This window comes from Coleofasciculus sp. G1-WW12-02, from assembly GCF_040219735.1.
Taxonomy (GTDB): Bacteria; Cyanobacteriota; Cyanobacteriia; order Cyanobacteriales; family Coleofasciculaceae; genus Coleofasciculus.
The window spans coordinates 115343-173013 of record NZ_JAVJRX010000034.1 but is presented as its reverse complement, the minus strand read 5'-3'; the positions used below and the strand labels follow the sequence as shown (position 1 = coordinate 173013).

Annotated in this window: 49 protein-coding genes, 2 tRNA genes, 1 pseudogene and 1 riboswitch (1 of these 53 cut by a window edge); of the genes and pseudogenes, 33 read left to right on the top strand and 19 right to left on the bottom strand. The window is 46.3% G+C overall.

Annotated features, from left to right (window positions below; translation table 11 throughout):
• From prfB to RID09_RS05355, 6 genes are all read left to right on the top strand, one after another.
• Nucleotides 1–927 (top strand): peptide chain release factor 2 gene (prfB, locus tag RID09_RS05380; RefSeq protein ID WP_446334913.1); it begins 181 nt to the left of the window's first position. Within the gene, nucleotides 1–927 belong to an annotated coding region that runs on past the window's edge; the region does not span the whole gene.
• 189 nt (nucleotides 928–1116) lie between these two features.
• A complete protein-coding gene (locus RID09_RS05375) occupies nucleotides 1117–1329 on the top strand; it encodes a DUF3285 domain-containing protein (RefSeq protein ID WP_446334912.1) in 213 nt (70 codons plus the stop codon).
• A gap of 37 nt (nucleotides 1330–1366) precedes the next feature.
• Complete coding sequence (gene ybeY / locus RID09_RS05370; protein ID WP_446334911.1) at nucleotides 1367–1900, top strand: rRNA maturation RNase YbeY; 534 nt, start codon at nucleotides 1367–1369, stop codon at nucleotides 1898–1900.
• Nucleotides 1901–1950: 50 nt separating this feature from the next.
• Nucleotides 1951–2466, top strand: coding sequence for a diacylglycerol kinase (locus tag RID09_RS05365; RefSeq protein WP_446334910.1), 516 nt, complete (start codon nucleotides 1951–1953; stop codon nucleotides 2464–2466).
• A 72-nt stretch (nucleotides 2467–2538) separates the two neighbouring features.
• Nucleotides 2539–3159, top strand: a complete 621-nt coding sequence (locus RID09_RS05360; protein ID WP_446334909.1) for an anthranilate synthase component II — start codon at nucleotides 2539–2541, stop codon at nucleotides 3157–3159.
• Nucleotides 3160–3185: 26 nt separating this feature from the next.
• Nucleotides 3186–3974: an MBL fold metallo-hydrolase gene (locus tag RID09_RS05355; RefSeq protein ID WP_446334908.1), complete on the top strand. Its 789-nt coding sequence runs from the start codon at nucleotides 3186–3188 to the stop codon at nucleotides 3972–3974.
• 130 nt (nucleotides 3975–4104) lie between these two features.
• Here RID09_RS05355 and RID09_RS05350 read toward each other — a convergent pair whose 3' ends face one another.
• The gene (locus tag RID09_RS05350; protein WP_446334907.1) at nucleotides 4105–4449 is read right to left on the bottom strand and encodes a DUF4278 domain-containing protein; all 345 of its coding nucleotides are present in this window, start codon (nucleotides 4447–4449) and stop codon (nucleotides 4105–4107) included.
• A 35-nt stretch (nucleotides 4450–4484) separates the two neighbouring features.
• A riboswitch (Glutamine riboswitch) is annotated at nucleotides 4485–4571 on the bottom strand.
• 134 nt (nucleotides 4572–4705) lie between these two features.
• On the opposite strand from RID09_RS05350, the gene smpB reads away from it, so the two are divergent.
• Nucleotides 4706–5173: an SsrA-binding protein SmpB gene (gene smpB, locus RID09_RS05345; protein ID WP_446334906.1), complete on the top strand. Its 468-nt coding sequence runs from the start codon at nucleotides 4706–4708 to the stop codon at nucleotides 5171–5173.
• Nucleotides 5174–5304: 131 nt separating this feature from the next.
• Here the strand turns inward: smpB and RID09_RS05340 are convergent, their stop codons facing one another.
• Both RID09_RS05340 and RID09_RS05335 read right to left on the bottom strand, forming a co-directional pair.
• On the bottom strand, nucleotides 5305–5901 hold the full coding sequence (locus tag RID09_RS05340) for a tetratricopeptide repeat protein (RefSeq protein WP_446334905.1): 597 nt from the start codon (nucleotides 5899–5901) through the stop codon (nucleotides 5305–5307).
• 20 nt (nucleotides 5902–5921) lie between these two features.
• On the bottom strand, nucleotides 5922–7550 hold the full coding sequence (locus tag RID09_RS05335; protein ID WP_446334904.1) for a phospholipase D-like domain-containing protein: 1629 nt from the start codon (nucleotides 7548–7550) through the stop codon (nucleotides 5922–5924).
• Nucleotides 7551–7885: 335 nt separating this feature from the next.
• Here RID09_RS05335 and RID09_RS05330 point away from each other — a divergent pair, with 335 nt between their 5' ends.
• The 4 genes from RID09_RS05330 (at nucleotide 7886) to RID09_RS05315 (ending at nucleotide 12061) form a co-directional block, all read left to right on the top strand.
• Entirely contained in the window at nucleotides 7886–8266 is a 381-nt protein-coding gene (locus tag RID09_RS05330; RefSeq protein ID WP_446334903.1) for a DUF7682 family zinc-binding protein, read from the top strand.
• Between the two features lie 142 nt (nucleotides 8267–8408).
• Nucleotides 8409–9584: a cysteine desulfurase family protein gene (locus tag RID09_RS05325; RefSeq protein WP_446334902.1), complete on the top strand. Its 1176-nt coding sequence runs from the start codon at nucleotides 8409–8411 to the stop codon at nucleotides 9582–9584.
• 104 nt (nucleotides 9585–9688) lie between these two features.
• A tRNA-Thr gene (locus RID09_RS05320) sits at nucleotides 9689–9760 on the top strand.
• Nucleotides 9761–10423: 663 nt separating this feature from the next.
• Nucleotides 10424–12061, top strand: coding sequence for an MBL fold metallo-hydrolase (locus tag RID09_RS05315; RefSeq protein WP_446334901.1), 1638 nt, complete (start codon nucleotides 10424–10426; stop codon nucleotides 12059–12061).
• Between the two features lie 167 nt (nucleotides 12062–12228).
• Here the strand turns inward: RID09_RS05315 and RID09_RS05310 are convergent, their stop codons facing one another.
• Nucleotides 12229–12540 carry a DUF6679 family protein gene (locus RID09_RS05310; protein WP_446334900.1) on the bottom strand — a complete coding sequence of 104 codons (312 nt, stop codon included), beginning with the start codon at nucleotides 12538–12540 and terminating at the stop codon, nucleotides 12229–12231.
• 702 nt (nucleotides 12541–13242) lie between these two features.
• A complete protein-coding gene (locus RID09_RS05305) occupies nucleotides 13243–13407 on the bottom strand; it encodes a hypothetical protein (RefSeq protein WP_446334899.1) in 165 nt (54 codons plus the stop codon).
• A 690-nt stretch (nucleotides 13408–14097) separates the two neighbouring features.
• Between RID09_RS05305 and RID09_RS05300 the strand changes: the two genes are divergently transcribed.
• The 3 genes from RID09_RS05300 to fba all read left to right on the top strand — a co-directional run bounded on the left by RID09_RS05300 (nucleotide 14098) and on the right by fba (nucleotide 16363).
• Nucleotides 14098–14967, top strand: coding sequence for an aldose epimerase family protein (locus RID09_RS05300; RefSeq protein ID WP_446334898.1), 870 nt, complete (start codon nucleotides 14098–14100; stop codon nucleotides 14965–14967).
• Nucleotides 14968–15035: 68 nt separating this feature from the next.
• A tRNA-Lys gene (locus RID09_RS05295) sits at nucleotides 15036–15107 on the top strand.
• A 176-nt stretch (nucleotides 15108–15283) separates the two neighbouring features.
• A complete protein-coding gene (gene fba, locus RID09_RS05290; protein ID WP_446334897.1) occupies nucleotides 15284–16363 on the top strand; it encodes a class II fructose-bisphosphate aldolase in 1080 nt (359 codons plus the stop codon).
• 526 nt (nucleotides 16364–16889) lie between these two features.
• Here fba and RID09_RS05285 read toward each other — a convergent pair.
• From RID09_RS05285 to ribE, 4 genes are all read right to left on the bottom strand, one after another.
• Nucleotides 16890–17453: a Uma2 family endonuclease gene (locus RID09_RS05285; protein ID WP_446334896.1), complete on the bottom strand. Its 564-nt coding sequence runs from the start codon at nucleotides 17451–17453 to the stop codon at nucleotides 16890–16892.
• A 314-nt stretch (nucleotides 17454–17767) separates the two neighbouring features.
• Nucleotides 17768–21661, bottom strand: a complete 3894-nt coding sequence (locus RID09_RS05280; RefSeq protein WP_446334895.1) for a HEAT repeat domain-containing protein — start codon at nucleotides 21659–21661, stop codon at nucleotides 17768–17770.
• A 312-nt stretch (nucleotides 21662–21973) separates the two neighbouring features.
• The gene (locus RID09_RS05275) at nucleotides 21974–22330 is read right to left on the bottom strand and encodes a CU044_2847 family protein (RefSeq protein WP_446334894.1); all 357 of its coding nucleotides are present in this window, start codon (nucleotides 22328–22330) and stop codon (nucleotides 21974–21976) included.
• Nucleotides 22331–22640: 310 nt separating this feature from the next.
• A complete protein-coding gene (gene ribE, locus RID09_RS05270; RefSeq protein WP_446334893.1) occupies nucleotides 22641–23342 on the bottom strand; it encodes a riboflavin synthase in 702 nt (233 codons plus the stop codon).
• A 539-nt stretch (nucleotides 23343–23881) separates the two neighbouring features.
• Here ribE and RID09_RS05265 point away from each other — a divergent pair.
• From RID09_RS05265 to RID09_RS05245, 5 genes are all read left to right on the top strand, one after another.
• The gene (locus tag RID09_RS05265; RefSeq protein WP_446334892.1) at nucleotides 23882–24388 is read left to right on the top strand and encodes a bifunctional nuclease family protein; all 507 of its coding nucleotides are present in this window, start codon (nucleotides 23882–23884) and stop codon (nucleotides 24386–24388) included.
• Between the two features lie 43 nt (nucleotides 24389–24431).
• Nucleotides 24432–25559: an aldo/keto reductase gene (locus RID09_RS05260; RefSeq protein ID WP_446334891.1), complete on the top strand. Its 1128-nt coding sequence runs from the start codon at nucleotides 24432–24434 to the stop codon at nucleotides 25557–25559.
• A gap of 129 nt (nucleotides 25560–25688) precedes the next feature.
• Nucleotides 25689–26324: a hypothetical protein gene (locus RID09_RS05255; protein ID WP_446334890.1), complete on the top strand. Its 636-nt coding sequence runs from the start codon at nucleotides 25689–25691 to the stop codon at nucleotides 26322–26324.
• Nucleotides 26325–26422: 98 nt separating this feature from the next.
• On the top strand, nucleotides 26423–26971 hold the full coding sequence (locus tag RID09_RS05250; RefSeq protein ID WP_446334889.1) for a hypothetical protein: 549 nt from the start codon (nucleotides 26423–26425) through the stop codon (nucleotides 26969–26971).
• Between the two features lie 121 nt (nucleotides 26972–27092).
• Nucleotides 27093–27962 carry a sugar kinase gene (locus RID09_RS05245; RefSeq protein WP_446334888.1) on the top strand — a complete coding sequence of 290 codons (870 nt, stop codon included), beginning with the start codon at nucleotides 27093–27095 and terminating at the stop codon, nucleotides 27960–27962.
• On the opposite strand, the gene RID09_RS05240 is transcribed toward RID09_RS05245, so the two are convergent.
• The 4 genes from RID09_RS05240 to RID09_RS05225 form a co-directional block, all read right to left on the bottom strand.
• Nucleotides 27946–28218 carry a hypothetical protein gene (locus RID09_RS05240; protein WP_446334887.1) on the bottom strand — a complete coding sequence of 91 codons (273 nt, stop codon included), beginning with the start codon at nucleotides 28216–28218 and terminating at the stop codon, nucleotides 27946–27948. The two genes, RID09_RS05245 and RID09_RS05240, sit on opposite strands and share 17 nt — an antisense overlap.
• A 357-nt stretch (nucleotides 28219–28575) precedes the next feature.
• Entirely contained in the window at nucleotides 28576–28794 is a 219-nt protein-coding gene (locus RID09_RS05235; RefSeq protein WP_446334886.1) for a hypothetical protein, read from the bottom strand.
• A 457-nt stretch (nucleotides 28795–29251) separates the two neighbouring features.
• Entirely contained in the window at nucleotides 29252–30538 is a 1287-nt protein-coding gene (locus RID09_RS05230; RefSeq protein WP_446334885.1) for a WD40 repeat domain-containing protein, read from the bottom strand.
• Between the two features lie 213 nt (nucleotides 30539–30751).
• Nucleotides 30752–31237 carry a hypothetical protein gene (locus RID09_RS05225; protein ID WP_446334884.1) on the bottom strand — a complete coding sequence of 162 codons (486 nt, stop codon included), beginning with the start codon at nucleotides 31235–31237 and terminating at the stop codon, nucleotides 30752–30754.
• A gap of 107 nt (nucleotides 31238–31344) precedes the next feature.
• On the opposite strand from RID09_RS05225, the gene hetZ reads away from it, so the two are divergent.
• From hetZ to chlG, 10 genes are all read left to right on the top strand, one after another.
• The gene (gene hetZ, locus RID09_RS05220) at nucleotides 31345–32508 is read left to right on the top strand and encodes a heterocyst differentiation protein HetZ (protein WP_446334883.1); all 1164 of its coding nucleotides are present in this window, start codon (nucleotides 31345–31347) and stop codon (nucleotides 32506–32508) included.
• A complete protein-coding gene (locus RID09_RS05215) occupies nucleotides 32501–33616 on the top strand; it encodes a hypothetical protein (RefSeq protein WP_446334882.1) in 1116 nt (371 codons plus the stop codon). Before hetZ ends, RID09_RS05215 begins: the two co-directional genes overlap by 8 nt.
• Before the next feature lie 123 nt (nucleotides 33617–33739).
• Nucleotides 33740–36061, top strand: coding sequence for a transglutaminaseTgpA domain-containing protein (locus RID09_RS05210; RefSeq protein ID WP_446334881.1), 2322 nt, complete (start codon nucleotides 33740–33742; stop codon nucleotides 36059–36061).
• An 88-nt stretch (nucleotides 36062–36149) separates the two neighbouring features.
• Nucleotides 36150–36458: a P-II family nitrogen regulator gene (locus RID09_RS05205; protein ID WP_446334880.1), complete on the top strand. Its 309-nt coding sequence runs from the start codon at nucleotides 36150–36152 to the stop codon at nucleotides 36456–36458.
• Between the two features lie 818 nt (nucleotides 36459–37276).
• A complete protein-coding gene (locus RID09_RS05200; protein WP_446334879.1) occupies nucleotides 37277–38734 on the top strand; it encodes a PP2C family protein-serine/threonine phosphatase in 1458 nt (485 codons plus the stop codon).
• Between the two features lie 27 nt (nucleotides 38735–38761).
• Nucleotides 38762–39001, top strand: a complete 240-nt coding sequence (locus RID09_RS05195; RefSeq protein WP_446334878.1) for a hypothetical protein — start codon at nucleotides 38762–38764, stop codon at nucleotides 38999–39001.
• A 200-nt stretch (nucleotides 39002–39201) separates the two neighbouring features.
• Nucleotides 39202–40623 carry an argininosuccinate lyase gene (gene argH, locus RID09_RS05190; protein WP_446334877.1) on the top strand — a complete coding sequence of 474 codons (1422 nt, stop codon included), beginning with the start codon at nucleotides 39202–39204 and terminating at the stop codon, nucleotides 40621–40623.
• 153 nt (nucleotides 40624–40776) lie between these two features.
• Entirely contained in the window at nucleotides 40777–40971 is a 195-nt protein-coding gene (gene petP, locus RID09_RS05185; protein ID WP_446334932.1) for a cytochrome b6f subunit PetP, read from the top strand.
• Nucleotides 40972–41522: 551 nt separating this feature from the next.
• A complete protein-coding gene (locus RID09_RS05180; protein WP_446334876.1) occupies nucleotides 41523–42623 on the top strand; it encodes a Get3/ArsA fold putative tail anchor-mediating ATPase NosAFP in 1101 nt (366 codons plus the stop codon).
• Between the two features lie 387 nt (nucleotides 42624–43010).
• A complete protein-coding gene (chlG, locus tag RID09_RS05175; RefSeq protein ID WP_446334875.1) occupies nucleotides 43011–43991 on the top strand; it encodes a chlorophyll synthase ChlG in 981 nt (326 codons plus the stop codon).
• A gap of 11 nt (nucleotides 43992–44002) precedes the next feature.
• On the opposite strand, the pseudogene RID09_RS05170 reads toward chlG, so the two are convergent.
• A pseudogene (locus RID09_RS05170) lies at nucleotides 44003–44903 on the bottom strand (RNA-guided endonuclease InsQ/TnpB family protein); the annotation flags it as partial.
• Nucleotides 44904–45179: 276 nt separating this feature from the next.
• Here RID09_RS05170 and purC point away from each other — a divergent pair.
• The 4 genes from purC to RID09_RS05150 all read left to right on the top strand — a co-directional run bounded on the left by purC (nucleotide 45180) and on the right by RID09_RS05150 (nucleotide 50461).
• Nucleotides 45180–45938, top strand: a complete 759-nt coding sequence (purC, locus tag RID09_RS05165; protein ID WP_446334931.1) for a phosphoribosylaminoimidazolesuccinocarboxamide synthase — start codon at nucleotides 45180–45182, stop codon at nucleotides 45936–45938.
• Between the two features lie 293 nt (nucleotides 45939–46231).
• Nucleotides 46232–48712, top strand: a complete 2481-nt coding sequence (locus RID09_RS05160; RefSeq protein ID WP_446334874.1) for a BamA/TamA family outer membrane protein — start codon at nucleotides 46232–46234, stop codon at nucleotides 48710–48712.
• A gap of 142 nt (nucleotides 48713–48854) precedes the next feature.
• Complete coding sequence (lpxC, locus tag RID09_RS05155) at nucleotides 48855–49784, top strand: UDP-3-O-acyl-N-acetylglucosamine deacetylase (protein ID WP_446334873.1); 930 nt, start codon at nucleotides 48855–48857, stop codon at nucleotides 49782–49784.
• 494 nt (nucleotides 49785–50278) lie between these two features.
• Nucleotides 50279–50461: a hypothetical protein gene (locus tag RID09_RS05150; RefSeq protein WP_446334872.1), complete on the top strand. Its 183-nt coding sequence runs from the start codon at nucleotides 50279–50281 to the stop codon at nucleotides 50459–50461.
• A 15-nt stretch (nucleotides 50462–50476) separates the two neighbouring features.
• On the opposite strand, the gene RID09_RS05145 is transcribed toward RID09_RS05150, so the two are convergent.
• The 5 genes from RID09_RS05145 to RID09_RS05125 all read right to left on the bottom strand — a co-directional run bounded on the left by RID09_RS05145 (nucleotide 50477) and on the right by RID09_RS05125 (nucleotide 57207).
• Nucleotides 50477–51067: a hypothetical protein gene (locus RID09_RS05145; protein WP_446334871.1), complete on the bottom strand. Its 591-nt coding sequence runs from the start codon at nucleotides 51065–51067 to the stop codon at nucleotides 50477–50479.
• Nucleotides 51068–51557: 490 nt separating this feature from the next.
• Nucleotides 51558–52544, bottom strand: a complete 987-nt coding sequence (locus tag RID09_RS05140) for an RNA polymerase sigma factor, RpoD/SigA family (protein ID WP_446334930.1) — start codon at nucleotides 52542–52544, stop codon at nucleotides 51558–51560.
• 859 nt (nucleotides 52545–53403) lie between these two features.
• Nucleotides 53404–54042: a pentapeptide repeat-containing protein gene (locus tag RID09_RS05135; protein ID WP_446334870.1), complete on the bottom strand. Its 639-nt coding sequence runs from the start codon at nucleotides 54040–54042 to the stop codon at nucleotides 53404–53406.
• A 24-nt stretch (nucleotides 54043–54066) separates the two neighbouring features.
• A complete protein-coding gene (locus RID09_RS05130) occupies nucleotides 54067–55452 on the bottom strand; it encodes a DICT sensory domain-containing protein (RefSeq protein WP_446334929.1) in 1386 nt (461 codons plus the stop codon).
• Nucleotides 55453–55623: 171 nt separating this feature from the next.
• On the bottom strand, nucleotides 55624–57207 hold the full coding sequence (locus RID09_RS05125) for a photosystem II high light acclimation radical SAM protein (protein ID WP_446334928.1): 1584 nt from the start codon (nucleotides 57205–57207) through the stop codon (nucleotides 55624–55626).
• Between the last annotated feature and the right edge of the window lie 464 nt (nucleotides 57208–57671).

The window sequence follows — 57671 nt, the reverse complement described above, 5'->3', positions numbered from 1 at the left end:
GACCTGAAATTGAATCTCCAGCAGTACCATCAGTGGAAAAGTAATCTAGAGGATGCGAAAGCAGTTCTGGAATTGCTGGAACTGGAAACCGATGAAGCACTACTGCAAGAAGCCCAAACCAATTTAGTTAAGCTCAATCGTGAACTTGACCGTTGGGAATTAGAACAGCTACTATCGGGTCCTTATGACGCCAATGGTGCTGTACTGGCGATTAATGCTGGGGCTGGCGGAACGGATGCCCAAGATTGGGCAGAAATGCTGCTGCGAATGTACACCCGTTGGGCAGAAAACCAAGGGTATAAGGTGCAGTTGGCAGAACTCTCAGAAGGGGATGAAGCTGGAATTAAGTCAGCTACTTTGGAAATTCAGGGACTCCGCGCCTATGGCTATTTGAAAGCGGAGAAAGGAACTCACCGACTGGTACGAATTTCTCCCTTTAACGCCAACGGTAAGCGGCAAACCAGTTTTGCAGGCGTTGAAGTCATGCCCATGCTAGACGAAGGTGTAAACCTAGATATTCCCGAAACGGATTTAGAGATTACCACCTCTCGTTCTGGGGGTAAGGGTGGTCAAAATGTCAACAAAGTGGAAACCGCCGTTCGGGTTGTGCATGTTCCCACAGGACTTGCCGTGCGCTGTACCCAGGAGCGATCGCAACTGCAAAACAAGGAAAAAGCCCTCGCCCTCCTGAAAGCCAAGCTATTGGTGATTGCTCAAGAACAACGCGCCCAGGAAATTGCCCAAATCCGAGGCGATATAGTTGAAGCCGCTTGGGGAAACCAAATTCGCAATTATGTCTTCCACCCTTACCAGTTGGTGAAAGACTTACGGACGAATGTGGAAACCACAGGCGTTGATGATGTCATGAATGGGACTCTTGATCCCTTCATCGAAGCCTACCTGCGTCAGGAAAATCAATTGACCTAATCAGTTTGGGATGGGGAAGATTGGTGTGGGGTGTGGGGTATCGGGGTGGGTTTAATGATTATCGTTGCTTGATCATCTAGATGGGACTAAACCCGCCCTGACCAAATTTGGCGAATGATGAATGGCAATTTGTTACATTATGTAAATAAAGGCGATAAAATAGATTTTAGCGTCAAATCACCATTCCTAATGAGTCAACCCTCAACACCCTCGGATACAGCGAAGTCCCCTTTTGCTGAACAGCCAACAGCAAACGCCGCCTTCAATGAACCTAAACCCAGTTACGTGAAATTAGCGATGCGTAACATGGTGAGTAAAGGAGGCAAATCCCTACAGCACTTTTTTCTAACCACTGTGGGTCTATTAGCTGTGCTGATTGGTTTAGCTTACCTGACTCGTTAACGTTCCCATAGCTTACCTCACAAGAGAGGCGGCACGAGTGAATATCGAACTAATAGTGCAGGATTGTTTCTTTGAAGCCTCCCAGTCAGCGACTCCGGAAGCCAATTTCCTCACGAACCCCATTTCCACTTCCACTTGGGAACATTGGTTCAGCCAATGGCTTGAAACACTGCAACTGCACCCAGATAGTCCGCCAGCCTTGGGGTATGAACTGACACTACGCCTGAGTGACGACACAGAAATTCAGGCACTTAATTCTCAGTTCCGCCACAAAAATCAACCCACTGACGTACTCTCCTTCGCCGCATTAGAGGTAGACTCGCCTCAGATACCTCCAGACATGCAAGCGGCTGAATCAGTCTACCTGGGAGATATCGTCATTTCAGTGGAAACCGCTTATCGCCAAGCTCAACAACAGGGTCATCCCTTAGAAGTAGAGCTGGCTTGGTTAGCAACTCATGGGTTGTTACATCTTTTAGGGTGGGATCATCCGGATGAGGAAAGCTTGCTGCGAATGCTAAACCAGCAACAGGCTTTACTCCAGATTGTCAACTTGACGTTACCCGTATAATGACACTGGATTCAGTGTCAGTTCATCACTAGCAATGGAATTCAATCCCCATGGTTTATCACAATACTCATTCTGCTAACTCTCAATACCTGGTTCCCAGTTCCCGGTCGATAGTGCAGGAGCTGTCACTCCCCAAACCGCCAAAGCCTGAGTCTAATCATAGATTCAAACGAGACTTGGCTTGGTGTATTGCCCCAACATTGATGGTGAGTTTTAAATATGCTTGGGCGGGAGTGCGATATGCCTTTGTTACCCAACGGAACTTTCGCATTCATACCCTGATTGGCATCGTGGCAATTAGCTTGGCTATTTTGTTAGACTTGACGCCTGTGGAAATAGCCGTGATTGGCTTGACCAGTGGGCTAGTCATGACCCTGGAATTGCTGAATACGGCAGTTGAGGCGGTTGTGGACTTAACCGTTAAACAGTCCTATCATGAGCTAGCAAAAGTAGCTAAAGACTGTGCCGCAGGTGCTGTTCTCATCTCCGCGATCGCAGCCCTACTCGTGGCTGGCTCCCTACTCTTGCCTCCCTTAATGACTCGTATCCTTTTACTGATACGTTAAGCTATTTTTTTAACCTAAATTACAGTGTAACGTTTTGTCGTGGTTAGGGTGAGTTCAAAAGGAGTGTAAATTTTGATTATTGTCATTGATAACTACGACAGTTTTACCTATAACCTGGTGCAGTATCTCGGTGAACTAGGATTCAAATTGCCCATTGCTGCTGATATTCAGGTTTACCGCAATGACCAAATTGACCTAGAGCAACTGCGCCAGTTAAACCCTGATGGGATAGTTATTTCCCCAGGACCCGGACGCCCGGATGATGCTGGAATCTCCTGTGAGTTAATTCACCAGCTTGGTGCAACTGTACCCATCTTAGGCGTTTGTCTGGGTCATCAAAGTATAGGTCAAGTCTTTGGCGGAAAAATTATCTGTGCCCCCCTGTTGATGCATGGTAAAACTTCGGAAATTTACCACACCGGAGTAGGTGTTTTCCAGAATCTGCCCAATCCCTTTGTCGCCACTCGATATCACAGCCTAGTGATTGACAAAGAAAGCTGTCCAGAGGTACTGGAAATTACGGCTTGGGTGGAGGATGGGACAATTATGGGGGTGAGACACCGGAACTATCCCCATCTCCAGGGCGTCCAATTTCATCCAGAGAGTGTTTTGACCGATTGTGGCAAACAGTTATTGCAAAATTTTCTAGTATCTCTTCCAGCATCGACTCAAAACCCTATGGTTCTAGCTTAAGTATTAGGAGTATTGATTAACCAACAATGAAACGGCGACAGTTGATGCGCTACGTGGGTGCAGGAGTGTTTAGCACTTTGGGAACGACATTGGCTGCACAATTCCAGTCGGCTGGGGCACAGTCGGCTAATGGGACATTGACAGTTCAGTGGTTAGGACATACCTGCTTTTTGTTTACAGGCGAGGGAATGCGGATTCTGGTTAATCCGTTTCGGACAGTCGGGTGTACAGCAGGTTATCGTCCACCGAAAGTGGAATCTGATTTGGTTTTAATTAGCTCTCAGTTGTTGGACGAAGGTGCAGCTGAGGGATTGCCAGGAAATCCGCGTATCCTATTTCAACCGGGAGTTTATCAGATCGGGGGTATTCGATTCCAAGGGATTAGTATTCCTCATGATCGCCAAGGTGGACGCCGATTAGGGAATAATGTGGCATGGCAATGGGAGCAAAGTGGGATTAAACTTCTGCATTTAGGTGGGGCGGCTGCACCTATTGAAATTGAGCAGAAAATCCTCATGGGGCGTCCTGATGTGGTATTTGTGCCTGTTGGCGGCAGTATCAAAGCGTATAATCCTCAAGAGGCTAAACAAGCGATCGGTGTGTTAAATCCGAAAATGGTAGTCCCGACTCATTTCCGTACCCAAGCAGCGGATGAAACCTGTCAGGGGGACTATGGGATTGGCTCCGTGGATGAGTTTTTAACTGTGATGGAGGGAATGCCCGTAAGTCGGATAAACAGCGATACGCTGACGTTGAAATTCTCAGATTTACCCCAGAATCGTTCGATGATTAAAGTGTTGAGTTATCGATTTTAAGGGAGATAAGGGGGATCTGAATTAAAAACCCCGCCCTTGAGACAGGCGGGGTAGTTTATTAGTTGGATACCTTCTGTTCAACTACCCCAACTTACTCCGTTGAGCCTTGAGGCGTCACTCCCATCTACAGTTAACGAGTTGCCAATCCAACTTCCGTAGCTGAGCGATACAACATCGAAAGCTGACGATTTTTGAGAACTCGTTGCTGCTTGCTCATCCGAGAACGAGCTTTCTCTTGACTGGTAACTAAAGTGGGTGCTTTTTCTGGCGCAACACCATTATTAGCAACAGTCCCTGGTGTTTGATAACGAACGCCGCGATATTGCAGGTTGACTCGCGGTTGTAACACTGGCGGATTTTTTAAATTGCGGAATCGCCAGTCCCAACCCCGATATTTACCACCAGATCCCGATTCGACAGTTTCTACCGTAGGGGGATTGTAATCGTATTTGATGCCGCGATAATTAAGTTTCATGGTCTTCGCCTCGTAATGCAACTGTAGTGATATGAGGCGCGTTCCTTCGGGAGTTGTCCCTACTTCCGTCCCTCTAATCATCTTTCACGGTTAATTGATTAATGGCTAGAGAGATGAACGATTTATTTGTTCTGTATCTATTGTTACTGTTTTTCGAGAAAATGTCAACTCTTTAACAAAACTTTACCTTTTGAGGGTTTCCTGAGGTGATTGTCTGAGTCCACAATTTTCAGTATCAGACGCTAAGGTGATTGGTATGAGTGATCAAAGTAAAGGGTTCAAGGTTGTTGCCGATAATCGGCAAGCACGTTTCCGCTATGAGATTTTAGAGTCTTACGAAGCGGGCGTTGAGTTAAAAGGAACAGAAGTTAAGTCTATCCGCGAGGGTCGGGTCAATTTGCGCGATGGGTATGCCCTAATTCGCAATGGTGAGGCTTGGCTGCTGAACGTACATGTTTCGCCGTACCAAAGTAGCAGCCTCTACTTCAATCACGACCCGCTTCGCACCCGTAAACTGTTGCTGCACAAGCAGGAAATCAGCAAACTTATAGGCAAGGTAGAACAACAAGGGTTAGCCCTAGTGCCGTTGAAAATGTATTTGAAGCGAGGCTTGGTGAAAGTGAGCCTGGGTTTGTGTAAAGGGAAAAAATTGCACGACAAGCGCGAGACAATTAAGCGGCGTCAGGATGAGCGTGAAATGGCGCGAGTTGTTCAGCGCTATTAAATATACCCACAGATGAAAAGGATGTCTGTGCTTCCCGACAAGGGCGGGTGCGAAATAGACAGAAAGTGATTGGTGATTGGTAAAACCCACCCCAACTAATCAGTTCCCCCGCACTTGCGGAATCAAAGAGGCTATCGCCCTAACTGTTCCCGAACCAAGTCTCGGTTGCGTTGTGCTTGTTCGTAGTTGGGATCAAGTTCAATGGCACGCTCAAAGGCTGTGAGAGCCTCTTCGTAGCGCTGCAAAAGAAACAGGGTTACGCCGCGATTTTGCCAAACTCTCGCATGTTGATCGTCGATTTCCAAGGCGCGATCATGAGAAGTTAAGGCATCCTCGTACCGCCCCAGTTGTCCTAAAGCCACACCTCGATTATCCCAGGCTGCCAAATCCTGAGGATTGATCTCCAAAGCGTTGTCGAAAGATCCTACTGCATCTTCATATCGTTCTAGTTCTGTCATCAGCAGCGTACCTCGGTTATACCAGACTGACGCATCATTGGAATTAATGGCGATCGCGTTGTCGCAAGCCTCCAGTGCTTCCTCGCCTGTGAGTTCATAACAGCGATCAAACCAGTAATCAAAGTCATTCGCATCTTGCACCAATAATTGTGTGGCTAGGATCACGGATTTAGAGTTGAGTTGGGGCACCCTGGCGGCTATCGAGGGCGGGGATGATTGAGCCAAAATCGCTGTTGTTGTCAAGAGTAAACTCAAAGAAAAATAGTTCATGGCATTATATAAGGTTAGGATTACCACGTCACTCGCCCATCTAACTGCTGGAGTAGATGAGATCCGACACCTGGAACCTGGTCAAGGTCAGCTAATGACGTGAATGGCTTTTGCGATCGCGCGGCAATAATTCGCTCAGCCAGTTTGGGTCCAACTCCAGGTAGAGTTTCCAGTTCCTCCTGAGTGGCTGTGTTGAGGTTGACTATCCCACTAAAAGTTGGGGCGTTCGGATCGTTTGCCTGAGTAATCTCGTCACAGGATTGTAGCTGGTTCTGAATCCTTTGCTGAACCGCCACCGGGACCCCCAGTATGGCATTCGTGTACAGACGTTCAAATTCACGTTCAAAATGAGCGGCGACTAGAGGACTATCAATCACCAAAACCGTCTCGTCGTTTTGGTGATTGGCTGATGCTGACCAATTATGAGACCCTGTAATCACTGTTTTCCCGTCTACCACGCCAAACTTATGATGTAACAGATCGCCTGATGGGAGTTTAGGGATACCGACTGTGGCAATCGGATCTTGCCAAGGACGATTACCCGCTTCATAGCGACACTCATTACTCAGCGCCACACCTAATAAATCTAGTCCTTCGCTGTAGTAGCGATAGGCAAAACCTGGATCGATTAACGCTTTAACTTGGACACCCTTTTCATCTGAAGTTTGTAACTGATCTGCCAGTCGCTGTTCAGAAAAGACAAACAATGCCAGATTAATGGTTTGGGCGGCACTTTGCAGGGTTTGCTCAATGAAACCGTTACTGCTTTGACTCCAGGGTTGAGTTGGTGACGTGGGCGAAAAGTTGACAGTCACAGTGGTATCTCCGAGAGTAACCTGCCTTGGAGGGCGTTGTGACTTTTTGACGCCAAACTGACTATCGGCTTTGCCACCAGGTCCATCTCCCCACATTTGGTTAAATTCTTCGGTAAAATAATTCGCCAATTCAACACTTTCAATTTTGACGAGATTATTGGCATTGCCACGACTGTCCGGTGCTTGAAAGTCACCATGAATGTCGCTGGTGGTAAAGTTAGCGGAGGTAATTATCACCTTGTATCCATCCACAATGACAAACTTGTGGTGCATCAAGCCGCTACCTTGAGAGCCATCGGCTGTATCGTCTAGGATAGGAACGCCAGCATTTCGTAAAATAACCAAAGCATCTCGTTGATTAATTTCACTCGGGGTCAGCTTGCCATCGTTATCACTGTCAATTAACCGTAAATTCTCTTGGGCGCGGTTGCGTTCCCGAGGTGGCAGTTTAGCTAGATCTTCGGCTGGGATTTCACTCCAAGAGAGGTTATAGGTATTTTCTAGGATCACCCTGACTCTAACCCCCGCTTGATGTCGTTGAACCAGAGCTTGAGCAATTTGCGGCAAGCGCAACTCTTGGACAGCAACATCAATAGTGGATTGAGCCGTCGCGATCGCTTCGACAATAATCTGCTCTAAATTATCGCCCGGTCGAGTCACTGAGCGATAGGGTTCCGTGTAGGTTGTCGAGGGGGAATGGTTAAAGTAGACCTGAACAAAGGGGTCTTGGGGTAAGGGAGGCGGACGGTGAACTTGAGGTTGAGGAGGTTGACAAGCGGACAGAGTTAATACAATGAGCCAGATGATACCTTGATGCCAGTAGGATTGAGTCATTGAATTTCTATTAGATTCACTTATTGCTTTGATTATTTTTTATCACCTAGGTCAACATAAACCAAGTAGGCTGTCAATGGGAATTGATCCCTTGAGACAAGCCGGAGAAGCTAGGAAAGTATAAGATATATGGGACTCTGAGCCATCGGACTAAAACGGCTGATCTGGGTTTTTCTGATTCAGTTTGAAATAAGGTTCAAGGATTTGTCCCTATTGAACTAACATAAAAATACAACGAACAACTTAAATCTCGTTTTCCACAACCTGAATGGGGGAAATCACTATCAGGAAGATAACATGGTCACGTCTAGGGTTTGAACCCATCCCACCGTTTTATGTCGAGACGAAAAAAGACATTTCCGTGCGGTCATAAGGGGTATGGTCAAACCTGCCACCGATGTGAGCAAGACAACAAGGCACGGGAAGCTAAAAAGCAACAAAAGCAAGAATGGGAGTCTACTTTTGACAATGATCCCATTGACTTAAAGGATTTGCCCACCCATGTGGTGGTCAAAGCCCGTGTGATTATCGCTGGCTTGGAAGAACAAAAGAACTACCGAGAATTTGGCGGCAAGCGACTACGCCACAATCGCTGGATCGTCAGTATCCCGGTTACCCGCAACTACCGGATGATTTGTCATGACTACGGGAGTTTGTTGATTCCCTACGCTGTCTTGTCTCACGAGGACTACAATGTGGATAAACCTGGTGAATAGAGGGATGAAAGAGTTTTGAGTGTTTCTGTTCAATGACTAATGACCAATGACCAAAACGTCAGACTTTGGGCACAGAATAAGCAGTCCTCAGAGCTATATGCTGAAACTATAGCCCGTCGCCGAGTGAAAAAGGCTGAACACTATGCAAATTTATCTCGATTACAGCGCCACGACACCCCCCCGCCCAGAAGCGATCGCGGCGATGCAAGGGGTATTGACTCAGCAGTGGGGTAATCCCTCTAGCTTACATGAGTGGGGACAACGGTCTGCTACTGTCGTGGAACAGTCGAGAATGCAAGTGGCTGGCTTAATTAATGCGCCAGCCGAGGCTTTGATTTTTACCTCCGGTGGCACAGAGGCAGATAATCTAGCCATTATGGGGATTGCCCAAAACTACAGAACGCCCAAGCATATTGTGATTTCTAGCGTGGAACATTCCGCGATCGCTCAACCTGTGCGCTGGTTGGAAACTTGGGGATGGCAGGTAACACAATTACCTGTAGATAAACAGGGACGAGTAAATCCCCGCGACTTGGAAGACGCCCTACAACCAAATACGGTATTAGTATCTGTAATTTATGGTCAAAGTGAAGTGGGGACTCTCCAACCCATTGAAACACTAGGGCAAATTGCCCGGAATCATGGGATACTGTTCCATACCGATGCGGTACAGGTGGCTGGACGGTTGCCCATTGATGTGCGACAGTTGCCGGTGGATTTGCTGTCAATTTCAAGTCACAAGATTTATGGACCTCAAGGAGTGGGGGCGCTGTATGTAAGTCCTAATGTTGAATTAGTGCCACTATTGTGGGGTGGGGGACAAGAAATGCAACAGCGTTCAGGGACACAGGCTGTTTCCGCGATCGCGGGATTTGGTATCGCCGCCGAATTGGCAACAGCCGAACTGTCAACGGAAACACCTCGGTTAATTCGGTTGCGCGATCGCTTGTTTAATCAACTCAGCGACATCCCTTATTTAAAACCAACAGGTTCGCGACGACACCGCTTACCTCATCATGTTAGTTTTTGCCTAACCAATATCCCAGCATCCCGATTGAAGGAGGTGACCGGTAAAACGATGGTGCGTCAGCTTAATTTGGCAGGGATAGGCATTAGTGCGGGTTCTGCCTGTGATAGTGGTAAACTCAATCCTAGTCCGATCTTATTGGCAATGGGCTACAGTGAGTCAGAGGCATTAAGAGGCATTCGCTTGACGTTGGGGCGACAAACCACAGAAGCTGATGTAGATTGGACAGCGATGGTACTCAAGCAAGTTCTCGCCCGGTTATTGCCAGAACCTGTATTATTGAACGTTTGACCCAAGCAAGGCAGTCCAATAAGCTCTAATTTAACTTTTTCTCCTCCAGCGTCCCTTTTACCTCTTCCCTACTGCTAATATAATTTGCTATGCTAAACGAAGTTGCTGGTGTAGCTCAGTGGTAGAGCAGCTGATTTGTAATCAGCCGGTCGCAAGTTCAAATCTTGTCACCAGCTTAGTGTAATTACTGACTTTTCCTGGATGTGGATAGGTTGGTGTGGATAAGAGGTTTGCACGCAGGTAGGCAAGTGCGTTCATCAGACTTCCCCCGCTGACCCTGTTGATGGGTGAAACGCTGATTCAACTTGAACATAAATTTCGTGGTAAAATGTGTATCTATACTGAATAGACCAAAATACTGATCGGTCAAAAGTATTCAGTAGTGTTTCAGATCCTGTTTTTCAGATACAAGTAAGTAAACTATAGATGGATATCAAACTGATTTTAGTGGTCTTAACCATTCTTTTTACCGTATCCGCTCTCATTTTTGGCACCAAGAACGGTTTCTACGATTCAGACAACTATCACGGCAACGGTTCAGCCCACTAAGCTAGGATAAGCTAGCCCAGATATTTGCTACATCTTATTGATGAAGTAGCATACTGCTTATATACCGTCAATACACTCGCCCAAGAGAATCAGGTTATTCTAAAATTTAACCGAAAAGATAAGGGTGGCAAGTTTATATACTGACTCTTACGAGTACAGTGTAGGGAACCCATCGCCAAATAAGCTAAAAGACGAATAAGATTTAGAAGCATTGTTGATGTAGTTATGGTTCTTCAAGTGAGTTGGTTGTCAAGCAACTGTCACAGCATAGAACCGTCTTCTCAAAGTTCATGAGCAATCAACGCCCAGTGACATCCTCTGCTGAGGATGATCAATTAGCCTGTTTTGCCTATGGTGTTGGTCATGGTGCAGAAGGAGTTTGTTTGCTGGTGCAAATGGGACCCCACCGCATCCTACTCGATTGTGGGTTAGAAGACATTTCGCCTCTGAAAGCCCAAGCTAACTTGCCTGCGGATGTGGTTTTATGTAGCCACGCCCATAGCGATCATGCCAAGGGGTTGCTAGCACTGCACCAAGCCTTTCCACAATTGCCAATTTACGCCAGTGAAGTCACAACTCAACTGTTACCCCTGAACTGGACTTATTTACCTCCAAAGGAGATTCCCGGATTCTGCCAAGCACTTCCTTGGCGATCGCCGATTGAATTTCGAGAAGGATTAAGTGTGCAGTTATTTCCTGCTGGACATCTACCGGGAGCAACGGCATTTTTATTAACCTATACAAGTCCAAATCGCACCTACCGACTTCTGTATACGGGAGACTTTTTTATTTCAAATTCACGGTTGGTCGAAGGATTGTCAATTGAATCATTACGAGGTACAAACCTAGATGTCTTGATTATTGAAGGGAGTTATGGTACTGCGCGACACCCCCATCGACGCCAACAAGAGAATCAACTCGTCGAACGGATTGATCAAGCATTGGCAGCAAATCGTTCTATTTTGCTGCCAGTACCCACCTTGGGTTTGGGTCAAGAAATCTTGATGCTGCTGCGGAGTCATCACCAGTTTACTGGACGCAATCTGGATATTTGGGTAGATGGTACGGTTGCCAAAGGATGCGATGCTTACTTAGAGCTCCTACCTCACCTCCCCCCATCAGTACAAAACTTTGCTCGCCATCAACCCTTATTTTGGGATGAACGGGTGAAACCGCGTGTGCGTCGCGTAGATGAGCAGCAACGAGGTGCGATCGCGCAGGTCACCAGCATCGTTCTAACTGATGAAACGGCTGACTTGAGGGTTTACTGTCATCCTAACCCCACCTCTTGGACAGTGCTGCGACCTGAACGCCTGAGATATCCGCCTCCAACCACCGACTTGAGTGCTACAGATGTAGAAACTTATCTGTTAACCGAGCATAGCGATTGTTTAGGAACCACTCAGTTAATCCATAATCTTCGTCCTCAGCATATTATTTTTGTTCATGGCTCTCCCACATACCTGGCTGACTTAACGGGATTAGAAGAGTTACAAAACCGCTACCATCTCCATACACCATCATCAGGAACTCTGATTGAACTGCCAATTGGAGAGACATTTATACAACCGGCACCACCACCAGAAACCAATTACGAAGGAGAGCTAACGGAGCTGGGTACGGTGGTGACTATTACATTACCAGAAGCAATTGCGGCTGATCCCCGCTGGCAAGATTTTGCCGATACAGGTTTAGTGGAAGCTCGTTGGCAAGGAGAAGAACTGGTATTACGCGGCTTGTCCCAACGTGAACTGCTCAATCAAAGCAGTTCGGTGAAGATGCCTGCTAATATTGAGTGTTGTGCTAATTGCCGTCATCAACGGGGTCAGCGCTGTTGGAATGCTGCCTCTCCCCTCTACTCGTTTAAAGTGACACCGGAGGGATATTGTCCAGTTTTTGAACCGATTACACCTCCACCAGAAACTTAGTCATACCCAGTTGCAGTCAAAGAGGTAATCTGTCATGGCTCCCAAAACCCTTCACCACCTTCGAGGGAACCTAATTTGTCGGGGCGGGTTTTACTATCAACCTTTGTTTTTTGCCACCCGGATGTGACTAAACCCGCCTTTAGAAATGACAAATGACACCTAATTTTTTAGTCTTGATTGGACTCAGGAAAACGCGGATGAATTTGTTCTGCTTCTGGACAATCGTCAGACACTAGTGGTTCAAAATTTCCGCGCGTCACAGAAGCAAGTTTTTGAGTAACTGAACCGATGCTTTCTAAGCGAACCATTTCCTCCCAGGAGCAAATTTCGTCTTCTTCATCAGTTTCATAGCGGATTGTCACTAAATCCCCTTCAATATCGACAATATGAGCGCGTTCAATCCAACGTTGCTGATCCCGCAAGAAAATACAGACCTCACGACCATCGCAACAAAGTTGATAAATCTTGCGGTGTAGCATATTTGGCTTCTCCTTAGCAGATAACTCTTCCAACACATCTGGGAGCAAGTCGCTCCAGTTTTTAGAATAATTCAGGGACAGTTTTTATCCAAGCTTGGCTTCGGATAGCTTGACTCAATTTTCCCTCATCAACTGCTCCCATCCCTACTATTGTCATATTTCCCAGTCAATGCTTAAAAGCTTAACTGGCATTCAACCGAAATTTGGAGCATGAATGCAGGGTGTTTTTCACTAGACAAAAAAACCTTAAGATATTCAACCGAATTGGGACAACATTGGCTATAATTCGGCTCAAGGTAAAGGTGGAGAGCAATTTTACCTGTGAGCAAATAACAGATATTCGAGGGATTGACATTGGTAAAAGGCAAGACCAAGGAGAGTAAACCCAAGGAGGGGAAACCGTGTATTTCGCCATTGAGATTAGCGCACTTTGATCCAGGTCGTACATCCTGGCTGATAGGTATTTTGTATTAGACAGTGACATCATCTTACACTGACCCTAGGAATACAGTGCAAGCTTCCCTTAGCGTCACTTTTTGGCGACGCTTTTGGCATTTTACAGTCAGGAACATGGAAGAACCCATTTTATGAGCGACTCAACCTTGTAGAAGTTTGAGTTTCTGAAGCTTCATCTGACCAAGTTGCTGTAGTCTTACAACCTCAGTAGAGCTTGAGTCATCGACTGAAAGACGAGCGTTGTTCCTAACCTCGATTGTTATCACTAACAACACTATCAGTATAGCGTATACTTGATAATTGGCTATCCATTCCTACCATGTAGACGGGTAGGGAACTAGAGCCAATTAGGTTAAACTGGCGATTCATCCCGACGCTGGCATAAAAGTACGGCGCGGGATGAATCGCCAAATCTAGTTAAATCCAGATTTGTGTGAACCGACGACTCCCTTAACGGGCATCCAGCCTAGCCAATTCCAAAACTTGCCCTGAAACGTGAGTTCAAACCCTTGGTTACTGATTACTCTGTACTGAATCCCTGTTGAAGTTGGGGCTTTTAGACACCTGTTATCGCGCTTTGCCTATTTAGATCAGGAAATGACAGAAACCGGTTATCATGAGCCTCCCGCTCAATTTTACCAGACTTCACAGCCTCATAAAGGACAGTCAAAGCCTCAAGATCTGCTGTTTGATAACCTTTTATTTCCAGAATTTGCCGGATTAGCCCCTCGGAAGCAACGCTGAGGCAGCCAGTTTTCAGAGCGGATTGGACAAGAGTGCGAAGAATCATGGTAACCAAGCATTTGTAATCATAGGGGTAACCCTAACACTATCCAATATCTCCCTGTTGAAAACATTGATAAGTGTCATTTGCTTGGTGTGATTCTCAGCTCAATTTAGAGTGATATGTGTCACTCTAAAACGAACTTATCGCCTGTAGGCACTCCTGAACCCTAAGATTACAACAATTGCTTATGTACTATACTAAAGGCTTTTTGTTAAGAATTTGTAAAAATAGGACAGTTTTTTTGACAAGAGTTTGTTAAAGTTAGTCGTGCCGCTAACTCCAGCCGCTCAATTATTAAGGAAATCAACAGACAGATGTTTGCGATCGCCCTGAGACAGGAGCAATACTCAACCTATATCCTCACTGCCCAAGACTCCCAGTCTCGGTTGGAAGTCGTTCCCGAACGCGGTGGTCTGATTTCTCACTGGAGTCTTCAAGGTCAAGACATCCTCTACTTTGATGCCGAACGGTTTCGAGACCCGACGTTGAGCGTGCGGGGGGGGATTCCGATTCTCTTTCCCATCTGCGGCAATTTACCGGACAATACCTATACCCACCAAGACAAACAATATCAGCTCAAACAGCATGGTTTCGCCCGCGATTTACCCTGGCTGGTTACAGAACGAGTGACGAATGACTTGGCTAGCCTAACCCTAGTCCTCAATAGTAACGACCAAACTCGCGCTGTTTATCCCTTCGACTGGCAACTCAGCTTCACGTACCAACTTCAAGGCAATACCTTGACGCTTCACCAGCGCTACACTAATCAGTCTCCAGAGGTGATGCCCTTTTCCACAGGAGTGCATCCGTACTTCTTAACTTCAGATAAAACCAAGCTGCAGTTTGAGATTCCGGCGGCGGAGTATCAGGATCAGCAAACCGGACAAGTTTACCCCTTCACGGGCGGCTTTGATTGGAGTGAGGATGAAATTGACGTAGCCTTTCGGCAAATCACGGGTAAATCGGCAACGGTGATCGATCAGCAACGGCGGTTAAAACTCACCTTGACCTACGGTGAACCCTATTCAACTCTCGTCTTCTGGACGGTTAAGGGCAAAGACTACTACTGTTTGGAACCCTGGAGCGCTCCCCGCAATGGATTAAACACAGGAGAAAATATCACCAAGTTGTCTCCTGGAGAGAGTTTGGAGACTTCGGTGCAACTCAGCGCCACTTTTTTTTGAAAAACCCTCTACATTTTTGGTGATTTCTGCTATTGTAGAAAACGGCGCTTGAAAACGCTTACAAGTGTGGGTCGCTAGCTCAGCGGTAGAGCACTCGGCTTTTAACCGATTGGTCTTGGGTTCGAATCCCAGGCGACCCATATTTCAGTATCCATTTTTTCATAAACGGAAACTATGGAGTTCATCAAGAAGCCTAATGTTAGAATCTTGACCAGATAATTTCCTATAAACTGAAAAATATCTTAAGATTATTCTAAGAATTAAGTTTCTAGATACGACTAGCTGACAAAACACCTAAAGTTAGGAGGACTTTTTTATGGCGCTCGTACCCATGCGGTTGCTTTTGGATCATGCGGCAGAGAATGGCTATGGCATTCCAGCATATAACGTAAACAACATGGAGCAGATCCTGGCGATTATGGAGGCTGCTGATGAAGCTGATAGTCCCGTGATTTTACAAGCCTCTCGCGGCGCTCGCAAGTATGCAGGTGAACTCTTCCTGCGCCACTTAGTCATGGCTGCAGTGGAAACCTACCCCCATATTCCTATTGCCATGCACCAAGACCATGGTAATGGTCCAGCGACTTGCTACTCAGCTATCCGCAATGGTTTCACCAGTGTGATGATGGACGGTTCCCTGGAAGAAGATGCCAAGACTCCAGCTAGCTTCGAGTACAACGTCAATGTAACGGCTGAAGTGGTAAAAGTTGCTCACTCTGTCGGTGTCAGCGTTGAAGGGGAACTAGGTTGTCTCGGTTCTTTGGAAACGGGTATGGGTGAAAAGGAAGATGGTCACGGTGCGGAAGGTAAGCTATCTCGCGAACAGTTGTTGACTGACCCGGATCAAGCCGTTGAGTTTGTTGAGCGCACTCAAGTTGATGCTCTAGCCGTAGCAATTGGCACAAGTCACGGTGCTTACAAGTTTACCCGTAAGCCCACGGGTGAAATTCTTGCCATCAGCCGGATTGAGGAAATTCATAGCCGTCTACCCAATACCCATTTGGTGATGCACGGTTCCTCCTCTGTACCCCAAGAGTGGCTGGACATGATCAACCAATATGGTGGTGCAATTCCTGAAACTTACGGTGTGCCTGTAGAAGAGATTCAAAAAGGCATTAAGAGTGGTGTCCGTAAGGTTAACATTGATACCGACAATCGTTTGGCAATCACCGCAGCAATTCGCGAAGCGGCTGCCAAAGATCCTAAGAACTTCGATCCGCGCCATTTCATGAAGCCTTCTATTAAGTACATGAAGCAGGTTTGCTCAGATCGTTATCAGCAATTCGGTACGGCGGGTAATGCTAGCAAGATCAAGCAAATGACTTTGGATGAGTTTGCGGCTAAGTATGCCAAGGGCGAGTTAAGTGCTGTTACCAAGCAAACTGTAAAGGCTTAATCGTTGACCGGGTAACACCTATTTATAGCGAATCCCCCGTTAACAGGCGGGGGATTTTGTTGGTATCAGAAGATCCGCTTACTCCTTTAGCTCTCTAAAAATACCTAAACCTTCGATAGAAGAGGGAGCAGGGTTTGTAGGGGCGGGTTTAACAGATAAGTTTCTGTTGATGTCGGATAGCTTGACTAAACCCGCCCTTTTAGGGGAAACAGGAGAAGAGCAAAATAAGAAATTTTCTACCGGGAAGGGAGTAATCGCAGGATGGAGTATTATGCGATCGCGTCATCATGATTAGTTGTCCTGTGAATACACAGTCTGTTCATCTTGTCAAGGGTGACTAAATTAAACGCCCCAAATGCTTCAAGATTCTCAACACTTCATAGAGATTGTTACGATAGTGCGATCGCGTGGCAAACAAATCCGAAATTCCCTACAGCGCTGTCTTCGCTTATGGCACTAAAGTGCCTACTACGAAACCAGCTTAAGTCAGTGACATTCACCTTAACTTAACTGTAGCGTAAGGATATTATTTTCCAGCTTTTAACCAAGCAAATACCTGAGCAACAGTTAGATTTAAGTCCAAAAATTCAGGTATCTGTAAGAGATCATCACCTGTCATCTCAAGGGGTTGTTGTCCCGGCAAGAATACCAGAATTAACCGCTCATCTGGGTCAATAAACCATCCTAACTGAGTACCGTGTCTTAGGCAATGGAGGATATTTCTGATTACCTTTGTGGCATTCTGATCAGGGGAGAGAATTTCAATTGTCCAATCGGGAGAAAGCGCGAATACATTTTCGATTTCACCGTTAGCATCAATAGGTATTCGTTGCCATTGAAATACGGTAACATCAGGAACAATTGAACGCCCGCCAAAGGTGCAACGTAGTTCAGGAAAAGCGAGGGCAATTTGCGACTCTTCAGCGACTTGATTTATCTTATTACACAGTTGAAACTGTAGGCGAGAGTGTTTGCCTTGAGGCATTGGTTTTTGGTAGATGCGACCATTAATAAATTCACTGGCAGGTTTTGTCTCTGGCAGGTTGAGGAATTCGGCTAAGGTAATGGTTTGATCTAGGGTAGTTGTCATCGTTGTGCGATCATCGCCTCCTTATTCCTGAAGTCGTAAAACTCTGGCTGTGATTGGCATAACAGACTACTGTCGTAGCACACCTTAATTGGTGGATGAGAATTGTAGGGGCGCAAGGCTTGCGCCCGGTTTAAACGTCAAATCCAATGGTTAGGCTTTTGAGCATGAATCAACCCGGTAGAGATTGTTTATTGTATCGCGTCATTGTAAAAACAATCTGTAGGGGTGGGTTTAGGGATTAACTTGTGGGATGTAACCGATAACTGTTGTACAAAACCCGCCCTCCCCCAGTTCAAAATCGCATCCTAAACCAATCACCCAGTTGAGCGTATTTCCCAAGTCTTTTGTCTGATCAATCGCCCAAGACGCTTTATCATTGCCAATATGGGTGAATAGCTAGACTGAACTAACTCAGGATAGACGGGAATAAAAGGTAGATTTTCCTTGCCAAATCGAATCGCTAATGTCTGAGCTAGGGAAAATATGTCATCATCATAGAGATTGATTTCCAGGGACTTAATTAGCTTAACCAATGTTTCTGTATTACCTATTTTTGCTAAAGCCTCTGCTGCTTCCCATCTTACATGACGATCTGAATGATTGAGGGCAGCGATTAAACCGTCGATAGATTGAGCATTATCTATCTCTCCCAGAACCTGTGCCGTCCGCCATCTTACATGACGATCTGAGTGATTGAGGGCGGCGATTAAACCATCGATAGCTTGAGTATTACCTATTTTGGCTAACGCCTTGGCTGCATTGAGCCTGACATACAGATCTGAATCATTGAGAGCATGGATTAAACCCTCGACAGCTTCGACGTCACCTATATTACCCAAAGCCTCTACTACCTTTCTTTTCACGGAACTATTTGAATCATCGAGGGCATCGATTAAACCTTCAATGGCTTGAGCATCACCTATCTGAGCTAAAGCCTCTGCTGCCATCAATCTAACGGAATCCTCTGAATGATTGAGGTCATCGATTAAACCCTCGACAGCTTGGACATCACCTATCTGATCTAAAGCTTGTGCTGCCGATATTCTCATGAAAAGATCTGAATGATTGAGAGCATTGATTAAAGTATCTACAGCTTCGGTATTACCTATCTGACCTAAAACCTTTACTGCTGAACCTCTCACGAAAAGATCTGAATGATTGAGAGCATTGATTAAAGTATCTACAGCTTGAGTATTACCTATCTGACCTAAAGCCATTACCACCTTGATTCTCACCTCACAATCTGAATCATTGAGTGCAGCGATTAAACCATCGATAGATTGAGCATTACCTATCTGACCTAAAGCTCTTACCACTTCTCTTCTCACCTCACGCTCTGAATCATTGAGTGCAGCGATTAAACCATCGATAGATTGAGCATTACCTATCTTAGCCAAAGCTTTTACTGCATGCCATCTCACGAAACTATCTGAATTATGGAGGGCAGCTATTAAACCATCCACGGCTTGAGCATTACTAATTCTACTCAAAACAATTGCTGCTTCCCATCTCACCAAAATATCTGAATGATTGAGGGCAAGGATTAAACCCTTTTCCGAATCATAGAGAGCATCAGTTAAAGCATCTACGGATTGGATATTGCCTATCTTTGTCAAAGCCTCTGCTATCTCTTGTCTCACGTCAATAGCGGAATCATGAAGCGCGACTTTCCACCTCTGAAGCATCTGCGAATTTACTTGACTCAGCGCCACAAGTGTGGAGGTGATAAACCCAGCCTTTGGATAAGACAGCCAAAACTTGTACAGTCTATTAATTACCTTAGTAACCAAAGGGTGAGAACATTCTGAACACTCCGCCAGACATCGCCCCGCCAACAGTAAAAGCGTCTTAAAAATATCATCCTTTTCCTTCGTAATCGCTTGCAGCAAAGGAATCGGATCATCCATCAATCCCGCCAGCAAACTTAGGGTTTCATGCCAGTCATAGTCCCAAAAATGCTGCCGCGCTAACGCCACCCCATTCTCAACCCGACATAAATAAGCTGCTGTCAAATACTCCTGAAACGTGCGGTGGAGAAAAAGATAGCGATCGCCCCCTCTATCTAAGAGTTGAATAATACCATCATTCTCAGACAACTCCTCAATCAAACTCGCCGCACTCAGCGATTTAAAATCACTGCACACCTGCTCACTTCCCAGATAGTTTTCTATCTTGCGCCTGAGTTCGTCTATGGAAAAAATTTCCTTGCCTTCAGCACTAAATTGATAAGCCAGTTCCTGCAAAAGCTCTTTTTTAGCTGATACTCGCGCCTCATTCACCCATTGTCGATGATTGTCAATTCCCCATTTACCCAACATATAATCCACGGCTTTACCATACACCTGAGTTCGCCGTGCTGGAAGCGTCAATCCTTTGACTTGATATAAACTACACAGTAACGACAATAATAATGGATTTTGAGCCAATCCCCCAATTTGGGGTTTATGGCGGAGTTCTTCAATCAATCCCTCGGCTGAGACAGAATCATCTTCTAGATAACCCGCCGCATTTTTAAACCAGGTTTGAATATAGGCTTCGGTTTGCTTTTGACTAAACGGAACAATTTCTACTTCTTTCGCCTCCTGCAAAAAAGCACCGCCATAGCCAACAATGCGAGAGGTGCAAATCATCGGACAGTTATAATTGCGGGCAAATCGGTTCAGCTTTTCGGCTAAATGAGTCCGATTCTGTTTGGGGACTTCATCTAAGGCATCTAAGAGTAAGTAACATTTGCCGTTCTCTAATTTTTCTTGTAACAGTGTGTCGATAGCCGGATAGTTTTTTGGATAATCTCGCTGAATCAGTTGCGGGATTGCTTCTATGATTTCTTGGGGAGTTTCATCCAAATCGGATAGGCGCAGAAATAGGGGGAATATTACATCATCGATTTTCCTGGTTTCTACCTTGTTTAAGTTGACAGTTGAACTCTCACCCAAGGCTTTTTGATCCCCCCTACCCCCCTTCAAAAGGGGGGTTATATGCGGAAAATCTGGTTCTCCGTTCGGTACAATATCAGCGCCGCTTTCTTTAGTTTCTCCCTTTTTAAGGGGGGTTATATGCGGAAAATCTGGTTCTCCGTTCGGTACAATATCAGCGCCGCCTTCTTTAGTTTCCCCCTTTTTAAGGGGGACGGAAGGGGGATCTATAAGGTTAACAGAAGAGAGATCTAATCGAGAAGAAATCTGGGGGGTTAGGTTTTCCCTCTCCTGCTTAGCAATTAATCCCGCCTCCATTTTTAATAACGTAGACTTCCCCATCCCCGGATCAGCCAAAACCATTACTCTTGAATGCTCTTTTTTCGCCTCTTGCCAATCCACCTGAGTTTGTCGCGATTCCTCAATCGCTTCTACCCCACCTTTCAGCGCATAAACTCGTTTAATTTCTGCCTCAGATTCCGCATAAGCCCAATTCGTTTCTACCTCATGCTTATATTTCCGTTCCAGTGTCACTTGAATCGGAATATATTGCTCTTGCAATACAACTTTTTGCGGTGTGTGGAAAAAGCCAATGGATTTAAATCGTTGATCATTTTCAATCGCGTCCAGAAATTGACAAACGGCATTTTTCTCCGGTTCTAACCCCAGTGCATTTAAACTATCTAAACAATTGTCCCAGCGAATCAGATAACTTTCATCGCTTTTACTACACTGAATCACGCCCACCACACCACCCAAGTCTTCAGCAAAAACAGCGCCGCCGCTAGTTCCTGGATCAACTTTCGTATCAATTCGATGAGACAGAAAGGTAGACTGTTCTTGGGGTAATCGATTCCAAGGATTTGTCGCGGTTACAGTTTGGATGCGATAGGTGGGTAGAATTTTAACAGGCGCACTGGGGCGAATGGTTGGCGCGGAAAAGTTAATCCCTTCGGGAAAATATTTCTTTTGCGAGGGCGGAAATCCATAAACGGTTACTGAGGTTGATAAGTGTTGCGGATTAATTATCGGTACGGTGGGGGCGTTTTCAATATTTATCTTGAGAATGGCAATATCGACATCGGGATTGGATAAGGCTTCGCACCATTGCGCCTCGTATTCCCGCCCCTGATATTCTACTATGAGGCGATCAAGTAAATAAATAACATGGTGACAAGTGACTAAGTAACCATCAGACCGAATGATGAAACCTGAACCTACGGTTTCTCCTTTAGCGGGATTCAGGATTTTCACCATGGATTCCCGGAGTTGGTCAAGACCATAGTAACTCATCTTAAACTGGGATGGGGTTGACGTTTGATGGGATAAGCGCGTCAATTTGTAGGGGCGGGTTTTACGACTATCTTTTCGGTTGTACCTAGATGCAATTAAACCCGCCCCGATTCTCTGGTTTGGTGTTTTCCGGTGAAGTGTTAGGTATGGGGGAGTTATCTTATTTCATCATAGATGATGTTTGGTTCTGGTGTTTGGGTATGACGAAAGGATTGGGTTGGGTTCTTGTAGTTTGATAGGCTAAAGCCATTACTACAAACAACAAGAGCATTGGGTTGGGTTCTTGTAGTTTGATGAGCTAAGGTTCCCTTACTACAAACTGGGTGGATTTTTTTGACTTAAATCCCATTCAATGGTGACTTTGACATTGGCTTGGGCGGTTCCTTTGGTGACAAAGGGTATTCCGGTTTCTCCCCCTGTTTGTAAGCCAAATTCTAAGGCAACTTTACTCGGTGAAAGGTTATCACTCAGTCCCTGTTTCACACTGTCGAGTACCAGTTTAGAGTAACTTTTGACTGTACTCTTCATGGTTCGTTTTAATTTATTTGTTCTCTCTTGAATATCATCAATAAAGCCCACGGCTTGCAGTTCATCACTGTCTTCGTCATCATATTGGATATAAATGGTTTCGCCATCATCTCCAACAACTTCTGTTATTCTATTCGTCATCGTTCATTCTCTCCTGTAAGTTCGTAGTAGGCACTTTAGTGCCATCAGCTTCCCACCACTGATGACCAAGTTTTAACCCAACGCCATTTTATCTCAGAGCAAGGCGTAATAATTGCTTATATCCTTACCTTTATGGCGACAACTATATTTCCAAGATAAACGCTATTGTCTGAAGGGGTAAAAAAACCATAAAAAATAGTGAGGAAGAAACTTATATTCTGTACGACATAATGCGATACGGAATGATCATGCTATTTGAGTTGCCTGTGGACGTCAGCCTGAGTTCCCCACACTTTGGCTACTTCATAATTCACAAATACCCGTGTTCGGCGAGAAATTCAGGTGAAATATCATCTGTAGATAAAGAATTCACACTCTTGACTTGATCCCCTAGTAATAGTAATTTCTCAACATACTTACCTAAAATATCGCTTTCTAAGTTCACCCACTGTCCTAACTGCAAATAACTCAAATTGGTTTGAGCATAACTGTGGGGAATAACTGCCACCTTAAACCAACTCCCTTGCGGATCACACTCAGCAATTGTCAAACTGACGCCATTGACAGCAATACTCCCCTTCGGAACGAGAAAACGAGCAACATGACGCTGCCATAAATTTTGTAAGGATGCCGGTGAAGTAAAACATAGAATCCAGGAATTTGTTGTTTTTACAGAGTCCTGGAGAGAACCAATCCCATCAATGTGACCTGTGACAAAATGTCCCCCTAGTTTACTACCGACTCGTATTGATGTTTCCAAATTGACATAGGTAGCAGCTTGATGCCTTTGCCCCAGAGTAGTGCGGCTTAATGTCTCATCGGAAGCTGTTGCCACAAACCCTTGGGACAAAATTTCTTCCACCGTCAAACATATTCCATCAACAGCTACACTATCACCAATGGCTAGATCGTCTAAAATCACGGCTGCCTTGTCAGGAAGACAAGTCAATTGAAAGCGATCGCCGCCTAGCGGTTGCAGGGTGCCTAGTGCTTGAATTAATCCTGTGAACACGATTTGATCAAAGTAGCGGGTCGCGGATCACCGATTATAGAGGCTCCGTGATAAAATGGTTTTGGGGGTAGTGAAGGGGAAGTTTCACTGAGGAACTCTTTTTAACTAACCAGTGTTTAATGATTAGTCCTACCCTAATACGGCAACATAAGTCAAGCTAAAGTTGCAATTCAATCACTTGAAGCACTTAGTTCATCGCTTATCAAAACAAGTCTATACCAATGTTAGGAGGCAAAGCAAGGAGGTGGCAGTTGATCAAAGCGAGGGAGATTAACCGCTAGAGAGCTATTGGGGACAAGGATGAACGGTTATGTGTTTTTTTTGATAAAGTCCCGAAACAAACGTCCTGAGACTGGGGCATACTGGGAGAATACAATCTCGTTGATCTCCGCCCAATTTGATACTAGAGGACTGATTCTGGGGTTAATCGGTGAAGTCAGATAAGCTAGTACAATTGTTCTACTTTAAATCCATCCCATGGGGCTTTACTGCTTCGCGTTGATGCCCTCGACGCCGACTGTATTCTAGAGGCTAAGCTAATGATTGAAATGAAAGTTGCTGGAATTGCATTAGATGCTGTCACCCGTAGTCCAATCGTGCTGCTGAAAGACTCACAAGAGCGACGCGCTCTCCCGATTTACATTGGACAAGATCAGGCAAAAGCAATTATCAGCGCTTTAGAACGCCAAAAGGCTCCCCGCCCTCTGACACACGATTTGTTTGTGAGTCTCATGGAAACATGGGACATGAAGTTAGAGCGGATCATTATCCACTCACTCCAAGATAATACCTTCTATGCTATCCTCTGTGTGCGTCAGGGTGAAGTGAAAAAGGAAATTGATGCTAGACCCAGTGATGCGATCTCGATCGCGCTTCGCACGGATAGCCCAATCTGGGTGATGGAAGAAGTGATCGCGGATGCGTCAATACCCGTTGATCGAGATGCGGATGAAGAAGAACGACGAGCTTTTAGAGAGTTTGTCTCCAATATCCGACCGGAAGACTTTTCCCAGCATAAAGGATTTAAAACCGGCGGTGAAGCTTAGGTGGTCATTGCTCATGGAATGGTAAGGGGATGGTAAGTCACAAATGCGTTATCGACGGTTTGGGAAAACCAATCTGTGGCTATCCGTATTTTCCCTAGGAACCATGCGCTGCTTGGCGGGCGAGTCAGATGCTCAATTTACCGTACAACACGCGATCGCGAAGGGGATTAATCACCTAGAAACCGCCCGCAGTTATGGTAAAAGCGAGCAGTATTTGGGGAATATCCTCAAAAAATTACCCGTACCACGAGAACAACTCACGATCACGACTAAGCTACCGCCAACGCCTGATCCTCAAATCATGGGTCAGTGGATTAATGAATCCTTAGAGCGTCTACAGCTAGACTATCTGGATTGCTTAGCCATTCATGGAATCAACACCTGGGAACATCTGACCTGGGTTGAGTCTCCGAGAGGCTGTATGCAGGCAATACAAGACGCATTAGCAGAGGGTCAGATTAGACACCTCGGCTTTTCCACTCATGCTCCCCTAGAGGTCATAGTAGCAGCAATCCAGACCAATTTATTTGAATTTATCAACCTACATTACTACTATATCTTTCAGCGCCATAGTCCAGCCGTAGAATTGGCGCACCAGAAGGATATGGGTGTGTTTATCATATCTCCGGCGGATAAGGGCGGACGACTCTACACCCCCCCGGCGAAACTCGTCGAACTCTGCTATCCCTTCTCACCATTAGAGTTAAACTATCGTTTTTTATTGAGCGATCGCCGAATTACCACCCTGAGCGTGGGACCTGCTAACCCAAAGGAATTGGACGCCCCATTAGCCGTTGCGGAGCGGGATGACTCCCTGACTCCCCAAGAAAGTGAAGTATTTTCCCGTTTAGAAACCCAAGCTGAAACGGCTTTAGGAACAGACCGCTGTAGCCAATGTTACCAATGTCTGCCTTGTCCGGAAAAGATTAACATTCCAGAAGTATTAAGGCTGCGGAACTTAGCCGTGGCTTATGATATGACAGATTACGGGCAATACCGCTATGGCATGTTTGAAAATGCAGGACATTGGTTTGCTGGGGTTAAGGGTAATCGTTGTACAAGCTGTGGTGACTGCTTACCCCGTTGTCCGGAACAACTCGATATTCCTGGTTTGCTAGCCGATACTCATCAACGTCTCAATGGATCTCCTCGGCGTCGGCTTTGGGGCTAATGGTACTTGAAAGGAAACCGTGATCATACTACTTTGGGAAAAAAGAGACAGATGGAATTAAAAAGCTCAAGGAAATTAATTTCTCTAGAAAAAAGTTCCTCCTCCAGAATAGTGGGTTGAGGTGATCTCATGAAAAGTGGAAAAAGTCGCAGAGAGAAAATCCCAAAATCGAAGAAGCGCAAATTCTCTAGCTTCAGGAAAGGCGAGGCATTTCAGTACGTTGGACTCATCGATCTGCTACCTTGGATACTGGAAACTGAACCCGTTCCACTCAGTGCCTTTTTCCAAGAACACCTCACCCGACTCAACCGCCACTTCGATCTTGAAAGCTATGAAGAATCCAAAAAGCTTTTGATTGATGCTATATGCGATGAAGCCATTAACCCTTGTGAGCGCCTCAAAATCTGGAAAGGAGCGCAGCTTGAAAGCGATCAGCTAGCGGGATATGTAGATTACCTGATTGCTGAACGTAAGCGATTTCTAGATATGCCGATGTTGTGTATCATTGAAGCCAAAAAAGATGATTTCGAGCAAGGGTTAGCTCAATGCCTGGTAGAGATGCAAGCCTGCCAGTGGAACAATCAACAGCATAACAATGACATAGATATTCTGGGCATTGTTACGAATGGCGAAGGCTGGAGATTCTACAAGCTCGCTATCGAGGGTATTGGGTATGAAACGCCTCTGTATTCAACTGGAGATATGGAACTCTTACTCGGACGGCTGCGGTATATCTTCCAACTATGCCAACAAAATCTTCCCTAATTTAACTGGTGAGGGGTTTGGGGAGCTATAAGTCCCACGCCATAATCTTTGATTTGCTGTGGGAGGATGTCAAGAACTCATACAATTAGAGTAAAGAAATGATGATTAAATCAGTGTTCAGTCAGTTGGGGCAATTAAAAATTTGGCTCATCGCCATTTCCTTCCTGCTGTTGATCACACCAACAGCAACGGCGCAACGCACTTCTGCACCAATACCGTCCTTAGTCCCCCTAGAAACAGAACTACTAGAACCTGAGGCTGTCCTACCTCCCAATATCATTACAGCCAGTACAATCTCCCAGCAACATATTACAATTCCCAGCCTTTGGTGGGCAGAAGATCAGTTTGATGAATTTGGCGGTAAACTGCTCGTGAACTGGCTCGCTTACCAAGATGAGCAGCGGGTGGATTTGGTTGTTAGCCGTCAACCGTGGACGCTGCTAAACTACTTAGAACGATACAGCTTCATTAATCATTTCGGAACTGTTGCTAGAGACTATAACTATAATGTCCGAGTCTTCAATGACCGAGCCGAACCCTTAGCTACGTATACCTGCGATTACACTACTCTAACTCTGCCATCTTGTGAGGTTTTGATGTTTGAAGGCTTAGGACCTACGGGTTTACCCGTCGAACGAATTCCTTAAAGGGGAGATTGTAGAGGCGTTCCGGTGGAACGTCTGAGAAACAGGCATGATCTGATTGATGAGATATCAAGTAACCCCTTATGATTATCTCGTTAACCGCTATTTCTCTAATCTACAATCAATGGCAAACAATGGGCTTTTCGTGGGTATGGTCACATTAGACCTGGTTTACCTTAGCCCTAAACTACCGGGTCAAAATGAAAAAATTGCTGCTTCTGATTATACCGTGGCGGCTGGGGGTCCAGCCACAAACGCGGCTGTCACATTTAGTTATTTAGGCGATCGCGCGACAATCTTAGGTGTAGTGGGAACTCACCCCATTACACCCCTGATCCGTTCCGATTTGCAAGATCAGGGAGTAACTCTGGCTGATTTAGATCCAACAGTAACTAGTCCCCCACCCATTTCTTCAATTATTGTTACCCAAGGGACTGGCGATCGCGCTGTGGTTTCGATTAATGCGGCTAAGATTCAAGCGGAGATTGAGCAACTACCGCCCGGTATTGACACGGATATTGATATTGTGATGATTGATGGTCATCAAATAGCAGTGAGTCGCGCGATCGCTCAATCCGCAAAATCCCGCCAGATCCCAGTTGTCTTGGATGGGGGAAGTTGGAAACCCGGATTAGAAAATCTTTTGCCTTTTGTCGATTATGCCTTATGCTCAGCGAATTTTTATCCCCCAGACTGTCAAACTCACAAAGACGCGATCGCTTATCTTAGCGCTGCTGGAATTCCTCACATTGCGATTACCCATGGGGAAAAACCGATTGAGTACCTTACTCTGGGAATATCGGGTCAATTATCAGTCCCTTGTATTGATGCGGTTGATACCTTGGGAGCCGGTGATGTTTTTCATGGGGCATTCTGTCACTCTATCCTCAAACATACCTTTACTGAAGCCCTAGTTGCTTCAGCAAAAGTTGCCGCCCACTCTTGTCAATTTTTTGGCACTCGTCAGTGGATGGCGTCTAATTCTTTAACCTGAAGTTAGTTACTGAAAAAGACGACGGAGAATCAGCACAACACCGCTGTGCTGAAAGTTCATTAACGATTTGCATGCGTCCCTTGCTCAAAGCACGCAGCAGTCTATCAATGGACTGTCTCTCTTCTTCTGTGAGCGAGTCTTCTAACATGGCTGCCATGAGTCCATATCTATCAGCCAGTGTAATTTTACCAGAACAACTTACTTGAGCAAATAAATCAGCAATTGCGCCCGGTATAAGTTGGACTTTACGTTTCATGTTACTCCGATAAATGCAACCATTTTACTATGAGGCATTTGCTAAGTTTAAAAAGTGATTTAGGTTTTTTTTATTGGTGATATACGTCAAGTACTAATGTGATTAAAATCTGATAGGCAAGTGACTAAATCAGCATTCAACTGTAACTTAATTGCCATAGTGGCGTGATATAAATTAGTTCTATTTAGTGAGATAAATCACAACATTTCTAACTAAACTGTAAGTCGCTGCTCCCCCAGCCAAACTATCCCATAAAAAAGAGACATTTTTTAGAAACGTCTCCACAAGTGATGGTAGTCATTTTAAATTTTCCAATAAATGTACCTTGAGCAGAAAATCAAGGGAAATTAATAAGTATCACAAAACCATTGAAATTTTATCCACGATATGCATACGTCCACGACAGAAAGCATGGAGTAATCTATCAATAGAATTTCTTTCTTCTTCAGTAAGATCATCCTCCAATAAAGCTGCCATGAGTCCATACCGATCTGCCATAGTAATTTTCCCACACATACTAACTTGAGCAAATAAATCGGAGATCGCGCCCGGTAAAAGTCTGATGGGGACTTGCATAGGACAACTCAGAACTCAACATTACCTAGTATGAGGAGTATTGTCAAAGACTACCGTGATGATAAGCTGAAGCGTCTGTGATATCGTGCAACTTAAAAGGTGATTCAAGTCTTATTGAGCAGTGATATAAGTCAGCTTGTATGATGAGATGAGCTTTAGAGTCTTTTCAGAATTATAAGAATTTCTAAATCCGCTTTGGAGAGAATTTTGGATTTTACAGGTTAGCCCAGAACTTAGACTTTTTTCTACCGATAACATTAATTTTAGCCGGGAGTATCCAAGGGAGTGTGATTAAACTTTACTAAACTTATTATTAGGAAGCCAAGGTAGGGTGTGGGGTGTGGAGTGTAGCCCAATTAAATAGCTTCAATCCCTGTAAGGAAAAGGCTTTTAATTTGTTGTCACACCCTGACTTTCCCCTAATAAATGACGAATGACAAATAACCCCAATTTAACGTCAACTCAAAACGCGCCAAACCTTGATCGTTTTATCAGAACTGCAACTGGCTATTGTTTTACCATCTCGGCTCAGTGCCACTGAAATAACCGAACTCGAATGACCCCTCAAGGTGTGGATTTCTTTTCCCGTTTTCAGATGCCAAACCTTAATTGTATTGTCAGAACTACCACTAACTAAAATTTGCCCAGCTGGACTAACAGCAACCGACAAGACGGAATCGTTATGACCTGTAATCGTGCGAATTTCTTCCCCAGTTTTCAGATTCCACACTCTAATTGTATCATCATATCCCCCACTCACGAGGGTTTTTCCATCGGGATTAATTGCCACCGAAAGAACAGAATTTGTATGTCCGGTCAAGGTGCGGATTTCTTTACCTGTTTTCAAATTCCAGACTTTAATCGTGTCATCAGAACTGCCACTAACTAAACTCTGTCCATCTGGACTAATAGCCACTGACAATACGGCGTCAGCATGACCAAATAACGTGCGGATCTCATATCCAGTGATCAAATCCCACAGCTTAATCGTACCGTCCGAACTAGCGCTGGCTACAGTTTTGCGGTCAGGGCTAATAGCCACCGATAAAACTGAATCCAAATGTTCATCAGCCGTCATTATTGAGTCGCCCGTGTTTAAGTTCCAAATTTTCAGGCTATTATCAGCACTACCACTAATTAACGTTTCACCATCGGGGCTAATGGCAACAGAAACAACTGAATTGGTATGCCCTGGAATTGTGCGAATCATCTCTCTAGTTTGGAGATTCCACAGTTTAATCATGTTGTCATAACCGCCACTGACTAAAGTTTCGCCATCTGGACTAATGGCAACCGATAACACTGAGTCAGAAAAATCATTAAGCGTGAATTGGTGTTCAATTAATTCATAATTCAAAACAGCAACTTCCAAGGGAGGTAATGGCGTTGACTCTTGGTGAGTTTCCGTGTTGAGAGTGGGTAAGGGCTGATCCAGTTGCGGTAGCAGTTGTTGGAGTTGCTCATGCAAATCCTGCCGTTCCTGTTGTGCCTGCTGAAGCTGCTGTTGAATTTGAGATAACTGTTCTTTGAGAGGAGAAAGCGTTTGCCAAACCCCTTGGGAAAATGACCACTTTGCCCACATCTGCCTCGCCCAATCCAATTGAACTGACTGCTGCTGCAAAAATTCTGAGGGTACAGACTGCACTAAGGTGGGTGGATAGGGGGTCAAATCCCACCCACAGACAGAGCAACAATTCACATTGCTTGGGATATATTGGGTTTGACAAACAGGACATTCAGACATGGTCATCCTCTGTGATATAAATTACAGGCGTTGAAACTGGATAACGACTATAACCGCTTACAATAGAAAAGCCAGGGTTTTCAGAAGAAATAACAGCCGCGTTGGTTGACCAAAACGTCAAGGTTAGGGAAACCTCCAGCACCGAAGCAGCGGGCGAGTCGATCGCGTACCCATCAAACCCCTAGAATTTTAGCGGCTGTAGGTTAATTTAAATCAAGCAATATCTGGGGGGAGGTTGCTAGGATATGACCGAGGTGCTGAGTAAGTATGCTGGAGCTGGGTTTGAACCAAGCGTTGCAGATCCTCTCGACGCACCTCAGTTCCGGCTGTTAAATTACCAGGTGTATCAAAGAAAACGGTGCTATTTACCGTGTCAAGCGCTAACATCTGGAACAAAATATGAGTGACTGGCACAGACATAGCGACGATTTGAGGGTCCCAATTGGATTGAAAATCAGCCGCATCTTTGAGTGTAGGAAAAGCATAGACCACATTTTTTTCGACCTCAGGCTGGGCACGATTACTCAGGGTCGTTACCACCCAACCTTGATCCAGAGTTTGGAGAATATGATAGTCCGAGTGGTGTAACTGACTGGCAAGCATGGTTAGAACAGGGGCAATCGCCTCAACCATTTTCGGCGTCGTCCCATCAGCAGGGGCATTGTCAATCAGGGCTTGAATCTGTTGGGTTAAATCCATCGAGCGATCCTCAAGCGAGTAAGTCTTACTGCTATGTATGAGTCTAAACCCAGATTAAAACGGTTGTTGCGTGTATGTGTTAGGGTCTTTGTGAAAGAATGAACATCATGAGGGAAGTCTGCCAGGGCGTGGAGGCTATTTTTCAACTGCTATTTAACGAACTCCGGCAGTCTACGACTGCATCGGAGCAGAACTGTCAGGATGTAGCAGCGCGTTTAGCGAATGAAGTCACTCGAATTTGTAATGAAAGCCATCGAATTAAGACGTCTGGAGATGTTGAAAGCTGGGCGAAGACCCTAGCCAACCATCGCCTCAAACAAGTCTTAAACTATTATCGCCTTGGTTCTCACCGGGGACGAATCGAACTCCAGAGTACATTGAGTGCGATCGTCTACCGCTATATTACCCCGTCTCAAACCCCAGCGAGCTATCAAGCCCGCGTTACCCTGATTGAAGATTTCTTACAGGGATTTTATGTAGAATCTTTAAATGCCTTTCGGCGTGAGACGTCCATTGAAGATAATTATCGTCCGCGATCGCTACTAGAGTTATCGGAGTACATGGCGTTTACCGAACGGTATGCCAAGCGGCGTATTCCCTTACCCGGACGGCGATCCCAGCAACTGCTAATTTTGCGGGCGCAAACCTTTTCCCAACAGCAACCCCCAGAAACCTCCGTAGACATGGATACCGCCGCCGAAGGGGGTACTCCCGATTCAGAAAATACCTGGAATGATGCGGCGATTCAGCAGGTGCGAGAGGTGATGGTGGCTTCTGAACCTGAACCCTTAGAAGCGAACCTGCGGGATAAGGTGGTTGAGGAATTGTTTGCCTATCTTGAAGAACGACAACAACAAGACTGTGCTGACTACTTCACCCTGCGTCTACAAGACTTGCCGACGAGCGAAATTGAGGAGATATTAGGATTAACCCCCCGTCAGAGGGATTACTTACAGCAACGATTTAAGTATCATTTAATTCGGTTTGCCCTTTCTCACCGTTGGGAACTCGTCCACCAATGGCTAGAAGCCGATTTAGAGAAAAATCTGGGGTTGACCCCCCACCAGTGGCAGCTATTTCAGAACAAAATTGATCCCCAACAGAGGGAATTGCTTAACCACAAGCAGCAGGGTCATTCAACCCAAGAAATAGCCCAAGCCCTAGGTTGTACGGTGACTCAGGTTGACAAGCGATGGTTTAAATTGCTCGAAATTGCCTGGGATATTCGCAATCGTTCAGTATCCGGATCAGGTGCATCGGAAGATGAATAGTGACATAAACAATAACTCGGACACCCTATACAGCCGCTTAATGGCTTGGCTGTTACAAGAGTCCGTTCCTGCTGCTACAACATCAATCAGTGGTCAACCCGATGGGTTAGACCCTACCGATGAGCTAGAAGCAGCGGATTTTCAATTTGATGAGTTAGATCCACTGGACTTTGAAGACGTGAACATTGCACCCACTATAACTGGCGAAATCGCTAATGACCACACACGAGTGGGTTCCGAAAACATTCCTACTCGTGAGGACATCGAACTGGGCGGTACAAACCGCCCCTACAACTTGGGAGATATGCCGATCGTGCAAAATCGTTTTGAGGCGCTAATTAAGCGCAAACTGCAAGTTGAAATTGAGCGTCATCCCCCCTTGTTTCCCTGGGAGACGGATCGTTTTGAATATGAACCTGAGATCTCAGACAGTGTAGCCCCAAATTGGGTTCCATCGGTTCAGTTATGGACTCCCCAACTCTTGAACCTACCGCTACCTGTTCCCATCCCCGAAAACGTTCTAGTTACCCTATTTAACGCTTGTTCGGAGTCAGTCTATTCCCCCTATCAATTGGGGCGAAAAATGGTCAAGGCGGTGGAAAATTTATTCCCCGCCCAATTCCAGTTGCTCAATAATCAAGCTCAGATGGTACTGTTGTCTTCGGGATCAGGTCGTGATTCTGAACAACTACAACTGTTGCTCAAGCAACTCCCATCCCCACCCTATGAACAAGCAACCCCAGAGCAACAGATGATTCTGGCATTGTTAGCGGCTAAAGAGATTATTAGCACGTTGACAGTACCCATTTCACCCAACCAGACTCCGGTTGAACGCCAGTGGCAAACCTCTGTCGGCGTTGTCACTGTCCAAGCTGAGTATCAGATGCAAGAAGGTGTTCCCACACTGCGGGTGATGAGCCATCTGCCTGAAAGTGGCAGTTTGACCTTGCGTACACCTGAAGGTTCAGCCGTATCTGAGCGTACCTACCCCGGCTATGTGAGTGTTGAAGCCTTCGATTTGCCGCCGAATCAAACCTATCCCCTGGAAATTCGGTTCCAAGACTCAGACGAAAACCCCTTGGTTTTTGCTATCTACCCAACCCTGTAAGGGTTAAGTGCTAGCTGTTAGCCGTGGGAGCTTCTCTCACTCCCGGCTTTGGACTTAGATACAATACGATTGAACCCGTGAATTAAGCTAACAGCCATCTCGCGCACAAGAGAGTCAATTGTTATGTCGAATCCTTCAGGGATGCAGCGAATCCGGCGTCTACCTGGTTTAAATCAGGTGTGGCAGCGTCTTGGCACAATGCCACTGCCTCAAACCGAAGACTCGATAGGATTACGAGTCCTCGTACAGGGGCTAGTGATTGTGGGAATTGTCGCCACAGATATCGCCGCTGAGACTCAGATGAGCGCCTGGGCTGTACCGTTGTCCATTATTGGAGCAACCTGGAGTTGGTATCGTCGCCGCCATCGCAACATTGCGGTCAAGTTCTTTTTGGCGATTGGGATGCTAATCGCTATGGGGGTATTCTTTAATAATTTATTAGCCAGCCTCAATGATACCCGCCTCGTTCTCGCAGAATTATTGATTCAAGTACAAGTTCTCCACAGCTTTGACTTGCCCCGCCGCAAGGATTTAGGCTATTCCATGGTAATCGGGTTGATTTTGTTGGGGGTGGCAGGAACCCTGAGCCAAACCTTAGCGTTTGCCCCGCTACTGTTGATATTTTTAGCCATCGCTTTACCCACACTCATCCTCGATTACCAATCCCGTATCGGTTTATCGCCAAAGCCAAAACGTAAAACCTCAAAGGAGGGGGCTAAACGTTTCTCGCCACTGTCACTGCGACGGTTGAGTATTTTTTTGTTAGTTATTATCGCCTTGGGTTTGGGGATTTTCGCCCTAATGCCTCGGTTTCCCGGTTATCAACTACAAACCTTTCCCGTCAGTGCGCCGTTGGATTTGGATGAGCAAGATTTTGAGGGGAATAATCGGGGGGTGAACAATCCCGGATATGTGAGTGAAGGTGAGGGGACGGGTGGTGAGGGAACATCTCCCAGTCGCGGTGCGGGTGAAATGGATGAGACATTTTACTATGGTTTTGGTACCCAAATTAACCAGAATCTGCGAGGCGCCCTCGAGCCGAAAGTCGTCTTGCGGGTGCGTTCCCAATCCCCTGGATTTTGGCGGGTGCAGGCTTTTGACCGCTATACGGGTCAAGGATGGGAATTGTCTCGCGAAGATCAGGTGTTGGAAGTGACTCGTCCCCCTTGGTCTTATCGGTTTCAACTCTATCCCACCAGCTTTAATCTGGGTCGTACCAAAACGGTAATTCAAAGTTATACTGCCGTATCGGAACTGCCTAATATTATTCCCGCCCTGAGTTATCCCAAGCAACTCTATTTTCCCACAAGGGAAGTAGCCATTGATACAGAAGGTAGTTTGCGATCGCCTCTAGCTTTACTTGAAGGATTGACCTACACGGTGATATCCGAAGTACCAGTACGCGATCGCACCCAACTCCAACAAGCCCCGGACACTTACCCAGACAATATCCAAAAATACTATCTTGATATTCCACCAGAAATCGCGGATAAGGTGCGGCAAAAAACCGAACAACTCTTAGCCACCTCCCCCAAACCCCTCACCTCCTCCTACGAGAAGGCGTTGTATTTGGCTCAAGAGGTTAAACGACGGTATAGAATTCCAGATAACCCCTTGGAACTTCCCTTTTTACAGGAAGACGAAGATTTAGTAGAAGCGTTTCTATTTAAATACGAAGGCGGTTATCCAGACCACTTTTCCACTGCCTTAACCATCATGCTGCGTTCTATCGGGATTCCGGCGCGGTTAGTAGTAGGATTTGATACCGGTCAGTTTAATCCCTTCACAGGCTTATATATCGTCAAAAATACCGATGCTTACGCCATGACGGAGGTCTATTTCCCCAACTATGGCTGGTTTGCCTTTGACCCCATTCCCGGACACGAATTAGTCCCCCAAAGCGTAGAAGACACGGAAACCTTTAGCGTTCTGCGTCAGTTTTGGCGTTGGGTAGCAGGTTGGTTACCCACACCCGTAAGCAATTTTATCGGAGAATTGTGGAATCTAATTATTGGTTCGCTGCTACGGCTAATCGTGGGACTGTGGGCGATGCTCTCCAGTGGTTGGATTGGGTTGTTTGGCGGGTTAATTTTAGCCATCGCGGTGGGGTTCGTAGGTTGGTTAGGTTGGGTGCAGTGGCAAACCTGGCGTTACCGTCGCTGGTTAGGGAAATTACCGCCCATGGAACGGCTTTACCAGCAAATGTTAAAGGCTTTGGGGGCTAAAGGATATATTAAGCACCCCGCGCAGACGCCGTTAGAATATGCTAGAGTCATGCGTCAGCAGCAATCCTCTGACTCAGCCGCCGTGATTGATGAAATTTCTCAGGCTTATGTACGCTGGCGTTATGGTAAACAAACCCCTAATATCGATAATCTGCGACAGCGACTGCGCCAGTGGATTAAAACGACTCGTCGATTGGGGACGAGAGATTTTAGGAGGTGAATTTTTCCGGGAAGTCTCGAATCGGTACAGGAATTGAGTTATCCTTTGCCTGTCATCCTTCCCTAAACAAACATTTTAGGAGTTTCTTATGTCTACTGAAGCCATTTCTGTCAAACCCGCTGTTTTAATGACGATCATTGGTGAGTCCGTACTCAAAGATCGTTTAATCAAACTGCTCAGAAGTAAAGGGGTAACAGGATACACCATCAACGATGTCCTCGGTGAAGGGGGTCATGGCAGGCGAATGGGGGATATTGTTGGGTATAACACCAACATTGAGATGAAAACCGTTGTCTCGTCCGAAGTCTCTGATGAGATCTTCCAAACCTTAGCCGAAATGCAGAACGGTCATGCCTTAATTGCCTTCCGTCATGATGTAGAAGTGTTGCAAAATTAAGCCAAAAGAGCTTTCTGTTTATCCGCTTGGGCAGTACAAGGAATTAAGCAGTCTCAACTGGAGTCTTCTTAACCTGAAGGGGCGGGTAGCCAAACCCTTAATTTTCTATGAGTCCGCATTAGCGTTAGCGAAGGTTGGCGTTAGTCTAGCTTGCTGAAGCGTCGGCGGACTTGACTTGTATGTATGGTTTCTCATTAGCGGAACGGGACGCAGTTGCGTCCTTTTCCAATCGCTCTTGTCAGGTGCAAGATCTGAGTATTAACTAAAAACCAAAATCCAAAATGGATGCAGTCAACTCATCCCCTATCCCCCCTATGGGAAACTTAGGCGCGTCTACAGCCTTGATGCATCTTCAATATTATCCTATTCGAGGCAAAGGGGAAATGCACCTTTTATTTTCCAATCGATAGAAAAAATGTGAGATTCCTTAAGATCTAATAGTGATTTTAGACCCTTGATGGAAGATTAACAACAACAAAGAGTTTAACTAATCCCCCAGATGGATGTTGGCAGAATACTCAATTGGCGCTATGATTGACACCTAAAATCAGTCACATACTTATATAATAACCGGAACAGACTTCAGTACAGCGCCAAAGACCAACAGCGTTAAGATCGGATGTCATCGGGATTTTCCCACGCTTTTTATATTGTCCTATTCATGCCGGCAAGAAGGCTGTCCGGACGTTTCCAACTGACCTCTGGAAGCGTGGATGGTTAAAAGTGTTTCAATTGCTACTTTAAGACCATAAGTGTAGAGACAACCTCCGATTGAACCATATCTTTAGTTAAACGTGATGCTCCCCAACCCTGATGTGATGACAGCACGCCCCTTTAAGAGCCAACCCCCTAATTCAGCGAATGGCACTCCCTATATCGCTGCTTCTGACAAAACACCTGTTTCTGCACTCAAAGAACTTGTAGCTCGCCTGCACCGAGAACAACACAAAATCCAAGATTTGTTAAGTTCGCTGGGATTTGCCTTACGCAGCTTCAACAATTTAAATCAATTTTTAGAATTAATTCCCTTGATGGCTGCACGGGTAACCGATACAGAGGGAGGCGCGTTAGTTTTGTTGAAGCCAAATGGTCACATCCGGCTCGAACAAATTCATTGCCAAGATAATCAAGCGTGTCAGACATTGCGTCAAGCACTCGAACAGGCAAGTCAAACAATCACGGCTCAAGGCAATGAAGATGGAAAATTGGCACTGAGTTCAGAACAGTTGGACAGAATCTGGGCATCCTTTGACGAGCAGGTCAATCGTTATTTAAACGCAGATATTCAGTTATTTGGCACACCGATTTTAATTAAAAATGTCGAACGAGGGCGCTTGTACGTCTTTACCGATGACCTAAACTATAACTGGACGCCAACCCGACAGAAATTAGTGCGGTTAGTTGCCGATCAAACAGCCGTCGCGATCTCTAATGATGAACTTACTGTAGAACTTCGCAAAAAAGAACGCTTAGATCGAGAGTTAGAAATTGGCGCGGAAATCCAATTACGCCTCCTCCCTCGTCAATGTCCCTCGATTAAAGGAATTGAACTGGCGGCTCGGTGTCAGACGGCAAGTCGAGTTGGGGGTGATTACTATGATTTTATTCCCACTAACTATGATCAGCTTCGTCCGCTAGGTTTTTGTGATAATAAATATGTTGATGAAAACAAAGCATTTGTACCCTGGAGCGTTGTGATTGGTGATGTCATGGGTAAAGGTGTGCCAGCCGGCTTAATTATGACGATGACGCGGGGTATGCTACGGGCAGAAGTACTCAACCGTCACTCCCCTGCCCGCATCCTGGAACATTTGAATCGGGTGATGTATGCTGACCTAGAAAATTCCAATCGATTTGTCACTCTGTTTTATTCGGAGTACGATCCCAAAACCCGAACTTTGTCCTATAGCAATGCTGCCCATAATCCCCCCTTCTTATGGCAGGCGTCTACTCATTCTATCCAGCGTCTCGATACAGCAGGGATGCTGATTGGCTTGGAGGCAGATTCTGAGTATGAAGATGCTCAAATCCAGCTCGATGAGGGAGACACGATTATTTATTACACTGATGGATTTACCGATGTTGCCAATCAACATGGCGATCGCTTTGATGAGGAAAATTTGATTGAAGCATTTAAGTGGGCTTGTGAACATCACCAAGGCTCTCAAGTCATTCTAGACTACCTGTTTGAGCAGGTGGGACAGTTTATGGGAGCAAAAAATCATAACGGTGATGATATGACCTTGGTCGTGTTGCAGGTAAAATCTTCCGAGTAACCTATTTAATTTAAGGTAATCATCGCCATGGCTGTTATGGAAGTGCAAGCTCTAGCGTCTGTTGTCAATAGTTTCCATCCGCTTATTGACCTGATGAGTCCATGGCTCACCGATGGACTGGTGTTAGCGCAACAAGTTGAAGATCCTGATGTTTTGGGTCAAATGCAACAGGCGTTTAATAATTTCATTGAATCGGGTCAAGTCTGGGCATTTTTGATTGGTCTAATCATCGGTTATATTTTTCGGGGGATGAGTTCGTTTGGGTGATTGATCATTGGTCATTTGTCCTTGGTGAAGAGGATAAACGATAAAACGATAAAAAACCCAGGATTAGTGCAGCAGGCGCGGAAATAACTTACCCGTTAACAATAGGCGAAAAAGCAACTACCATAAACCTTACAGCCTTCTGCCCTCTTCCCTCTTCCCTCTGCCTTCAAAGAGCCTTTTTGTACTAGGGAATCTGTATTGTGACGGAACAAACAACGTGGAGCCAGCGATTTGAATCGGCACTTCATCCGGCGATCGCAGGTTTTAATGCGAGTATTGGATTTGATATCGAACTGATTGAGTATGACCTGACGGGTTCGGTGGCTCATGCTAGAATGCTTGCCCACACCGGAATTATTTCAGCCGATGAAGCGGAGCAACTGGTGCAGGGTTTAGAACAAATTCGTTCAGAATACCGCCAGGGAAAATTTAACCCCGGTATTGACGCCGAGGACGTTCATTTTGCCGTGGAACGACGTCTCACCGAAATTGTCGGGGATGTGGGGAAAAAGCTGCACACGGCGCGATCGCGCAATGACCAAGTTGGAACAGATACCCGGCTCTATTTGCGGGATAAAATCACCCAAATCCGTACCCAGTTACGAGACATGCAAGGGGTTTTACTCAACTTGGCTCAATCCCATGTCGAAACCCTAATCCCTGGCTACACCCATCTCCAACGCGCCCAGCCGTTGAGTTTAGCCCATCATTTGCTGGCGTATTGGGAAATGTTACAACGGGATTGGCAACGATTGGGGGAAATTTACCCCCGGGTTAATATCTCTCCCTTGGGGTGTGGGGCGCTAGCGGGGACAACGTTTCCTATTGACCGACATTACAGCGCCTCTCTGTTGGAGTTTGGCGATGTCTATCACAACAGTTTAGATGGTGTGAGCGATCGCGACTTTGCTATTGAATTTTTGACGGCGGCGAGTCTGATTATGGTTCACTTGAGCCGATTGTCTGAAGAAATTATTCTTTGGGCATCTCAGGAATTTGGCTTTGTTACCCTCAAAGACAATTGCTCGACGGGATCGAGTATTATGCCCCAAAAGAAAAACCCGGACGTTCCTGAACTGGTACGGGGCAAAACTGGGCGGGTTTTCGGGCATCTCCAAGCTATGTTGGTGCTGATGAAGGGATTGCCTTTGGCATATAACAAGGATTTGCAGGAGGATAAAGAGGCGCTATTTGACAGCGTGAAAACGGTGAAAGGTTGTCTGGAAGCCATGACAATTTTGTTGCGGGAGGGTCTAGAGTTTTGTCCTGAGCGTCTCGCTTCAGCCGTGGCAGAAGATTTCTCTAACGCTACTGATGTGGCTGATTATTTGGCTACCAAAGGGGTTCCCTTCCGAGAAGCCTATAACCTGGTGGGTAAAGTGGTGAGAACCTGTCTAGGTGCAGGTAAACTGCTCAAAGACTTAACCTTGCCAGAGTGGAAAGAAATCCACCCCGCCTTTGAGGAAGATATTTACGACGCGATCGCACCAACTCAGGTAGTTTCTGCCCGTAACAGTTACGGAGGGACGGGATTTGATCAGGTACGACGCGCCTTGGCGGAGGCTCAGGAGCGGATGGTAAGTGGGAGCAATGTTCCAGACGTAGCATGCTACGTCTCTTAGCTGGGGAAGGACACCTTGGTCGGGGCGGGTTTAGTTCAGTTAATGGTTTGAACCGCAGCATTAGTCGTCAAACCCGCCCCTACATGTTCACAACTTCCCAGATTCCGCTACACTTTGGAATGGTTCATCCTATTAGAATTACTAGAAGCAATAATGGAGATTGGTCAAAAAGTTCAAGTCTGTCGTCTCAGAGACCGAGTGTCTGGCGATATCATTAACAAACTAGGGAAAGTTGGCATCATCAAAGATTTTAAAGTGACAGATGGCAGCGGCGTCGGTGTGATCGTCAAGTTTGACGACAATACGGCAACCTGGTTTTTTGAAGATGAACTCAAACCCGTCAGTTAGCTTGACGCCTAACGCCTCACGCCATATCTGTATTTAGATTGGCGTGAGAGGGATAGGCGGTCAATCTCTGGGGCATTGAGCCCCAGAGATTGACAACTTGCGTATCAGTTCTCGGAGTACATCAGATTGGGTTGTTTGTGTTACTTTGCCAAACTTGGCTAGATGTTCATATTCCCGATCCGATACTCGCGTTGTTACTTGCTTCATAGTTGTCAAAGCAATTTCAATTTGCTACCCTTCTACGGTACAGGTTAAATAAATTAAAAGCTAATTGCTTACCTGTATTTTGAACCAAGACAACCTGGTATATGGGGTTGGGTCTAGAAACAGGCTACAGGTAGAAAGCATCTGTTTCCGGGTAAAATTCAGCAGCTACATTGGGTGACAAAACTTTGTATTGTCCGGTGCGGTGGGGCATCCCTTATCGTTAATAAAGCTCAGTCAATGTCCTAAGCAATAGCCGGAGTCGCTGAGAAGCCTACACCATACTGTAATCAGTTGGTGTAGGAGTATGTCACTGGCGACTTCAGTCATCAGCGTCCAACAAAATCATGGCTTTTATTCTCACCTTTTTAGGCAAAGGCGGCACCGGTCGCACCACAATTGCGATCGCGGCGGCTAAAAAATTTGCAAGTCTCGGTCAGCGTGTCCTTTTAATCGGGCAAGATCCTACCCCAGCGTTCGGACTCTTACTGGGAACATTCCCTAGGGCTGATCCGACGGAGGTGGGACCGAATCTGAAAGCGGTTCAGCTTCAGTCTACCTTCCTCCTCGAACGTAGCTGGGAAGAGGTGAAAAAGCTTGAAGCACAGTATTTGCGATCGCCAACGCTGAAAAATGTCTATGGTCAAGAGCTGGGCATTTTACCGGGTATGGATAGTGCTTTAGCCTTGAATGAGATTCGTGAATACGATGGCAGTGGTGAGTATGATGTGATTATCTACGATGGCAGCGGCGACCAAGCCACTCTGAGAATGCTGGGCATGCCAGAAATTCTCAGTTGGTATTTTCGCCGCTTTCGCCAAATCTTTACCGAGTCGGATTTGGGTAAAACGATTTCCCCGTTTATCCAGCCCGTCACCAGCGCTATTCTCAATGTGACCTGGACACCCGACGACTTTGCCCAAAAACCGACTCAGCAAACTAACCAAATGTTGGAGCAGGGTAAAACGGCTGTGGCTGATCCGAATCGGGTGGCGGCTTATTTAGTGACGACGGGAGACACCGCTGCCCTAGCGACTGCCAAATATTTCTGGGGTAGCGCCCAGCAGGTTAATTTGACGGTGGGTGGTGTCCTCCTGAACCAAATTCCAGCAACGGAAACTTTAGCGGCTGAATTTGCCCCGTTAACGGTTAGCGCCTTGCCCCAGTTATCGACAAGCGCTGACTGGCAACCGTTAATTGATGCCCTGCCTGATTTTAAACAAGCGGTGCAAATGCCTAAATCCATTAGCATAGATGTAGCAAATCGTCAAGTCAGTTTGTTTTTACCGGGCTTTGACAAAAAGCAGGTGAAACTCACCCAATATGGCCCGGAGGTGACGATTGAAGCAGGCGATCAGCGGCGTAATATCTGGCTTCCTCCCCAACTGAGCGGTCAATCTGTGAAAGGGGCAAAGTTCCAAGATCGACATTTAATAATTTCGTTCTAAGTTGATTGTCATTCGTCATAATTTGTGTAGGGGCAAAGCATTCGTGCCAAAAACTTAATCCGAAAGGGATAAAATGTCTCCACGAATGCTTCGCCCAGCCCCCAAAGGTAGGGTGCAAAGAGCGTTCGCGCATCGTTCCCGAAGGGTAGCGTAACGCACCATTTCGATAATAGTGAAACCCGCCCCTACATATCGGTCAGGGTAGGTTTTGAGGTAACGTTATCATTAATAGCGAAATTCTCTAAAACCCACCCCTACATAATCACGCACCAGGTTCTATCGAGGATCGCGACGGGTCAAATCGGGGCGGGTTTAGTCAAGTTAGTGGTTTGATCCGGAACGTTATTGGTAAAACCCGCCCCTACACACTCAACACTCAAAACTCCTATGTCTAACTCTCCCTCAACCGAATCAACAGATCGAAGTGCTAAAACCCGGCAACTCCTAGGGATGAAAGGTGCCGCTCCGGGTGAAAAATCTATCTGGAAAATTCGTCTCCAGTTAATGAAACCGATTACCTGGATTCCTCTAATCTGGGGGGTTGTGTGTGGCGCAGCGTCGGGCGGTGGATATACCTGGACGCCGGAAGATATCCTGAGAGCGGTGACGTGTATGTTACTATCGGGTCCGTTGATGGCGGGGTATACCCAAACCCTGAATGATTTTTATGATCGCGAATTGGATGCGATTAATGAACCCTACCGCCCGATTCCTTCTGGGGCAATTTCGGTTCCCCAAGTGGTGACTCAGATTGTTGTGCTGCTGCTGGCGGGTATCGGCGTGGCGTATGGGTTGGATCGATGGGTGGGTCATGAGTTTCCCACGTTAACCTGTTTAACGCTTTTTGGGGCGTTCCTTGCCTATATTTACTCAGCGCCGCCATTGAAATTGAAAAAGAATGGCTGGCTGGGAAACTACGCCCTCGGTGCGAGTTATATTGCCCTTCCCTGGTGGGCGGGTCATGCTTTATTTGGTGATCTGAATTGGACGATTGTGATTCTCACCCTGTTTTATAGTCTGGCAGGTTTAGGCATTGCCGTGGTGAATGACTTTAAGAGTGTGGAAGGCGATCGCCAATTGGGGCTGAAGTCTATTCCGGTTATGTTTGGCGTGGGTACGGCGGCTTGGATTTGTGTGCTGATGATTGATATCTTTCAAGCTGGGATTGCGGGGTATTTAATTAGCATTCATCAAAATCTCTATGCGGCAATCCTGTTGCTGTTAATTGTGCCTCAGATTACATTTCAGGATATGTATTTTCTGCGATCGCCCCTGGAAAATGATGTGAAATATCAAGCCAGCGCTCAACCGTTTTTGGTTCTGGGGATGCTGGTGGCGGGTTTAGCGTTAGGTCATGCGGGGATTTAGGGCGGAATTGTAGAGACGTTCCGATCACAGGTATACCCGCAATGCTGACACTTGTGTACTCGCTTAGACAGTTTCTTTTTGCCTGTCTCCTTTAAGCACTTGGGACAGGTTTGACTTGTGCCTGCGGCAGGTACTTTTTGGAAGTATACCCCACGCTTAAAACAACATTGGGAGAGAATATCTAAAAACTGACCCCAACCCGCATCTAAACAGCTTTTAGCCAACATTCCACGGGCTAATCCTTTGAGGTTTAACTGTTCGGCAAAAATCATGTCAGCCCAGTCACAAAGGTTATGGGCTAACTCCCAATGATAGTTTTTACGGGTGTTTGCTATCCGCTCATGCAGTCGGCTTACTTTGGCTTGTGTTTTTGCGCGATTGTTTGACCCTATGCGCTTTTTAGACACTTTTTTTTGCAGCGATTTCAGCTTGCCTTCTAAGTGTTTAAACGGTCTTGGATTGGGAAACGTTCGCCCATTAGACACGGCGGCAAAGTGCATTAAGCCTACATCTATTCCTATCGATGTACCCGATGGACTGATTTCAGGTACATCTACTTTCCATTGCCGGGTGAGTTGTACATACCAGCATTCCCTCAAATGCTAGTTGTAACCGCTTGAGGGTTTGTTGTAGCACTTGTGAGTGTACCTGCTTAAGTTCAGGGATATTCTTTTTCGCTTGGGTGAGTGCTACTGCTTGAGAATTGTAATTAGGTGCTTTTCTGTCTGCTGGTATGACATACTCACCTTTAATCGAGCAAGCGTTCACCGGACATTTACGACTGTTAACCCAATTCTTGCGTTCACAAAGGGCATAATTGTAGACTCTCCTACACTGCTCTAACCACTCTTCAAAGGTGGCTATTTGGGCGCTAGTTGGTTTTAACTTAAACTCATAAACTAGGGTAAACACTTGCTCGACCTCCTGCAATTGTCCCTATTGTATACACTTATTCCGTAAATGTTATCCGGAATATTTGACTGGCAAAATGAATTTGCCTCTGGACGATCCGCTCGGTTTCATCTCCCAGCTATAGAGCGTGGGAGTCTTCACCGTCGCTTTTTACGATAACTTTTCCTGATCACCCTAAGTACGACAGAGCCTTCCTGGTTATGTACTATCCTGATTGAACGCTCCTCAACTCCATCAAAGATTATAGTTGAGGATTCTATGGAGCAAACCCTGATTATGTCTCAACCTCAAAAACTATACGAAGGCAAAGCCAAAATCCTTTATCCAACTGAAGACCCAGAGATTCTCCTAACCATCTACAAAGATGATGCTACCGCCTTTAATGCCCAAAAGCGAGGTCAAATTGTGGGCAAAGGCGAAATGAATTGCGCGATCGCGGCGCACTTGTTTGAGTTTCTGGAATCTGAAGGCATTTGTACCCATTTCATCGACTGTCCCACCCCCAACCAGATGCGGGTCAAACGAGTGACAATTTTGCCCGTGGAAGTTGTGGTGAGGAACATTGCAGCAGGGAGTCTGTGTCAACAAACTGGATTACCCCTGGGCAAAGTCCTACCCAAGCCCCTCGTGGAATTTTACTATAAGAAGGACGAATTAGGAGATCCCTTGCTAACGCGCGATCGCTTATTACTCCTAGAACTAGCAACCCCCGACCAACTCAACCAGCTAGAACAACTAGCACTGCAAGTCAACCAGAGTCTCATTGCCTTTTTCCAACGCTGCGGTATTACCCTGGTGGACTTTAAGCTAGAATTCGGCATTGATACCAACCAACAGTTGCTCTTAGCCGATGAAATTAGCCCCGATACCTGTCGTTTGTGGAACCAAGGAGAAACCGATCCAGAACAGCGAGTCATGGACAAAGATCGCTTTCGTCGGGATCTAGGACAGGTAGAACAAGCCTATCAGCAAGTTCTAGATCGAGTGCTAGCCCAAGAAGGCAGCAGACAGAAGGCACAGAGCAAAAGGCTGTAAGGTTTAGGGTGTCTGCGTTTTTCTGACGCTTGTTAACCGATGGGTATAGGAAGCTGCGCTGGGCTTGGGAGACTTAATTGCTCAAGAGTAAGCGAGGTGATAAAAATCCTGGTATTTTTTCCTGTATCGGTTCAGTGATGACTGCTTAGGTTTAAGGCTACTCGATCAACTTAACCAAGCTGGTTAAGCAGCCAATCGCTTAACTCATTAACAAGCAGTGGACAACAGATAACAGCTGATCGCAATTCTTGCAATCAACGTGGTGTGTGGACGTGTCAAAAAATCTGAGGATCATGCGCTTATCTCCTTTATTAACAGCAATTCTCGCTGTAACAACTAGCATCGGTTTATCGAACTCCCCTAGCCATGGGCAAACGACTGACCCACCCATCCTGGTATTTGACCGCAGTCAACGGGATGAGTTAAGAGAACATGAGAAAACGGGGACGCTAGAACACCCGGAAACAACAACGGCTCAAACGGTGATAGAAAAAACCGATGGGGTAAAAGAGAGTCCTGGAAGTGAGACAGAATCTATTTCCCAGCCCATTCATGAAAATCCAGCGATTCATTCGATTCAGGTAAATTCAACCCGATTAACCTCGATTCAACCCCCAAATCATGGTAAGGTGCAGCAGGATTCTCATCCTCGGTTGGCTCAAATTAGCGACGAAACTCTCACAGAAACGAGCCATACCGCAAAAGACCATCCTAGAAGTGAGGCAGAATCGAACTCTAAGCCGATTCTAGAGAACCCAGCTATTCATCCAATTGAGGTAAGTTCGACACAATTAACACCCATTCAACCCCCCACTTTAAATCATCAAGCCGTCCATGCCACAGCAGCACCAACGGTAACTCCTACACCTCCCTTAACTGTCCAAGTTCAAGTCCCCCCAACTAACTCACCAACGCCGCCCGCCAATCAGCCAGAACCACGAGTTCTCGTATCAGAAGTCTTAATTAACTTCCAGGATTACACCGGACCGCAAGAACAACTAGAAAACGAGATTTTTCGAGCGATTAGCACCAGACCCGGATTAGCAACAACTCGCTCTCAGTTACAGCAAGATGTGAATGCTGTCTTTGCTACAGGTTTGTTCAGAAGTGTGGACGTTATACCCGAAGATACCCCCTTGGGCGTGCGGATTACCTTTGTCGTTGAACCTAACCCTGTACTGCGTCAGGTTGCGGTGAATACTGTTCCTATAGAAGCCGGGGCGCGGGTTTTGCCTCAAGAGGTGGTTGATACTATCTTTCAAGAGCAATATGGTGAGATTCTTAACCTGAATGACCTACAACAAGGCGTTCAAAGGTTAAACGAATGGTATGAAGAACAGGGGTATGACCTAGCTCAAGTCGTTGATGCCTCAGATATCAACGATGATGGCATTGTCACCTTGACTGTAGCAGAAGGCGTGATTGAAGAGATTGCAGTACGCTATCTCGATGAAGAGGGAGAACCGATACTGGATGAGGAGGGTCAACAAATTCGCTTACTCACGGAAGGGGACGAACCTATTGGTGGACGCACCCGTCCCTTTATCATCACCCGCGAGATGCAACTCAATGAGGGTGATGTGTTTAACCGCGAAATTGCTGAACGCGATTTGCGACGAGTGTTTGGTCTTGGACTATTTGACGACGTGCGCCTTTCCTTTGCTCCGGGAACTGACCCCCGTCGAGTGGTGGTTGTGGTGGATGTGATCGAGAGAAATACAGGCTCCCTGGCGGCTGGGGCGGGAGTCAGCTCTGCCAGTGGCTTATTTGGTACGGTTAGCTATCAGCAGCAAAACCTGGGTGGTAATAATCAAACCCTCGGAGCAGAATTCCAGGTGGGAGAACGCGCCCTACTGTTTGACCTTCGTTTTACAGACCCTTGGATTGCTGGCGATTCCTTCCGCACATCCTATACTGTGAATGCCTTCCGACGCCGCTCGATTTCTCTGATTTTCGACGGCGGTGATCCTGAGGTCGAACTGGAAAATGGTGACCGTCCCCGTGTGGTTCGTACTGGTGGTGGAATCAACTTTACCCGTCCATTATCCCGTGACCTCTATCGGCGCTCTGAATGGACAGCATCAGCTGGATTTGAATATCAAAACGTGTCGATTCGAGACTCTGATGGTGACCTGAGTCCAGAGGATGAATTGGGTAACGATTTAAGCTTCAGTGGAGAGGGTAAAGACGACCTGTTGACCCTACAACTGGGTGCTGTGCGCGATCGCCGCAATAATCCTCTGCGACCGACAAGTGGCTCTCTACTCAGATTCGGAGTCGAACAGACGATTCCCATCGGTCAAGGGAATATCTTTCTCAGTCGCCTGCGCGGTAGCTACAGTTACTATTTACCCGTAGAATTTACCGATTTCACCGAAGGAGCCGAAGCCCTTGCCTTTAATTTACAAGCTGGAACCGCGCTCGGAGACTTACCCCCCTACGAAGCCTTTTCTCTGGGTGGTAGTAACTCAGTGCGCGGTTACGATGAGGGAGAAGTGGGTTCAGGTCGCAGCTTTATTCAAGCAACCGCAGAATACCGTTTTCCGATTATCTCTGTAGTCGGTGGTGCTTTATTTGCTGACTTTGCCAGCGATTTAGGTACAGGTGATGATGTACCTGGTGAACCTGCGATCGTTCGCGATAAACCCGGCACCGGCTTTGGTGTCGGGGTTGGTATCCGAGTCCAATCCCCCCTTGGTCCGATTCGTGTGGATTATGGGTTTAATGATGAAGGAGAAAGCCGTCTCCACTTCGGTATCGGAGAACGCTTTTAATGCACCAGTTTTTACTCTCTCAGTCGGGGCGGGTTTAGTTACATCTGGGTGAGATAAGAAACGATAGTAGTAAAACCCGCCCCTACGCAAAAAACAACAGTTCCCCCCTGACAAATAACGAATGACGAATGACGAATAACAAATGACCAACTACACTTTGGGTGCTGCTTTTGAACGATCAGGTATTGGATTGCACAGTGGGATCACCACCACTGTTCGCATCTTGCCTGCTGTAGCCGGGACGGGACGATATTTTGTTCGAGTTGACCTGCCAGGGAAGCCTGTGATTCCAGCGCGAGTGGAGGCTGTCTCTGGCACAATGCTTTCTACCCAATTGAAGGCTGAAAATTGTGAGAATTTTATCAATTCCTCCGACTCAGATGTCACAGTAGGGACAGTAGAACACCTACTCGCCGCCCTCGCAGGGAGTGGAGTGGACAATGCTTGTATTGAAATTGATGGATCAGAAGTTCCCCTGTTGGATGGTTCGGCGCTGGCTTGGGTGAAAGCGATTCAGGAGGTAGGGATTGTGGAGAGTGAATGCCCCCAAAACTCGTCTCATCTATCTCCTCTAGCTTCCCCGATGTTTGTTGGGGAACCCATCTGGGTTTGTCGAGACGATGCCTTTGTCGCCGCCTTACCCGCACCGATCACTCGATTTACCTACGGCATTGATTTTGATAACCCAGCCATTGGCAATCAATGGTATAGCTGGACACCGGAACAAGAGCATTTTGCGGAAGCGATCGCACCGGCGCGAACCTTTGGTTTAGCCAACCAAGTTGACCAGCTACGCGATCGCGGTTTAATTAAAGGCGGTAGCTTGGAGAATGCCTTAGTTTGCGACGATCACGGATGGTTGAATCCGCCCTTGCGATTTTCAAATGAGCCAGTGCGTCATAAACTTTTAGATTTAGTAGGGGATTTGAGTTTATTGGGGAAATTTCCTGTCGCTCACTTCCTCGCCTACAAAGCCAGTCACAATCTGCATATTCAATTGGCGAGATTACTGGCTCGACAAATCGGCGCTTGGAATGTCAGTCATCAATCTTCAGCCGTTATCGGCAATTGATCACGACGGGCTAACTGAACGCTAGCTCATCCAAGTTCCTCGTGCAGCGGACGCGAAAGTAAGAGACCACTATTAAATCCGCTTAAACTATGGGTCAGGAACCTCAGCCTAAAGGCATGAGGCTTGAAAGAGAAGTCTAACAAGCCATTCTGACCAGCTTAAGTCTTAAATGACTACGTTATCGGCAAGTGTTCAAGAGATGGTGCGTAGATACGTAGCTAGTCTACTGCTCTAGAACCGAAAAGTTAAACAGTTTTAAGGTCACTGAAACAGTGCTTTTTGGATAGTTACCGACCGATAACATTGGCGAAGCTAACTTTACCCCGGAAACGGGAGACTGAGGCAACCGTACCTCATTGGAGGGGCAACCATACCCCTCCGCCCCAAAAAGGGGTAGGCGGTTGAAACCGCTACCGAGTGTTCCTCCCCGGTCTGAAGCTTGCCCGATAAGCGAAGCGAAGGGACACGGGGTTTCCCACAACGGAGGAGTCCTAATGAACATCCCCACTGCCCTAATCAATGAACTGAAGCTCTACCTCAAACACCGAACCGACAATGGTGATCTCGAAGCTAAAACTTTATTGACTCAAATCGAACAGTTTACTAGCTCACCCACAGCCGCAGAGGAACAAACCTTGTATTCCCAACCCCCAGAGGGGTTAGATGTAGGGTGTTGATCTTTTTGTCATTTATCACAACACATTTTCCCGACAGATATTCAATATCCGTTGATCATTCTCACTCAGTTGACCAACAGGTTGATACTGATCAAGTCTAACTGTATGGGGATAGGTTAAAGAGTCGTAAGCTCGATCTAGATGAAGCTGACTCCCCGCCGCCACCGAGGTTTGTTGCTGATTCTCGATGGTGTGAGCTAAAGCGGTTTGGTCATAGGGGTTGACAACCTGGAGATTCATCTGTTTAGATTCTAGGGTGCCATAAAAACAGCTAAACTCAGATTGAGGTAAGTAAAGTGCCCCAACTAGCTTTCCTTTATTGGCTTGAAACACAATATATTCTTGACCAATCTGATCCGGTTGAGAGGATTGACCGTAGAGGTAAGTACCATCAGGGATTAAGGTGGCTGAGGCGGATACAGTAGATTGATTCGGTTCCACAGCAGCACTGTCCACGGCTTGCTTGAGTTGTTGAGCGACGGCTGTTGGTCTACTGGAGACATTCATTGTTAGTCCTACCGTCAGCAGTAACCCGGTTAAGGGTAAACGCCAAGGAAAAAACGGTTGACGTTGGGACTGTAAAAACTCAATGAATCGGCTAATCACCGTGGTATCCTCCTTGAAAATAATATAGAAACACCCTTAAAAAATCTGAAATCCTAGCACACAGTTGGTAGCCGCCCTATTTTTTGTTAAAGTAGACTTAAGCTAAAGTAGAGGTTAACAAGGCATCCTTGCTTTCTATCAAAGCTTGAATCCGTCTCTTTTTTGTCCTGCCTTTATCCGGTTTCTCAACCGTCACATTTGGCACGGGCAAGAGTATGGTTTTTTGTACTTTGATAGAGGTCTTCATCACCCTTAAGTTAAAAATAACGGATTATCCGCCAGTGACGATTCCCTCAAAGGAATGAAAACTCACTCACTCTTCAGTTGGGTTTATACAGTTGACACGCCAATTTCAGAGGCTTCAATCGCTAGTCCTGGTATTGCCTAAAAAATTAATATTTTTTTACAAAAAAGTGGTAGGGGTTTGGTTACCAAACCCCTACAGTCGCCGAATGAGGCTCAGGTAAGACAGCGCAAATCTCAACGAACCCTAACTCGCTATATATTCCCGCACATTCCCATGGCGTCGTCTTAGCTGGGCTAAAGCTTGATGCTCTAACTGGCGTACCCGTTCGCGACTGAGATTGAGCCTCTGTCCGACTTTTGCCAAAGACAGTTCATTCCCATCTTCTAAGCCAAAGCGGAGTGCCAAGACTTCCCGTTGTTGGGGGGTTAATTCTGCCAGGAGATTATCTAAATCTTGGCGCAGGGATTCCTGAGTTGTGTAATGAACCGGCGTCGGACCACTATCTTCTAAGAGGTCAGATAATTCTGTATCTTGGTTATCACCCACTCGCACATCCAGGGATACGGGTTGACGGGCAATGCTCAAATACTCGCGAATCTGGGCAGGTTCTAACTCTAACTCCTGACCAATCTCAGCCGGTGTCGCGTTACGACCTAATCTCTGAGACAGTTCTCGTTGAACTTTCTTAATCTTATTCAACTTTTCGGTAATGTGAATCGGTAACCGAATAGCGCGGGCTTGCTGGGCGATGGCGCGGGTGATTGCCTGACGAATCCACCAGTAAGCATAAGTGGAAAACTTATAACCTCGCGTTGGGTCAAATTTCTCCACCCCTCGCTCTAATCCCAGGGTACCTTCCTGAATCAAGTCCAGGAATTCCATGTTACGCTTCTGATACTTTTTCGCGATCGCAACTACTAGGCGCAGATTTGCTTCAATCATCTTGCGCTTAGCTCGCGTTCCCTGGTTTATAATTTTCTTGAGGGCTGATTCTTCTAAATTAACGTGTTCTGCCCACTCCTGTATCGTCGGTTCGCGCTGCATCGTTTCCGCTAAAGCATCTTTTGCCTCCAACAGCGGCATCATCTGCTGCACTTGCTTACCATAGACAATTTCTTGCTCATGGGTCAGTAGTGGCACGCGACCGATTTCATGCAGATACGTGCGAACCATATCTGCCGAAAATGTGGGCTGCTTGGTCGTTTTGGATTTGGTGTTAACAGTGGGCATCTGTGAGTAGTGACTCCGTAAACGAGCAATAAATCTGTCGCGGATTTTGACCTCAAAAGCAAAAGCTATAGCCATCTCTCACTTTGAGGATATGTGCGCGAAGCGGTGGTTTACATCTACTAAAAGATGTATAGACTCCTACCTGTATTGACTTGAGTAGGAGATCTAACCGTAGACAGGAGTTAAAGCGATTGACTCAGTAAATTGTCTCTTCGTTGATTCTGCGGCGTTTCCCAGCTTACTAACTCTGGGCTAGGAACAGGGGCGAATGCGAAGTCAGTATGAGTTTGCCTTAACTCTATAGTATTACACCTTTAGACGACGGTAAAGAGGTAAAGGTTCAACATTTCGGAAAAATGATCTGGGTGTCGCATCTGCTACTTCTCCTCCTGATACCGCAAAGGTCTAACCGATTGACATTCTCTCCTAATTACTATGATCACCTAAAACGCCGAGAAACGGATAGAGTTAATCGGGGAAATAACCGAACTGATTCGGGTATAGATATCCTCCCAATCCCTTATTCTGGCACGATACCTTTTTCGTGATTCGGGGACTGTTGAGGACGTACTGTTGAGGACGCGAGAAGGTGATCCAGGAAAGATTCCCAGGAGATTAAACGCCGCTAAATTTATTTCATCTTTTTTCCCTATTCTCCCAATCACTCCAATACCAAATTCTCCCCCACCCTGTCCAGATGGAAGAGGTTTTTTGGCGCAACTTGATAAGCATTGATAATAGCAGGAGTGAGCGCTAAATCCAAGCCTTTATGTCAGAATATTATCATTTTTCCTTTGTCATTTGTCCAATGTATCCCTTTTGTTCTCAGGACAATAACCCCGGATTCTCAGGTAACACTCTAGGAACTACTTTCCAGAGACGTTCCCAGCAAGCAAGCTCGCTCCAACTTCACACCACTTATATTGGCGTCATCAAGTTCAGCACAAAGCAAATTTGCCCCCGTCAAATTAGCCCCCGCCAGATTCGCCCCACGCAAATCCGCTTCCTCACAATTGGCGTCACACAAGCTAGCGCCCTGTAAATCCGCCTGCGATAAATCCGCCCCCTTGAGATTAGCACTGTTGAGATTCGCCCCCCGCAGATCAGCCCCTCGGAAATCAACGCCCTGGAGGTTGACACCCATCAGATTCGCACCACTCAAAAATGCTCCCGCAAACGATACCTGTGCCAAGTTAGCGCCCATTAAATTCGCACCTCGGAGATTGCTCCCGCGCAAATCAGCCCCAGCCAAATTCGCTTGCATCAGATTAGCGCCCAAACAATTTGCCCGCACGTCAGCAGACACCAGTTGAGCGCACAGCAGCTTAGCGCCATCGAGACGGGCACCATTGAGATTTGCTCTCGACAAATTCGTACCCACCAGACTAGCGCCCGCCAAATTAATCTGTTCAAGTTGACCCCCAGACAAATCTTCGTCATCTAGATTAGCGCCTGAGAGTTGCTTGATTTTTCCAGCCCGAATTGCTTCGATTTCCATCAATTTTCCTGAGTGACTTAAACCTTAAGACGAAACATTAAATTCTGCTTCCTGAGCGGCATAGGAATCAAGCAACCACATCCCTGCTGCTATTTTAGGTTGATTCACCTGTAAACTCATACCCTGTTGCATGCCCACCACCAATAGTTCTAGAGCCTCAAGCAGTTTGGGGTCAAATACTGTACCCGCTGACGCCTTACAGTCATTGAGCGCTTGTGCCAAAGGAGTCTCTCGGGATTGATAGTCCTTCAGCCGCTGTTGAAATGTTGTAATCAGCGCTAAAATTCTCGACTCCAAGGGAATTGCATCATAAGCCAAACCATCAGGTTGTCCTGAGCCATCCCAATGTTCTGTTTGGTGGGTGATAATGTGAGCAATTGCCTGTAATTGGGGCATGACCCGCAAAACAGAGGACTTAGGCATCGCCTCTTGTTGAGCTACCGCCTGTTGCTGCACCGTGGATTTTGTCGGTTCCAGCGTATCCTCTACTCCTTGTAAGGGGGCGAGGCGATGCAGCCATCCCGCTAATCGCAGCCGTTTGATTTGCCACGCGGGTAGATCAAGCAATTGACCCATCGCTTCACAAAGGGTTGCCACTTCCGCCGCCGCCATGGGATTGGTTACATCCGCTTGATCAATGAGCTGTGCCATCCGCAAAAATGCCTGCACCTTATTAGACAATAGATTATTATCTAAGTCTTGCTCGGAAAGGGGCAATGTCTGAAGTTGCTCATCCTCAGCTTGGTATAAATCTTGTTCAAAGCGTTCTAGATAATCGACGACGCGATACACAACCTGCCCAATATCATCGCGTTTTTTGCTACCATTGGCAGCCGTAATCTGTTGCGCTTGTTCGGTTAGGCTTTTTTGTAAGGATTGATCATAACCACCAATGTGTGAGATCGCCAACTCAATCGTTTCCCGAACCAGTTCCGGCTCAAATGTCCAGAACCCATAAAACTTGCGCTCCCGATCCTCTTGGGGTTGTCCTTTACTGCCATAATCAGCGGCGGATAACTCTTGACATAAGACCATTGCCGTGTATGTCTCCGACATGATGATCAAATGCCACTCTTGAGCCACTGGATCAGAGGGTTCTAAATCCACGAGCGTCACATTGGATCGCTGGCTGGTGGGATGTTCAGCAAAACTGGTATCCCCTGTCGCCATAATCACCACTTGAGACGAGTGTTCCGCCAAATCGTTATAGCGTTCTGCCTCTTGCAGATACCATTTCCCCTGTTGAAACGCCGCAATCAACAGAGGTTTTCCCTCTGACTCTAAAATAAAGTCTTCCAAAGCATGACACAGAGCAATCAGGGTGTTTTTGTGATAAACGCCAAAATTCAGCGGTCGCTTACCACCGCGATGAGCTGTGTCTAACTTTTGTAATATCGAACCTTGCAGCATGATCAAACCTTGTCTGAGGGGTTCAGGGGAAAGGGGGAGCGTGTAGAGACGTGCCATGGCACGTCTGGGAGCAGGGGAGAATTTTAACCGATGATTTTATGTTAATTATGATACATTTTAGGGTTGAATTTCTCCAAGCTGTTCTAGTTGACGATAAACGGATAGAATCAACTACCCCGCTGTAACCAGTTGTTTAGGCGGCGTCTTAGCTGGGGCGGCAATCGGAGCCGCTAAAGCGTCCTCCAAATCCGCACACCCCAAACGTTCCTCTAAAATTTTCATCACTTCGCGACCAAAATCATCGGGATTTTGCCGCCAAGCTTGCAGACAAACTTCACCAAAGAAAGAGCCTAATGGTTCGGGATTCCAGAGTAGCTTTTTCGCTGTCCAGGGCATTAAACTCATTGGATCATAGTCTTTTTGGATAATATTATGCTCAAAGGCATAGGCTTCCAAATGAGTATGGGGTTGCAGTCCGATAAAGAAGATAGCAGGTTCTACCTTATCAGCACCAAAGATTCGCTCTAACTCCCGGTGATAGGCAATGGTTTGGCGAATGGTGTCCGGTCGCTCATCTATTACATTAAAGGAATAGTTGACCGAAACCAAGTCATTAAACCCCGCCGCTTTCAAATCGCGACAATTTTGTAGCACGGTGCGGAGGTTATATCCCATCCGCATCTTACGCACTAATTCCTGGGAACCACTGGTAATGCCGATTTCAAAGTAGTTCATCCCGGTTTTCACCATCAAGTCGCACAATTCGGGGGTGAGATTATCCGCCCGAATATACGCCGCCCAGTGAATATCCCTCATTCCAGAGTCGAGAATTTTCTGCAACAGTTCCGCCGCATCGTCAATAAACTTCCGCGCTGGGATAAACTGAGCATCGGTAAACCAGAAGTTGCGGATACCTCGGTCATAAAGCTGGCGCATTTCGGCGACAACTTCATCAGCGGGATTGATCCGTACCTGTTTGCCTTCGACGACGGTGTAGATGCAGTAGCAGCAGTTGTGGGGACAACCACGTTTAGTTTGCACGCCGATATAAAAATCACTCTCTTGAAAATAATAATCAAAAGCCGACCAGATACTTTGGATATAGTCGTAGTTACAGGCGGTTTTTTCTAGGGGAGTTGGGTTCTCATGAATCATGCGATCGCGCGGCTGAGTCTCACCCACCACATAACAGCGCTCATCGGCAAAGGATTCACCCCGCAGGAGTTTCTCTAATAGGGTTTCACCTTCACCCACGGAGACAATTGTCCCTTTGGGTAATTTATTCTTCAGTTGTTCATAAAATACGCTAACCGCACCCCCGCCGACAATCAGACGTGCCTCTGGGTTATAGTTACGGGCGCGTTTAAGTCCCCGACGAATCAGCCCTAAGTTACGCCACAGTTCATTATAATAAGCGGCGGCTAAACGTAATCCACCGATCGCCCCGCGTACCTTGACAAAAGGGTTACTGGCATAGTAGAACTCAAAGGCATTTTGTAAGGGGTTCCCCCCCCTACCGCCAACTGGCGCATAAATTTGAATATCGCGCCAGGAGAATACCAAAAGCGTCGGTTGAAATTCGTCAATACAAGCATCAAGCGATCGGGAAAAATCCAGGGGAGGTACGGTGCCTAAGTCAAAGATGCGCTGTTTTACCTCTGGGAAGAGTTTGTGAACGTGATCGGCTAAATAAACAACCCCAATCGGGAAAATCGGGTTGCAGGGTAGGCGAACATAAAGAATTTTTTCTGACATTGTAAATTTCATCTGGGGTAAATCGGCTTTTATGAATACGGTTGGCTGTCTTGAACTTGGCATGTATCCAGTGCAATTTGGCTGAAAACCCCGTGGACGCGGACGCTTAAGTCATCATCGACCGGGGTGAGGACACAGCCCCAACCCAGCTTTCTCAGATATTTGATTTCTTTTTCACATAACTTAACTTTACTCTAACAAGATTGCCCTGTGACCTCAAGGGTATGGTATTTTTTTCATGGAGTTCATATCGGGGAGTCTAAGGGAGGTAACCTAAGCAATATTACCTAAAATGACCCAATTTAGGGTCTCAACCCAAGGGATGGGACAAACTAACCATTTAGCTGCGATCGCGTCAGTGCAATTGGCAAGAAAGAAGTTAAATTGGTAGTCGGATTTACAGCAGGCACGGGATCGCAAGTGCTAAGTTAGGTGAAGTAATAAGAAGCACGATTCATTTAGTA

What these genes read in the sequence shown, in the direction of transcription:
- RID09_RS05375 (WP_446334912.1), top strand. Translation starts at nt 1,117, where the DNA reads ATGAGTCAACCCTCAACACCCTCGGATACAGCGAAGTCCCCTTTTGCT.
- RID09_RS05365 (WP_446334910.1), top strand. Translation starts at nt 1,951, where the DNA reads ATGGTTTATCACAATACTCATTCTGCTAACTCTCAATACCTGGTTCCC.
- RID09_RS05355 (WP_446334908.1), top strand. Translation starts at nt 3,186, where the DNA reads ATGAAACGGCGACAGTTGATGCGCTACGTGGGTGCAGGAGTGTTTAGC.
- RID09_RS05350 (WP_446334907.1), bottom strand. Translation starts at nt 4,449, where the DNA reads ATGAAACTTAATTATCGCGGCATCAAATACGATTACAATCCCCCTACG.
- smpB (WP_446334906.1), top strand. Translation starts at nt 4,706, where the DNA reads ATGAGTGATCAAAGTAAAGGGTTCAAGGTTGTTGCCGATAATCGGCAA.
- RID09_RS05340 (WP_446334905.1), bottom strand. Translation starts at nt 5,901, where the DNA reads ATGAACTATTTTTCTTTGAGTTTACTCTTGACAACAACAGCGATTTTG.
- RID09_RS05335 (WP_446334904.1), bottom strand. Translation starts at nt 7,550, where the DNA reads ATGACTCAATCCTACTGGCATCAAGGTATCATCTGGCTCATTGTATTA.
- RID09_RS05330 (WP_446334903.1), top strand. Translation starts at nt 7,886, where the DNA reads ATGTCGAGACGAAAAAAGACATTTCCGTGCGGTCATAAGGGGTATGGT.
- RID09_RS05325 (WP_446334902.1), top strand. Translation starts at nt 8,409, where the DNA reads ATGCAAATTTATCTCGATTACAGCGCCACGACACCCCCCCGCCCAGAA.
- RID09_RS05315 (WP_446334901.1), top strand. Translation starts at nt 10,424, where the DNA reads ATGAGCAATCAACGCCCAGTGACATCCTCTGCTGAGGATGATCAATTA.
- RID09_RS05310 (WP_446334900.1), bottom strand. Translation starts at nt 12,540, where the DNA reads ATGCTACACCGCAAGATTTATCAACTTTGTTGCGATGGTCGTGAGGTC.
- RID09_RS05300 (WP_446334898.1), top strand. Translation starts at nt 14,098, where the DNA reads ATGTTTGCGATCGCCCTGAGACAGGAGCAATACTCAACCTATATCCTC.
- fba (WP_446334897.1), top strand. Translation starts at nt 15,284, where the DNA reads ATGGCGCTCGTACCCATGCGGTTGCTTTTGGATCATGCGGCAGAGAAT.
- RID09_RS05285 (WP_446334896.1), bottom strand. Translation starts at nt 17,453, where the DNA reads ATGACAACTACCCTAGATCAAACCATTACCTTAGCCGAATTCCTCAAC.
- RID09_RS05280 (WP_446334895.1), bottom strand. Translation starts at nt 21,661, where the DNA reads ATGAGTTACTATGGTCTTGACCAACTCCGGGAATCCATGGTGAAAATC.
- RID09_RS05275 (WP_446334894.1), bottom strand. Translation starts at nt 22,330, where the DNA reads ATGACGAATAGAATAACAGAAGTTGTTGGAGATGATGGCGAAACCATT.
- RID09_RS05265 (WP_446334892.1), top strand. Translation starts at nt 23,882, where the DNA reads ATGATTGAAATGAAAGTTGCTGGAATTGCATTAGATGCTGTCACCCGT.
- RID09_RS05260 (WP_446334891.1), top strand. Translation starts at nt 24,432, where the DNA reads ATGCGTTATCGACGGTTTGGGAAAACCAATCTGTGGCTATCCGTATTT.
- RID09_RS05255 (WP_446334890.1), top strand. Translation starts at nt 25,689, where the DNA reads ATGAAAAGTGGAAAAAGTCGCAGAGAGAAAATCCCAAAATCGAAGAAG.
- RID09_RS05250 (WP_446334889.1), top strand. Translation starts at nt 26,423, where the DNA reads ATGATGATTAAATCAGTGTTCAGTCAGTTGGGGCAATTAAAAATTTGG.
- RID09_RS05245 (WP_446334888.1), top strand. Translation starts at nt 27,093, where the DNA reads ATGGCAAACAATGGGCTTTTCGTGGGTATGGTCACATTAGACCTGGTT.
- RID09_RS05240 (WP_446334887.1), bottom strand. Translation starts at nt 28,218, where the DNA reads ATGAAACGTAAAGTCCAACTTATACCGGGCGCAATTGCTGATTTATTT.
- RID09_RS05235 (WP_446334886.1), bottom strand. Translation starts at nt 28,794, where the DNA reads ATGCAAGTCCCCATCAGACTTTTACCGGGCGCGATCTCCGATTTATTT.
- RID09_RS05230 (WP_446334885.1), bottom strand. Translation starts at nt 30,538, where the DNA reads ATGTCTGAATGTCCTGTTTGTCAAACCCAATATATCCCAAGCAATGTG.
- RID09_RS05225 (WP_446334884.1), bottom strand. Translation starts at nt 31,237, where the DNA reads ATGGATTTAACCCAACAGATTCAAGCCCTGATTGACAATGCCCCTGCT.
- hetZ (WP_446334883.1), top strand. Translation starts at nt 31,345, where the DNA reads ATGAGGGAAGTCTGCCAGGGCGTGGAGGCTATTTTTCAACTGCTATTT.
- RID09_RS05215 (WP_446334882.1), top strand. Translation starts at nt 32,501, where the DNA reads ATGAATAGTGACATAAACAATAACTCGGACACCCTATACAGCCGCTTA.
- RID09_RS05210 (WP_446334881.1), top strand. Translation starts at nt 33,740, where the DNA reads ATGTCGAATCCTTCAGGGATGCAGCGAATCCGGCGTCTACCTGGTTTA.
- RID09_RS05205 (WP_446334880.1), top strand. Translation starts at nt 36,150, where the DNA reads ATGTCTACTGAAGCCATTTCTGTCAAACCCGCTGTTTTAATGACGATC.
- RID09_RS05200 (WP_446334879.1), top strand. Translation starts at nt 37,277, where the DNA reads ATGACAGCACGCCCCTTTAAGAGCCAACCCCCTAATTCAGCGAATGGC.
- RID09_RS05195 (WP_446334878.1), top strand. Translation starts at nt 38,762, where the DNA reads ATGGCTGTTATGGAAGTGCAAGCTCTAGCGTCTGTTGTCAATAGTTTC.
- petP (WP_446334932.1), top strand. Translation starts at nt 40,777, where the DNA reads ATGGAGATTGGTCAAAAAGTTCAAGTCTGTCGTCTCAGAGACCGAGTG.
- RID09_RS05180 (WP_446334876.1), top strand. Translation starts at nt 41,523, where the DNA reads ATGGCTTTTATTCTCACCTTTTTAGGCAAAGGCGGCACCGGTCGCACC.
- chlG (WP_446334875.1), top strand. Translation starts at nt 43,011, where the DNA reads ATGTCTAACTCTCCCTCAACCGAATCAACAGATCGAAGTGCTAAAACC.
- purC (WP_446334931.1), top strand. Translation starts at nt 45,180, where the DNA reads ATGTCTCAACCTCAAAAACTATACGAAGGCAAAGCCAAAATCCTTTAT.
- RID09_RS05160 (WP_446334874.1), top strand. Translation starts at nt 46,232, where the DNA reads ATGCGCTTATCTCCTTTATTAACAGCAATTCTCGCTGTAACAACTAGC.
- lpxC (WP_446334873.1), top strand. Translation starts at nt 48,855, where the DNA reads ATGACCAACTACACTTTGGGTGCTGCTTTTGAACGATCAGGTATTGGA.
- RID09_RS05150 (WP_446334872.1), top strand. Translation starts at nt 50,279, where the DNA reads ATGAACATCCCCACTGCCCTAATCAATGAACTGAAGCTCTACCTCAAA.
- RID09_RS05140 (WP_446334930.1), bottom strand. Translation starts at nt 52,544, where the DNA reads ATGCCCACTGTTAACACCAAATCCAAAACGACCAAGCAGCCCACATTT.
- RID09_RS05135 (WP_446334870.1), bottom strand. Translation starts at nt 54,042, where the DNA reads ATGGAAATCGAAGCAATTCGGGCTGGAAAAATCAAGCAACTCTCAGGC.
- RID09_RS05130 (WP_446334929.1), bottom strand. Translation starts at nt 55,452, where the DNA reads ATGCTGCAAGGTTCGATATTACAAAAGTTAGACACAGCTCATCGCGGT.
- RID09_RS05125 (WP_446334928.1), bottom strand. Translation starts at nt 57,207, where the DNA reads ATGTCAGAAAAAATTCTTTATGTTCGCCTACCCTGCAACCCGATTTTC.